This is a genomic window from Sphingobacterium sp. B16(2022), from assembly GCF_012030425.1.
Lineage (GTDB): Bacteria > Bacteroidota > Bacteroidia > Sphingobacteriales > Sphingobacteriaceae > Sphingobacterium > Sphingobacterium anhuiense.
On sequence record NZ_JAAUVN010000007.1, the window covers coordinates 1 to 57671 of the forward strand.

Below are 57671 nucleotides of genomic sequence, written 5' to 3' on the forward strand. Positions count from 1 at the left end.
ACAGAGAAGTCAAGCCCGCCAGAGCCGATGGTATTGCCGTAACAGGTGGGAGAGTAGGTCGGTGCCTTTTTTTATACAGAAGCCTTTGCTATACAGCAGAGGCTTTTTTGTGTTTATACCTTTTTATACCTGAGCTATTCTTACTTTAAGCTTCATTTAAATCCTAAATTTGTTCTATATTTGAAATGCTTTTATTTCAGCACGAATGTCACATATAACAATTATAGAATTAGCGGAACGTTTAGGTCTATCCAAGTCTACAGTATCACGGGCTTTCCGCGATGGTAATGATATCAATCCCAATACAAAAGCACGTATTTTAAAAATGGCTGATGAATTAGGATTTTCACCTAATATGTATGCGAGCAATTTAAGAGCTAATAAAAGTAGTACCATCGCTATTATAATACCTGAATTTGGAAATAAATTTTTTAGTCAGGCGATTAAAGGAATTGAATTGGTTGCCCGTTCAAAAAATTACCATACCTTAATTTATGTAACAGACCACCGCGTGGATAAAGAAGCTTCTATTATACGATCGTTGATCAACGGACGAGTAGATGGGGTTATTATGTCTGCTTCTGGTGAAGGCCATGATCATAGCCATCTTCAGGTACTAAAAGATAATAATATACCGGTTGTTTTCTTTGATAGAACTTATGATGATGTGAATACGAGCTATGTAACTGGAAACGATTTTGAGGCAAGTTTTGCTGCTACAGAGCATTTAATAGAGAATGATTGTAGACGAATTGCTTATTTGGTAATTAATCAAAACGTCTCTATTGGTAAGGTACGTATGGCGGGTTATCAGGCTGCTTTGAAAAAATATAAAATTCCTTTTGATACTAATTTGGTGCTTGATACGGTGAATGAATCAGAAGGTAATATGGAAGACATTAAGAATTTATATAAAATACAAAAACCTGATGGTTTATTTGCTTCCGTTGAACGTTTGGCTATTTCGGCAATGCGTGTTGCCAAAGATCAAGGAATTAATATTCCTTCTGAATTAAAGTTGATCTGCTTTTCATGTTTAGATATTGCAGATCTTCTAGAACCTGGATTAAGTGTTGTTAAACAACCCGCTTATGAAATGGGAAAAACTGCTACAGAATATCTGTGTCAACTGATTGCTAAACCGATTAGCTTCTCTAATCAAGAAGTAACTTATCTGGAATCTTCTCTAATTTTTCAGAAATCTAGTAAAAAAAATCATTAAAAAGTTTGGATTTAAGCCTTTAGCTTTTTATCTTAGATAAATATTGGGAACGTTCCCAGTATAGGATTACCAATTGTAAAGGGATTTTAGCTTTGAATTCATAGTATATTTTTAGCGTACAAGATGCTTTAATGCATCATTATGGGAACGTTCCCATAAATTATATTGCCAATTGTAAGGAGTTATGAGACATTATTTTATCTGTATATTTTTTAGTATATCGGTTATTTTTTTTAGTTGTAAAAAAAGTAATCCTGCCACTATAGCGATAGAAAGTGAAGTGTCTCCTAGTGATATTGGTTTAGTCACAACGAATAAGCTGTTTAATTACTGGGATGAGTCCATTACATTTATGTTTGATGTAAATAAGGGGAATCGGGCACTGGTATCGGCAGATGGACCATTGTTTTTACATATTGGGCTAATTACTGCTATAAGTAAAGATGAAAATGATTGGAAAGAGGTTGCTACGGATTGGACAAAAAATGATGATGCCTTTAAGCTAAGCCGTCAATCTGATGGACGGTATAGCATCACGTTAAAACCGAGTGAAGTTTTTAAAGGAATTGCTGGAACTGACGTGATTAAAATTGCGTTAGTAGTACGCAATGGTTCAGGAACAAAAATTCAGAGGAATAGAGATGGGTCTGATATTTATGTAGATGTTGCTACAAAAGGGGAAGTTCATCTTTCATTTTTAAAACCTAGCACACAGCCTACTTATATTTTAACATCGGAAAAAGAAGCTTATTTATTGAATGAAGAGCTCGCTATCGAAGTTTTTTCTACGGTAGCGGGCAAACTTTCACTACGTATTGATGAAGTTGAACAGGAAACTGTAAGCAATTCATCGCAGCACACATTTAAATGTAAGTTTGGAACTTTAGGTGTACATCTTATTACTGCTCGCATAGAAGTTAATGGAAATAGCTACGAGAAGAAGTTACGGATATTCGTTAATGATAAGCCTGAAATTGCAGCACTTCCTATCGGCGTCAATAAGAACGGTGTAACGATCGACAAGGAAAAGAAAACAGTGAGTTTCGCGTTAACTGCTCCTGGAAAATCAACTATTTTTCTATTAGGTAGTTTTAATAATTTTCAGGCAGAATCAGAGTATGTCTTGAAACAGACGCCTGATGGAAGTGCATGGTGGTTAACAGTAGCAGATTTGGATTTTTCAAAAAAGTATACCTATCAATTTCTAATTGATGGTCAGTTAAGAATAGGGGATCCTTACAGCAAGTTAGTATTGGACCCAATCTATGATAGCAATTTAGGAAGTTCGGTCGCTGAGTTGCCAGCATATCCGATACAGCAGACTACAGGTCAGGTGAGTGTATTGGAATTGAATGGTACGGACTATCCTTGGAAAGTTCAAAACTTTAACAAACCAAATGCTTATGATTTAGTGATTTATGAATTGCTTACACGTGATTTTTCAAAACAGCATAATTTTAATGCGATACGCGATTCCATTCCATATTTAAAGCGTCTAGGTATTAATGCCGTCGAACTGATGCCTGTTCAGGAAAGTGAAGCCAATTCTACTTGGGGTTACAATCCTTCTTATCATTTAGCCGTGGATAAATATTATGGTCGTGCAAATGATTTAAAAAGTCTCATCGATAATCTTCACCAGTCAGGAATTGCGGTGATCTTAGATGTGGTACTTAATCATGCATTCGGACAATCACCTCTCGCTCAACTGTATTTTGAAGGGCAAACGACGAGCTCTAACAATGTTTGGTTTAATATGATGCCAAGACATCCTTTTAATGTCGGATATGACTTTAATCATGAAAACCCTTATACACAAACTTTTGTGAAGGATGTTCTCAAGTATTGGATTACAGAATTTAAGATAGACGGCTTCCGTTTCGATTTATCAAAAGGATTTACACAGAAAAATACGGGTACTGCAGAAACTAACGTTGGGTCTTGGTCTGCTTATGATGCTAGCCGGGTTGCGATCTGGAAAAATTATCATGATTATCTTAAAATTCTTGATCCAAGTTGCTATGTCATTTTAGAACATTTCGGTTCTGATCAAGAGGAACAAGAATTAGCTGCTGAAGGAATGTTACTGTGGAATAATTTAAATGGGAATTTTAATGAAGCGACTATGGGCTATAATAGCGGATCTAAATCGGATTTAAGTAGATTATTTGCGGAATCACATGGTTTTAAGACAGCTAATATGGTGAGCTACATGGAGTCTCATGATGAAGAAAGAATCCAATTTAAGAATGCTCAATATGGTTATGCTGACGGTTCTTATTCTGTTAAGAATCTTGCTAATGCTTTGGATAGGATTCAAGCAGCAGCAACGTTTTTGTTAACTAGTCCTGGTCCAAAAATGATCTGGCAATTTGGTGAATTCGGTTACGATATCTCGATAGATGAAAATGGTCGAACAGGGGAAAAACCATTGAAATGGGATTATTTGTCCAACATTTCTCGTAAGCATTTATTTGAGCACTATGCAAAATTGATCAGGTTGAAAAAATTAAATTCAATTTTTAGAAAAGCAACTTTATTATCGTCCTCACTGCAGGATGGATTGAAATACTATACCATGTCTGATGGAAATCAAACTGTATTTGTTATCGGAAATTTTGACATTGTAACGAGAGCGTTTCACATTACATCAGATTTAGCGGGGAGCTGGTATGATAATATGACTCGATCGAATCTAAATTGGGATCAAAATAGTCAGATTACAATTAAGCCTGGTGGATATTACCTTTTAAGTAAAACTAAATTAATAAACTAAACATATAAAATCAATTACATTATGAGCAAATTTACATTACGTGCTGTAATGACCTTTGGTCTTTTGATGATGCTTTGGATTACTGCTTTTTCACAAAATTCTTCACTTTCTGGTAAAGTGGTGGATGATAAGGGAGAAATTGTGATCGGAGCTACTATTGTAATCAAAGGAAGTCCAATTTCAACAGCAACAAATCAAAACGGGGAGTACACAATTAATCAAGTGCCACTAGGAAAGACGACTGTTACGGTCAATATGATCGGTTACAGTTCTATGGATTTACCGATCCAAATTGTCTCCGGTGCAAATGTGTTGAATTTCAACTTGAATTCAAGTACCAATGATTTAGAAGAAGTAGTTGTGATCGGTTACGGTGTGGCCAAGAAAAAGCAAATTACAGGTTCTATATCAAGTGTCGGTCCAAAGGAATTTAATACTGGAGTAGTGAGTTCGCCTGACCAGTTATTGGCAGGTAAAGTTGCAGGTTTGACGGTGAATAGATCAGGTGGTGACCCTACTGCAGGATCCACTATCCAATTGCGCGGACCATCGTCATTGACTGCTAGTTCTTCACCATTGTATGTGATTGATGGGGTAGTCGGTGCAAACATTGAATTGGTAGCACCAGATGATATCGTATCGATGGATGTTATGAAAGATGCTTCGTCCACTGCAATTTATGGGTCACGTGCTGCAAATGGAGTTATTTTCGTGACGACAAAACGCGGTAAAGCAGGTAAGCCTGTCTTATCTTATAGTGGTTATGCTGCTATTGAAAGAGTTGCAAATCGTGTCAATGTGTTAAGTGCAGCTGAGCACAAGCAATTTGTTGCAGACAATGGTTTGACTGTAGCTGCCTCTGAGACTGGTTTTGATACTGATTGGCAAGATGAAATAACTCGGACTGGGGTTTCTCATAATCACAATCTCTCGCTAACAGGTGGTTCTGAAGGAACTCGCTATAATGCTTCTGTAAATTACTTTAATAACCAAGGTATTGTGAAAAGAAGTGATTTAGAAAGGGTCGTAGCGCGGGTTGGAATTGATCAAAATGCTTTTGATGATCGCTTGAAATTAGCGCTTAATGTTACGAATAGTATGAACAAATCCAATCATGTAGACTACGGGATTTTTAATGGGGCAGCTCGTTATCTGCCTACTTCACCGGTTCGTTCTGATGATGTTGCTTATGCACCATATAATGGTTATTTCCAAGTACCTGGAAGAACAAACTATTTCAATCCTGTAGCCATGTTAAATCAACGCGATGAAGAGCGAAATAACAATACTTTGCTAGCTAGTTTAAAAGCGGATCTGACGATCTTCAAGGGATTGACCTGGACTAACGTGATATCGTATCAGCAAAATCAATTTGATAAAAAATACTATATGCATCGTACAGACTTTGATTCGAAAGCATTGGGAAGAGGATTTGCTGAACGTTCAAACTTGAAAAATATAGATAAGATTTTTGAGTCTTATGTTAATTATAATGTCACTAAGAATCTTCATTCTTTTGATGCAATGGCTGGTTATTCGTATCAGAAAACTAAAAATAATGATGGTGTTGTTGCTTCTTCTGTCGGTTTTATGTCTGACGATCTAGGAGGCAATAACCTTAATTTAGGAACCTTGCCAGATGGTTATAATCCTTATAGTACCTATCCTTATATTTTAGAATCTTTATTGATTTCGGTTTATGGTCGTGTGGGATATAATTATGATGAAAAATATTTGTTAAGTGCATCTGTACGTCGTGACGGTTCATCAAAATTTGGAAAAAATAATAGATGGGCAACATTTCCTTCAATTTCCGGAGCTTGGAGAATAAGTAGGGAAAGTTTCATGCAAGACCAAGATTTATTTAGTGAATTAAAGTTACGTATGGGGTATGGTGTTTCAGGAAATCAAAATATAGATCCATATCGACAGATCATTATTTTCGGTCCTCAAAATGGTCAATTTCTATATAATGGTAATTGGATGAATGCCTATGGCGTTAACCAAAATGAAAACCCTGATTTAAAATGGGAAAGTACATCAATGTTTAATGCTGGATTGGATTTTGAATTATGGAGAGGGCGTTTTGGAGGTACCATTGAATATTATAATAAAGAAACTAAGGATTTATTGTATGAGTACGACGTTCCTTCGCCACCTTATCAGTTCAATCGTTTATTAGCTAATGGAGCAAGCATGAGTAATAAAGGTGTTGAGATCACTTTAAATGCCGTCGTTTATCGCAATAGTGATTTTTCATATAATACAACTGTCAACTTCGCCCGTAATATCAATAAGGTTGGTTCATTAGCTTCAAATATCGAAAATATTGGCGTATCGCAGCGTTATGAAGGAAGTATTGGTCTTGACGGCTGGACCGGTCAAACGGCAGCAATTGTTTTACCAGGTCATGCATTAGGAACATTCTATGTTGCTAATTATATGGGCTACGATGAAGTTGCGAAGAAAACGATTTATCAAAAACCAACAGGTGAACTTGTCACACAGGATCAGATTTCGGCACCAGATGATTATATGGTCATGGGGCAGGCGCTTCCTAAATTTACTTATGGATGGAATAATAGTTTTCAATATAAAAACTGGGACTTAAACTTCTTCTTACGTGGTATGTATGGCAATCAAATTTTTAATGCTACCCGTGCCGATTTAAGCCGTCTTCAACAAGCAAATGTGACGAATATTTCTAAAGATGCAGTTGAAGAAGGCATCTTTGAAACGCCACTAATTGCTTCTAGCAGATTTATTGAAGATGGTTCATTTTTAAGACTAGATAATGCAACATTGGGTTATACATTTAGTACCAAAGAATCTAAATATTTAAAAAATGCTCGGTTATATGTATCTGGACAAAATTTATTTACGATAACCAAATATTCGGGTGTAGACCCAGAGGTAAGTTTAGGTGGTTTAGCACCTGGTGTTGATAATAGAAATTATTATCCGAAAACAAGATCTTTCTTGTTAGGTGTGAAATTAACTTTTTAACCCTTATTCACAATTAGTTATGAAAAAGAGATTCAGTAAAATTCATTTATTCTTATTTGCCGGGTTACTGGTTGCAGGACAGTCTTGTACCAAATTTGACGATAAGATGTATTCAGCATATACAGAAGATACATTTCCCAAGACTCCAGAACAATTTATCGCCTTAACAGGGCCTGTATATACCAGTGCAAGAGGTTATTTTGATAATTATTTTAGTCTGCAAACAGCGGGATCTGATGAAGTTATTATCCCAACAAGAGGAGGAGATTGGTTTGATGGTGGAAAATGGCGGGACATGCATTACCATACTTGGTCAGCGTCACATGAAGTTGTTCAAAATAATTGGGATTGGGGTTTCAATGCAATAGGTACTTGTAACCGTGTGCTTAGTATTTTAGAACAAGCTCCAGAATCAACTACAAAAGCACAGACAATTTCTGAAATAAAAGCCATGCGCGCTTGGTATTATTTTATGATGATGGATGCTTACGGAAACATTCCGCTAGTTACCAGCTTTGATACAGGAACAGAGTTACCGGCAACTACAGCTCGGGCAGAAGTCTATAAATTCATTGTAAAAGATTTAGAAGATAATCTAGCAAATTTAAGTGAAGAAAAAACAGAAGCTACTTATGGTCGACCAACAAAATGGTTTGCACATACCTTATTAGCAAAACTGTACTTAAATGCACAGGTTTATAGTGGCACTGCAAATTGGAATAAGGTGGTTGAACATAGCAATGCTGTCATTAATTCGGGGAAATATGCGCTAGAAAATGATTTTTTGACGCAATTTAAACCTGATAATGGCGCTTCAAATCCTGAACCAATATTTTCAATTCCTTATGATGCTTCCCGTGCTACAGGGAATACTTTATTCAACCGTGTACTACATTATGCACATCGTCAAACCTTTGAATTGAGCATTAATCCGTGGAATGGATGGAGTGCACAACCGGCCTATTTTGACTTGTTTGAAAATGCGGATAATCGTAAAAAACAATGGTTATATGGTCAACAGTATAATTCTACGGGTCAACCTCTGAATTATAACGGACTTAATGTCATCTTAGATCCATATAATTATAAATTAATACCGGGATCTGATTTTGACATTGGAGGAGCGGATGATGGAGGACGTTTAGCAGGTGCACGTTGTATCAAATACTATCCGGATAAGAACCAGATTAGTAATAATGCCGGCAATGATGTGGTTGTATTCCGCCTAGCAGACGTGTTGCTGATGAAAGCCGAAGCTGTTTTAAGAGGAGCTACAGCAGCAAGTGTTTCCCAAGCTGTTGATGCAGCTAATCAGGTCCGTAAACGTGCATTCCCAGTTAATCCGGAGAAACATTTTACGGCTAGCACATTAACTTTGGACGCTATTTATAAAGAACGTGCCTTAGAATTTACGTTTGAATTGACCAGAAGAACAGATATGATTCGTTTTGGTAGATGGGAAGATGCTCAGTTATTTAAACCAGCAAATGCTGGAGAAACTTACAAACGTCTATTTCCTATTCCCGCAAGAGCAAGAGCTAATAATAATAAATTGGATCAAAATCCTGGTTATTAATCTTTAAATGAATAGAAATTATGAAAATGTCTAATATATTTCGATTACTATTAGTTTTATTTGTTGGTATTACTTCCCTTTTGTTCTCTTGTAAGAAAGTGGAGCACGGTACGGACGTTCCAATATTGTCGATTAACGAAAGTACAGTTTCGACCATTCAAGTCGGGAAAAAATTAAAAGTTAGTTTTATTGCTAATCAGGTTACGGATTTTACATTCTCTATTGTACCCGTAAGTGCAGGCGAAGCTTTGATCACAGAAAATATTACTGTTGATCCCAATACATTTATTTTATCAAAAGAATTTGATATTCCTAATCAAGCATCATGGATAGGAGAGGCTTTACTCAAAATCAGTTATAATTCTTCAGGACAGATTATTGAAAAAACAAGACCAATTACTTTCACAGAGAGTAATCCACAAATGTTTCTTGTTGGAGGCTCAGTTGCCGCTGGTTGGGAACCAACTTTAGCGCTTCCGATGAGTTTGTACGATAAAGAAAGTAAAACTAAGTTTGAGATTTATGAGTACGTTACCGTAGATGGTTCTGGATTTAAATTTTTACCGACTAATGTTGACTGGACAGATGCTTTTGGTAAAGGAGCAACAGACGGAACATTATTACAAAGCGGTGATGCTGGAAATATTACTGTTTCTTCGAATGATTTTTATAGAATTCGGATGGATGCTGAAGCTCAAACCTATGAAGTGTCAAAATCAACCTGGGGGGTTATCGGTAGTGCAACTCCTAAAGGTTGGGATAGTGATACAGATTTAACTTTTGTAGGTAGCAAGGGAGTATATACCTGGAAAGTAACAGTAAACCTGGTTGCGGGTGAATTAAAATTCCGAATGGACGATGATTGGGCTGTGAATATCGGGGGCGACTTATCCGCTCTACAACAAGATGGTGCCAATATAGCAATTGCTACTGCTGGTAAATACGATATTGAACTGTCACGAACAGCTTCAGGTTATTCTGCAAAAATTTCTAAAAACTAATTTAATAGGGAGCATGAGGCTCCCTATTTCTTCAAACTTTTTTTGAACGATGATACGTTTATTGTTAAGTGGTGTTTTTATGCTACTTCAGCTTTCTTATGCCTTCTCTCAAGGTAAATTTTCTATACAAAGAGTCGAACCTTTGCATTGGTGGGTTGGTATGAAATCTTCTGATTTGCAGTTGATTATTTATGGAAAAGGCATTGGGAAGAGTACGGTTAAAATCAAGAAGCAAGGCTTAACCTTAGTCAAAACTAATCCGGTTGAAAATTCCGATTATTTATTTCTAGATCTATCGGTTGACTCCGACGCAACTGCTGGCTTTTATCCAATTGAATTTTATGAAAATAATAAGCTAGTAGGAAGCTATAAATATGAATTAAAAAATAGAGAAACATCTTCTGTGAAAGCTCAGGGTGTCCATTCCGACGATTTGATCTACTTAATCATGCCAGATCGCTTTGCCAATGGAAACACAAAGAATGATCAAATAAAAGGTTTACGGGAGATTCAGGTAAACCGTGATTCCATGTATGCTCGTCATGGTGGTGATATAGATGGTGTTATTCAACATCTAGATTATCTAGCTGATCTAGGAGTTACTTCTGTGTGGTTAACACCAGTACTGACCAATGATATGCCCCAGGCTTCCTATCATGGTTATGCAAATACAGAAAACTATCATATTGATCCACGATTGGGAACCAATGAAACCTACCGTAAACTTGGGGAGGAACTACACAAACGAAATATGAAATTGGTACATGATGTCGTTCCGAATCACGTAGGACTGTATCATTGGACCGTAATTGACAAGCCTTTTAAAGACTGGTTGCATGAATGGCCAAGTTTTACACAAACTACTTATAAAGATCAGACTATTTTCGATCCTTATGCTTCCGTTGCAGATCGCGAGCGAATGGAAAAAGGATGGTTTGTAGAGACGATGCCCGACATGAATCAAGAAAATGAATATGTTCAGAAGTATATTCTACAGAGTCATATTTGGTGGATTGAGTATGCAGGTATTGATGGTTTTCGTATAGATACCTATCCATACAACGATTTGGATTTTATGGCTAAATGGACAGCGGCAATTCAAAAAGAATATCCTCAGTTTTCATTCTTTGGTGAAACATGGGTACAGTCTGTACCGAATCAAGCTTATTTCTTAGGAGGACAACGTGTTGGCCAGTCGATCGATACGAAGCTTGATGGTGTCACTGATTTTCAATTAAATTATGCTATCGCAGATGCATTGAATAATGAAAAGGATGGTGCAAATAGATTGTATGCAACTTTAGGATCGGATTATCAATATCCTAATCCATTAGCGAATGTAATATTTTTAGATAATCATGACAAGGACCGTTTTTTCTCTGTGGTTGGAGAGGACATAGAGAAGTATAAAGCGGCATTCTCTTGGTTGCTGACATCTCGTGGTATACCACAGATGTATTATGGTGCAGAGGTATTGATGAAGAATTTTAATAGACCTGATGGCTTACTACGTGAAGATTTTAAAGGTGGATTTGCGGGTGATACTGTTAATAAATTTAATGCTTCAGGCCGATCTGATGCAGAAAATGAACTGTTCGATCATATTAAAAAGTTAGCGAATTATCGTAAGAATAATACGGTGCTACAATATGGAGCAACACAGCATTATGTACCGGAACATAATGTGTATGCATATTTCAGATCTCACGAAAACCAAGTAGTATCTGTTTTTATGAACTGTAATGACAAGGAGGTTAAATTACCCTTAGCTAGATTTAGGGAGAGTATGAAAGAAGCAACGCGAATGAAAAATATTTTAACAGATATCGATCAAGAAATACCATTGGAAATTACATTAAAACCTCATCAAACAGTGGTGTTTGAATTAAAAAAATAAAAAATGAAAAGTGCATTGGACCTTTTGAAGGAAATTAAGGGAGTAATTTTTGATCTCGACGGTGTTTTGGTGGATACTGCGGTATTTCATTTTCAAGCTTGGAAAAGACTTGCTCAGGAATTGGGATTTGATTTTACAGAGATTGAAAATGAACAATTAAAAGGTGTAAGTAGAATTGCTTCACTAGAGAAAATTTTAAACTGGGCTGGAGTTGATGCTTCTGAAAGTGAAAAAATAGAAATGGCAGAACGGAAAAATCGCTGGTATTTAGATTTAGTTGAGCAAATGAAAGCAGATGAAATTCTACCTGGATCTCTTGAACTGTTGCATTGGTTAAAGAAAAATGGATATCAGGTTGCATTAGGGTCTGCGAGTAAAAATGCACCGCTTATCCTCGAGAAAACGGGTATGATTTCTTTTTTTGATGTCCTTGTTGATGGTAATAGTGTGAGTCTTTCTAAACCTAATCCAGAGGTTTTTTTAAAAGCTGCCCGTGATCTTAAGTTACTTCCAGAAGTATGTCTGGTGTTTGAAGATGCGCAGGCCGGGGTAGATGCTGCAAGGGCTGCAGGAATGAGTGTGATTGGTATCGGTTCAAACTTGAATGGAACCGATTTGTCAATCAGCAGTTTGGAAGAAGTTTTAAATTAATTAGTTGATTTTGCAATGAAAAATTACATCGTCCACGATGAGTGGAATATCATAGAAGAAGGGTTTCAGCCCGCATATAATGAAGTCTCAGAAAGTATATTTTCTATTGGAAATGGAAGAATGGGACAACGAGCAAATTTTGAAGAAGACTATAGCGGTAAATCATTGCCAGGATCATATTTGGCTGGAGTTTATTATCCTGATAAAACCCGCGTTGGTTGGTGGAAAAATGGTTATCCTGAATATTTTGCGAAGGTTATTAACGCTATCAATTGGATTGGTCTTCATATCGAAGTGAATGGTGAGGTTTTGGATCTCGCAAAATGTGATGTACATAGTTTTCAACGAAAACTGGATATGAAGCATGGATTATTAGTTCGATCTTTTGACGCAAGACTTCAAAATGGTGTGGAGATTCGTGTAAAGAGCATGCGGATATTTCATCTTTTTCAGTCTGAAACAGCATCTTTAAAATATACTATCCAAGTTCTGAATCAAAAAGCTTCTTTACAGGTGGAGTCTTATTTGGAAGGAGATGTCGTGAATAGAGACAGTAACTATGATGAACATTTTTGGAATTTTATTTCAAGTGGTACATCAGATTCACAGTTAAATGTGACGATGAAAACGAAGAAAACAGATTTCATAGTCCGGGCTGATTTGTTTAATAACTTTACTTTAAATAATAAAACTCTGGAATCCAAACTTTCAAAAGAAGGTGCATATGTTTCTGAAAGTGTAGCAATTTCTATAGAGCCAGGCGATATATTCTCTGTAGAAAAACGTGTTTCGATGGTTACTTCTCAAAATTATACTGAAACTGAATTAGTTGTGACGGGAAAAGCAAATATCGAAAAAATTTCTGCCATAACATTTGATGAATTACAACATAATCAGGCATTGGCCTGGGGAAATTTCTGGAATGAAAGTGATATTGAGATCACTGCAGATGTTGCCGCACAGCAAGCTATTCGTTTTAATATATTCCAATTATACCAAACTTATACTGGCGAAGATTCCAGACTTAATATTGGTCCAAAAGGATTTACGGGTGAAAAGTATGGTGGTGTGACCTATTGGGATACAGAGGCTTATTGTGTTCCTTTTTACCTTGCTACGCAACCCTCGGCTATTGCCCGCAATTTATTGCTGTATCGCTATCAGCATCTGGATAAGGCGATTGAGAATGCCGCAAAACTTGGTTTTTCAAATGGAGCGGCTTTATATCCTATGGTTACAATGAATGGAGAAGAGTGTCATAACGAATGGGAGATTACTTTTGAAGAGATCCACCGTAATGGCGCAATTGCTTTTGCCATCTACAATTATCAGCGCTATACCGGTGATTGGTCATATGTCGAAAATTATGGGCTTGAAGTATTGATCGCTATCAGTCGTTTCTGGGCACAACGTGTCAACTGGAGTGCGGAGAAGGATAAATATGTTATACTGGGAGTTACTGGTCCTAATGAATATGAAAACAATGTCAATAATAACTGGTATACCAATACGATTGCTAGCTGGTGTTTAAAGTATACGCTGGAATCCATACAAACGTTAAAAGATAGTGATCATATCAAACTAAAGGTCTTATTTGAAAAAGTTGCTTTTAAGCAAGAAGAAGCCGTTGCATGGCAGCATGTCATGGATCATTTATATTATCCGATCGATACTGAAAGCGGGATATTTTTACAACAGGATGGTTATTTAGATAAAGAGCAAGTCTTAGTTGCTGATTTGCCTGATACAGAGCGACCGATCAATCAAAAGTGGAGTTGGGACCGTATTTTGAGATCATGTTTTATAAAACAAGCAGATGTACTTCAAGGCTTATATTTCTTTGAAGATCAATATGATTTAGATACGATAAGAAAGAATTATGATTTTTATGAACCGCGAACTGTTCATGAAAGTTCACTGTCACCCTGTGTTCACGCTATTTTAGCTTCAAAATTGGGTAATGAGGCTAAAGCATATGAATTTTACCTTAGAACAGCCCGTTTAGATCTGGATGATTATAACAATGACACCGAAGATGGATTACACATCACATCGATGGCCGGAACCTGGATGTCTATCGTCGAAGGTTTTGCAGGGATGCGGGTGAAAAACAATACATTGATTTTTCAAACTTTCATTCCTAAAACTTGGGAAAGTTATGCTTTTCATGTTCAGTTTAGGGGAGTGAAATTATTTGTAAAAATAAAACAGCATGATTTTGAACTGATCAATAAGTCTAATCAAGAAATTAATATTATTTTTAACGGAGAGGCAATCTCTGTTAAGCCAAGTGCATAACCAGCTAAGCAATAAAATTATGATTTCAAAACTGCATAAACCAAAACTGTCAACTGTTCAGATTATCAATATGAGCATAGGCTTTTTGGGTATCCAAACAGGGTTTGCTCTTCAAAATGGTAATGCCTCGCGCATTCTCCAGACATTTGGAGCTGATGTTGAGCATTTATCACTTTTTTGGTTGGCAGCTCCGATCACCGGAATGATTGTTCAGCCCATAATAGGCTATTATAGTGATCGGACATGGAATAAAATTGGACGTCGCAAACCTTATTTTTTGATCGGTGCTATTTTAACTGCAATCGCACTGATATTAATGCCTAATGCTGCATTGTTTACGGCTATTTTACCTCCGTTATTAGTAGGGGCGGGAATGTTGACCATTATGGATGCATCAATTAATGTTACGATGGAACCATTTAGGGCATTGGTTGCAGATAATTTACCGAGTTCACAACGGAGTTTAGGATTTTCTGTTCAAACCTTTATTATCGGATTTGGGGCAGTAATAGGATCTTGGTTACCGTATGTGTTAACTCATTATTTTGGAGTGGAAGGAACAGCTGCAGAAGGGGTAATTCCTCTCAATGTAATATATTCCTTTTATTGTGGGGCAGGTATATTGCTGTTATCCATTTTATGGACAGTTTTATCGACAAAGGAGTATAATCCAGCAGAATTAGCTTCTTTTGAAGATGCATCTCAACAAGTTGAAGTTGAGCATCATTCTGGTTTATTTGCTATTGCTGCAGATTTTAGATCCATGCCAAAGACGATGAAACAATTGGGTGTCGTACAGTTTTTTTCATGGTTCGCACTTTTTATGATGTGGGTGTATACTACTCCCGCAATTGCAGAACATATCTTTTATTTAAAGGGGGGGGATAAATCGAAGCTTTATATGGATGCAGCCAATTGGGTAGGAGTGCTTTTTGGTATTTATAATGCCGTTTCGGCAATCTATGCTTTGTTTTTAGCTAAGATAGCAACTAAATTTGGGCGCAAGCAGACACATGCTTTTTCACTCACTATGGGAGGTCTAGGATTGATGTCGATTTTTATTATTAAAGATCCCAATCTCTTAATTATTCCTATGATTGGGGTAGGACTGGCTTGGGGAAGTATATTAGCAATGCCATATGCTATTTTGAGTGATAGTTTGCCTGCAAAAAAAATGGGGGTTTATATGGGAATTTTTAATTTCTTCATCACATTTCCTCAGATTGTCTGTGGTTTTTTTGGAGGTTATATGATCAAGATATTCTTTGATAGTAATTCTGTTTACGGAATATTATTAGCAGGTGTCTTTATGCTACTTGGTTCATTATCTGTATTGCGCATTAAAGATAAAATTTAAGATATAATATGGATAAAAAAAAAGCTTCTCTATTGAGAAGCTTTTTTTGCTCAAATTGAAAGATATTTTTTAATTTAGAGCTTATCTGTATAAATGCATTCATATGTTTAGCACTCGAATTACTTATATTCTTTTTCTTTTTTCTTTTATTTTTCTATCAAAATTAAAGGCCCAAACTGATGACCGGACATTAGATGATGGGGTGATTCGTATACTGGCTATTGGTAATAGTTTTTCAGAAGATGCTATTGAAAACAATTTATTTGAACTGGCAAATGCTCGGGGGAAAAAAATTGTGATCGGTAATTTATATATAGGAGGAGCACCCTTGGAGCTACATGTTAAAAATGCTTTGGGAGATAGTAGTGCCTATAGCTATCGAAAAGTAGATGAATCCGGAGCGAAGAGCGTACATGAGCATATGAAAATATCGGCTGCGCTTTTAGATGAACCATGGGATTATATCAGTTTTCAACAGGCAAGCCCTCTATCGGGAAAATATGACACTTATGCAAAGGATTTACCTTTGCTATATGCTTATGTAAAGGAGCATGTCAAGTATCCGGAAACTAAGTATATTCTACATCAAACATGGGCTTATCAACATGATAGTGATCATAGTGGATTTAGTTTATATGAACGCAATCAAGAGCAAATGTATAAAGCTATTGTATCGACATCTGAAAAGGTATATAAATGGGGGAATTTTTCAATTTTGATTCCTTGTGGAACTGCAATACAAAATGCTAGAACGACTTATGTCGGAGACCATTTTACACGGGATGGCTATCATCTTAATTTAAATTATGGTAGATTTATTGCAGCCTGTGTTTGGTATGAAGCCCTATTTAAGGAAGATGTTCGGAATAATGCGTTTGTACCGCTTTCAATAAGTTATGTTGAAAGTAAAATAGCAAAGCAAGCCGCTCATCATGCTATTATACATCCATATAATATAACGCTTCTCACGGATTATACTTTTTGGACTTATTGATATCTTATCGATGAAACAGAAAAGGCAAAGATTTTCATTTAGACACATCTATTTGGTCATATTATTCGTGATTCTTGCATCCGATGTGATTTATGCACAACGTTTTGAACATATTGTGGACTATCAGGTAAATTTTGCCAATGTTTCTTACAAAGGAAAGCAGTATGTTGGTATTCGAAGTTTTCAGGACCAAGGTCAGAACTACGTGTTGTCAGTAGATCCAATAACATTGGAGACATACGTGTTGAATCGTAATGCTTGTAAAATTGTAGCCGTTACTTCCATTGAGAAGGTACCATATTTTGATTCATCTTTGTATATGAAGAGCTTTAAACATGTTCGAAGTAATGAACAGGTGCTTCAAGATGCTGGAATTGATTTTCCCTTTCCAAAGGAGCGGGGCATTAATCTGACTATTGATTTATGCCCATCGCATAAACCATTAGATAAAATTGTTTTTGAGACTCTATTTGTTGCTTTTAAAGGTGTTGAAAATTCGCTTCCAGTTGCTATTTCTCTTTCGGGGAAATGGATTTTGAATCATGAAACGGACCTACAATGGCTCATTAATTTACAAAATAAAGGGTTATTAACGATAACATGGATCAATCATACTTATAATCATAAAGTGAATAAGGATCCTTTAAATCATAATTTTTTATTAGCCACTGGCACTGATGTAAATTATGAAGTAATAGCCAATGAGAAGTTGATGCTTTCTAAAGGAATAGTTCCGTCCGTCTTTTTTAGATTTCCAGGTCTTGTTTCGAGTAATAAAATTATTGAACAGGTATTAAGTTTTGGTTTGATACCAGTAGGATCAGATGCGTGGCTTGCGAAGGGACAGCATGCAAAAGACGGCAGTATCGTTTTAATTCATGCCAATGGAAATGAAGAGATAGGTGTACAAGATTTTATTCAATTATTGAAGAGTGAACAAAGTAATATTAAGAGTAAACACTGGATTTTACATGACTTGCATGAAGGTTTCCAGTATTAACATTTATTTTTAAAATAGATTAAGCAAATTATTTTTGTATTTAAAATAAGGTTATGAGTATTAAAAAGAGTTTTCTGATTGAATTAGAAAGAGAGACAAGTAATACAGGTCGTGTTTTGGATCGCATTACAGATGAACATCTGGATTGGCGTCCACACGAAAAATCGATGAGTTTAGGCGCATTGGCAGCACATGTTGTGGAATTGCATAATTGGGTTTCTAAAGCTATTCCGAAGGATGTCTTCGATTTTAAAACTGATTATCAACCTTTAAAAATTAATTCCATTGACGAATTAAAAGATATTCTAATCAAAGGTTTAATTGCAAATAAGGAAACTATTGAACAATTGCCTGAAGAGGACTGGTTAAAAGAATGGGTGTTAAAAGCTGGTGACTGGGAAATGGCACGATTGCCCAAGGCTGGAGCCGTGCGCTATATCATTACCAATCACCTGATCCATCACAGAGGTCAGTTGACTGTTTACTTGAGATTATTGAATATTCCAGTACCAGGACTTTATGGTCCTTCTGCTGATGAATAGACTAATTTTAAACCGAAGCTAAAAAGCTTCGGTTTTTTTATGTTCCTTCGTATAAGGAAGACAATTCCTAGAATATAACAGCACCAATTATTTTTTTTTAAAAAAGTATGTAATATTTCGATACCCTTGCATGTCTTCTATATAAAAGCGATTAAAATTTATGAACCAAGAAACCTTTAAAACGACAGTCTTCATCCATAAGGATCGGTTATTTCGTTTTGCAAATAGGTTTTTGCTAGATCAGGATGATGCGTTTGATTTGGTTCAGGAAGTATTATTGAAGTTATGGGAATCGAGGAGTGAACTTTTAAAAATTACGAATATCGAAGCTTATGCGATGCGAATGACAAAAAACTTTGCCTTGAATAGATTAAATAGAGAGGGGGTCAAAACAAAATATATGGCACAACTTGATCAAGATATTCAAAAAGAAAAGTATCCTTCCTTAACTAGAGAACTTATTTTAAAATTCATAGATCAGCTCCCTGAAAAGCAAAGACTGGTGATGTATCTCAGAGATATTGAGGAATATGAAATTGCAGACATTGTTGCCTTGGTCGGAATAGATGAAAATGCAGTGCGCGTAAATTTATCGCGAGCTCGAAATGTGGTAAAAGTCAATTTGACAAAAGTATTTGATTATGAAGAAAGAAGAATTAAAGAAATTAGAAGCTAAATATTTAGCAGGAGAAACGACTCTTGCCGAAGAAAGGTTACTAAAGGAGCAAAGCGAAGAGGGGTATTTTTCGGTCTTATCACAGCAGGATAAAGCGGAGATGCCGTTGGATTTTGAATCTTTTTTAACAACTACAGAAAAGGTACAATCTGTCCATCTGCCACAAAAGAGAAAAATATGGACATTGTTTTCGTCTATCGCAGCAGCTGTTTTGGTCATCTGTTTAGGTATATGGTATTTGCCTAATCAAAAAGCAGTGGAAGAAGAAGAGGTGGCCACTCTTAAGATTCCCTCGAAGGAGCATCATGAAAAGGATATCATTGAAACGAAACCATTGGTTGAGAATAAAGAAAGTGAAAAAAAGCTATCACGGAATTCAACGGTTGTAAGGATCGATACTTACAATAGTGACCGATCAGTTTTAAAGCCAGAATTAGATCTGGCAAGTGAGCCACTTGCGTCAGAAGAATTTTATGTAGAGGTCAATGGGGTAAAAATTACAGATGAAGCGGAAGCATTAAAGATTACTGAAAATGCACTGCTATTTGCCTCTTCGAACTTAAAAAAAGGAATGAAGGAAGTTGAAAATATAAAATGTTTAAGTATTGAATTATAAAAATTATGAAAACGATATTATTAGTATTAGCGCTATTGTGTTCAAGTTTGGCACATGCTCAACTATCGAAATTAGATGAGATCTTCGAGCAATATAAAGAAGGAAAAGGGGTGACTTCTATTAAAATTGGTAAGCCTATGTTCAGCATGCTGAATAAGATGAAATTATCCGATAATGAAGTGAATAGTATAAAACCATTGCTTTCTAAAATAAACAGTATTAAGATGCTGATCTTAGAAGAGGCAGATCTAGGAGTACAATCTGATGTGTCAAAAGCTATTGGCAAATTGAAATACGAAGAATTGATCACCATTAATTCGGAAGGTAATAAAATTAAATTTTTAGCAGAAGATACAGCAACTGATGTTATTAAAAATCTATTGCTCAGCATTCAATCTGAAGGAAGTACGATTTTTATGATCCTGGATGGTAAGGTGAGCTACGATGATGTAAATAAATTGGTCAATACTAAACAATAGGATTATGAAGCATTCAATAATTATAGGAGCCCTTTTACTCTTTTGTCTGACTTTGCAAAGTTGTTTTGTTAAAACAAGTCCAAACATGTCGTTTGTGAGTAAGAGAGACCTCTCAAGTGATACGGAAGTTGCATCAATAAGGGTACCGATGTTTTTAACAAAAGCATTTATTAAAGGTAAAATAAAAGAATTAGATGAAGAGGATGCGATTGCGGCATTGGCCTTGCGGAAAATCAAGAAGTTAAAGATCATGACAATTTCTGGAAATAAAAAAGATAATCTCATGAGTAAGTTTAATGCTTATCTAGCTAAAAATAATTTTGAAGAAATGATGAGTTTGTATAGTGAAGGATCAAAAATTACGATTAATACAGAGATGAAGAAAGATCATGTGAAGCGTGTGCTATTGGGGATCGCAGATGAGGAGGACTATGTTTTTGTTGATATTAAGGCTGATCTGGATTTAAATGAGTTATCTAAAATGATCGAGTATTACGAAAAGAAAAATAATAAAACTAAAATAATAAACTAGTTATGGAAAAGTTAATAACCGCAATTGCACTTGTTTTTAGCGTGTTTACCGCTCAGGCACAGCTTTCTAAAGTTAATGAATTTGTAAATTCATTGCCGAAAAAACAAAAAGGGATAGACATCTTTAGATTTAGTGGTGCTAATATAAAAGATGTAAACAAACTTAGCGATGGAGATTTGTTTATGGATATTAAACAATTTGTTCCCGATTCTTTATTGAAAGATATTCACGATTTGGTCATCTGCCAAATTGGGGCTGAGCAAGCTAAAGAATCTAAAGCTCTTGAAAATGCTATAAAAAAAGCAGATTTAAAAACGCTGTATGCTGTAGAAACAGATGGTGTGGCAGTGCAGATGTTGACAACAGATTTTGATCAGAATAATGCGCAGGATTTACTAATTGATGTGAAATCGGAAGATGATTCCAGAATAACTGTCATGCTAAAAGGAAAGATTCCAATGGAGTTGACTGGTAACAGTAAGTAGAAGGGGGTATATATAAAAAAGCCTTGCAATTTTTTGCAAGGCTTTTTTTATATATAAAGCTTACGCTTAGTTTTTCTTAGCTAATTCTTCAGCGATTGCTTTTCCGATTTCAGCAGGAGATTGTACTACACGGATGCCACACTCAGCCATGATTTTCATCTTAGCAGCTGCAGTATCGTCAGCACCACCAACAATAGCACCAGCGTGACCCATACGACGTCCTGGAGGCGCTGTTTGACCCGCGATGAAACCTACTACTGGTTTAGTACCATTTTCTTTAATCCAAAGAGCAGCTTCAGCTTCCATACCACCACCGATTTCACCGATCATGATGATCGCTTCAGTTTCTGGATCATTCATTAATAATTCTACTGCTTCTTTAGTTGTAGTACCAATGATTGGGTCACCACCAATACCGATAGCAGTTGTGATACCTAGACCAGCTTTTACAGTTTGATCAACAGCTTCGTAAGTTAATGTTCCTGATTTAGAAACAATACCAACATTACCTTTTTTGAAGATGAAACCTGGCATGATACCAATTTTAGCTTCATCAGCAGTGATGATACCTGGACAGTTTGGTCCGATTAAACGAGAATTTTTGTCACTCAAGTAAGATTTTACTTGAATCATATCTTTAGTAGGAATACCTTCAGTGATACATACGATTACTTCGATACCTGCTTCAGCAGCTTCCATAATCGCATCTGCTGCAAATGCAGGAGGTACGAAAATAATAGAAACGTTAGCACCAGCTTTTTCTACAGCATCTTTAACAGTATTGAATACGGGACGGTCTAAATGTGTTTGACCACCTTTTCCTGGTGTAACACCACCAACTACGTTTGTTCCGTACTCGATCATTTGACTAGCATGATAAGTACCTTCTGTTCCAGTGAAACCTTGAACAACTACTTTTGAATCTTTATTAACTAATACACTCATTTCTTCTTAAAATTTTGCATCACAAATCTACTATTTTGCATTGGAAATAGGAAGTAATATAAATACTTATATCCCCTTAATTGATAAAAAATTAAGAGAACTTACTTTTTTGAATAAAATCCCAAGTTACGATACCAATTGTGACAGATACATTGAAGGAATGTTTTGTGCCAAATTGCGGAATTTCGATACAATAATCCACTAATGTCATGACTTCTTCATCGACACCATTCACTTCATTGCCAAATATTAAAGCATACTTAGCATCTTTTGCAGGTATAAAGTTTTGTAATAGTACACTGTTTTCGGCTTGTTCGATCGCAATAATGGTATATCCCAATTCTTTTAAAGTTTTAATTGCTTCCGTAGTTTCCTCGACATGTTCCCATGGAATCGTTTGTGTCGCACCTAAAGCTGTTTTTTCAATTTCGCGATGTGGAGGTGTAGCCGTGATACCACATAAAAATATTTTTTCTATTGCAAATCCGTCAGCCGTTCTAAAAGCTGATCCGACATTATGCATACTTCTCACATTGTCTAGAACGAGTGTGATAGCTGTTTTCTCTTGGTTTTTGAATGTTTCAACATCAGCACGTTGCAGCTGATCCATGGATAATTTTTGCATGTTGCAAAGATAAGTATAGAAAACTTTAAAATAGATTTTGAATATTAGAAATAAGATGTTATTTTTGCATTCCGAATTTTAAGTAAAGAACGAATAAAAATTAGCTAAAAAATGGCAAATCATAAATCAGCGATCAAAAGAATTAGAGCAAACGCTACAAAGCGTTTAAGAAACCGTTACCAAGCAAAAACTACTCGTAACGCAATTAAAAAATTACGCACTTCTACTTCAGCAGAAGAAGCTAAAACTTTATTGCCTCGTGTAATTTCTATGCTTGATCGTTTGGCTAAGAAAAATGTAATCCACAAGAAAAAAGCTTCTAACAACAAATCTAAGTTAACTAAATTTGTTAACGGTTTAGTTTAAGCTTTCAGTATAATATATAAAGGGATACAGTTCTCTGTATCCCTTTTCTTTATGTTTTTACTTTACCCTGGATTTTCTCTTTTCCAAGCGAATGAATGTAAATAAAAGTGTCGAGATTCTCGACACTTTTTTATTTTTCTTATTTTTCCATTACCGCTGCAATTGCCTTTTTCAGAGCCGCTGGGTTTTTCATATAAGGTTCTAAATCGTAAATCTCAACCTTTTTAAAGTCTATAGGATGACTCTCGCTTTGAAGAGAGATTGTTCCTTTACTGAGTAGTTGCCCCGCTTTTGTTTTTGGAAGGTCAGAATGCGATACATTTCCACCACCATATTGCGGCTTCTGATATTCGAGAACTTTTTCTCCATTTACAAAGTGTTGGATAATTGAATCTCCTAAGACAAGAAAATCTGCTGTTACCCATTGATCTCCATGATAAGTTTTCGATGTAGAGCTTACACAATGTGGTGTAAATAATTTATTGTTCATGACAACATTTGTACCCGGTGTACATAGATTACTTGTTGTCCGTTCATTTGTTCCGTCGCCACCTAATAACTGGCCTTCAATTGAAACTGGAAAATCTTGATCTTTTGCCATTGTTTTAGGATCTTGACCATGTAACATAGCACCACTGTTGCGCCACGCCCAGCCTTCACCTCCATTAGCTTGATCGCCAACGAAACGATATTGAACACGCAGGATGTAAGCAGAAAATTCTTTGTTGTAGAATAAATGGCCATATTGTTGATCAAATTGATCATACCCATCATATCTTACTTTTAATAAACCATCTTCAACACGAAACGTATTCGCATAGTTTTCTCCAACCTCGTGCTTGCTAATTTTTGGCGTCCAATTTTTTATATCTTTGCCATTGAACAATTGTAATGGTTTTGGTTTCTTGTTCAGTGAGCTGGCGCCAACTGAAACACACAGGGCAAGTCCTGCTAAACTAAAAAATAGTTTTTTATAATTCATTATTAAGATTTTAGGTATTAGAGAACTAAAATACTTAAAAATATTAAATTAACAATTGTTTTTGCTTTACATATTCGCTTGGTCTTACACCGATCACTTTATTAAAGGTATTACTGAACGTCGGCAAACTACTATAACCTACCTTCAGAGCAACTTCATTTACACTCAGTTTTTCATCTAAAAGAAGTTTAAGAGCCGTTAACATTCTTAATATTGTATAATACTGTATAAAAGACATGTTGAGTTCTTTCTGGAAAAGACGCGCTAATGTACGTTCGCTGATGTTGAATTTTTGAGAAAGTGTTTTAAAGCTTACATTTTCCTCAATGCGGCTTTCTAAAAAGGTGACGATATCTTTTAGCTTTTGATTGTTCGGATAGGGGAGTGCCAATGGTAGCTCGTGCTGGGAGACTTCAGGTAATAATAATTTAAATGCTTTTGCAAGCGAATATTTAGGCTCTTCAACAGGGAAAATATTACCGTTCCATCTGTTTGTGAACATGATCAACTCATTAAGAAGATCGTCGACAGGGTAGATGCTTATCTTCTTGTAGAACTCCTGGTCAGTATCATACTTTGGAAAATAAAGATTACGCATAACTACATCAGGGGTGCTCGGATGAATACTGTGGCGTATGCCAGCCGGTATCCAGATGTAATGTCTTGCAGGAAGAAAATAGGACTTCTCAGCTGTTTTTAAAAAAACAACACCACCTTCTGTGTAAAGAAATTGATCTTTATTGTGCACATGCTCGGTAATAAAATTTTCGCCAATGATAGCATGGTGACAATAGATGCTATCCTCAAAAGAATCCACTTCTGTTACGTAATAACGATTAACATATTTGGGATCTTTTATATCGCTTTTTATATTCATGATTTCCTTCCGTTTCCGTTGCAAAGTTAAAGTTTTTATACAAAAGCTTTGTATTACTTTATGAATGTAAGTTAATACTCACCATTATTGATTGTTAATTTGGGTATGTAAGTAAGTGTGTACTAATTTTTTGAAATTTTTTAAATAATTAAGAGGTTGATTGATAGTGTTTTATGTGTTTTCAAATATTTAATATTAAAACGATTTCTTCTGATAAAAAATATTAAATGCTGATTTATAAATAATTACAAATATATCGTCTTTATTGGATAATTTTGTGACTAATTGCAATAAATTGACATAGAAAAAATAACTTAATATTGTTTGTTCTAATATTCAAACAATTACTAAGAATATGTTTGTAAATATTAGTAAATTGGGAAATAAGTAAAGGAATATGTCATACGATAGAATTAAACTTAAAAGTTTACTTGATAAAGTAATTACAGCAGAGCAGGCTGCACAACTATTTGAAAATGGTATGATCGTTGGCTCAAGTGGATTTACGAAAGCCGGAGACAGCAAAGTCGTATTGCCAGCTTTGGCAGACCGGGCGAAAACAGATCCTTTAAAGATAACATTGATCACAGGTGCTTCTTTAGGTCATGGCACAGATGGTAAGCTGGCTGAAGCTGGTGTTCTTGCTAAGCGTATGCCGTTCCAGGTGGACCGAACACTTAGAGGAAAGATCAATAGCGGGGAAGTCCTATTTATTGACCAGCATTTGAGTGAAACAGCAGAGTTGCTGCACAATAAGAATTTAGCCTCTGTTGATATTGCCGTACTTGAAGTAGCAGCGATTGAAGCCGATGGTAGTATTATTCCGACCACTTCAGTGGGTAACTCAGCAACTTTTGCTGCTTTAGCCAAGCATGTGATTTTAGAAATAAATACAGCTGTTCCGATGGAGATTCGTGGCATCCATGATATCTATCAAGCCGAAGATTATCCAAGAAGAAACGTTATACCTATAGTAGCTCCTGAGAATAAAATTGGGCGAAAAACAATTGCCTTAGACCCTTCAAAAGTCGTTGGAATTGTATTTACTGATATCGAAGATAGTCCGGCAGATATTGCAGAACCAGATACCAAGACAACGGCTATTGCCAGTCATATCTTAAATTTCTTTGAGAAAGAAGTAGAAATGGGACATCTGTCTTCCAGTTTATTGCCGCTTCAGGCGGGGATAGGTAAAGTTGCGAACGCTGTTTTAATGGGTTTTAAAGACAGTAATTTCCGCAATTTAACGATGTTCTCAGAAGTTTTACAAGATAGTACCTTTGATTTAATTGATGCGGGAGTAATGGATTTTGCATCGGCTTCTTCCATTACGGTTTCAAAGCCCTGCTATGATCGTGTATTTGGAAACTTGGATAAGTATCGTGATAAGATGGTCTTGAGACCGCAAAATATCTCAAATACTCCAGGATTAATTCGTCGTTTGGGTGTTATCGCTATTAATACGGCTATTGAATTTGATATTTATGGCAATGTAAATTCCACACATATTTCAGGTACCAATATTATGAATGGTATAGGTGGTTCAGGTGATTTTGCAAGAAATGCTTACTTAAGTATATTCGTTACACAGGCAGCATCAAAAGAAGATCGTATTTCGCATGTGTTACCCATGGTATCACATGTTGATCATACAGAACATGATGTTGACATATTAGTAACTGATATCGGTCTAGCTGATTTAAGAGGATTAGCTCCTCGTGAACGCGCTCAAGTTATTATTGATAACTGTGTTCATCCAGATTATAAAGAGCAGTTACAAGACTACTATGACCGCGCCTGTGAGCGCGGGGGCCATACACCACATATCTTGGAAGAAGCATTTAGCTGGCATGTGAATTTGCGCGATCAAGGAAGTATGAAGAAATAAAAAAAGAGTGATACAATAAAAAAGTAAAGCAGCTATTCTTAAGAATAGCTGCTTTACTTTTTTGTCCCCAATTCAATGATTGGTAATAGACAATGATAAAAGCTCGCTTACTCTAAAATATGCTATTTTTTAACCATGTTTTAGTTTTACTTGCTTCTTGTCTTACCATCGTTATTGAATAAATTTGGAAGTTATATTTCTCTTTTTTATGTAAAAGTCTAAAACGCGTCCCGCTTCTAGGGGTCTATCGGTGCTCAAAATATCTGCGCCATTTTCAATAAAGCGGGCATATAGTTGATCTCCTTTTTGTTTGGCCTGGCGGTCTAAATTTCCTAGTGTACCTAATATACACATGATACCATGTTCATGAAGTAGCTCTATTAAGTTTTTATCCGCTTCTCTGGTGCCGAGAAAGGCAATAATGCGATTATCTGGAATATCTCGATCATTGAGCCGCACTAAATCTGCTTCATTTTTTATAGGTGCAGATAGCATGAGGTCAGGGGCTAAATTATGCACAACAGCAGCCTGATTTGCGGAATACGTAATGATTATGGCATTACTTTCAGCTTTTTGACTGCGAATAGCACGGATCACCAAATCATAGGGAACCCCTTGTTTAATATCTAAGGTGAAGATGACTCTACCTTTGCCCCATGCTAAGGCTTCTTCCAAGCTCGGAATTCGATAAGGGGTTAGCTTTCCATTAGGATCTTTTAATCTTAAACCTTTTAATTCATTTTTAGTTTTAGAATCTACTGATCCCGAGCCATTAGTTGTTCTGTTTAAGTTGCTGTCATGCATCAATATTAAAGCAGAGTCCTTAGTCAACCTAACATCACATTCCACAATGACAGGTCTGTAGCTCGCGTTAAATGCAAAAGTTTCTACTGCATTTTCAGGATAACCGGTTGTAGGGCCTCCTCGATGTAAGCTGATGAGCGGATATCGGTTTTCATCGTATGTTAAAAATTGATAAAGCTCCTCTGCTGTTTTTAAATTGAGTGTTTTACTACCCGCCAGAACATCCGAAGATGTGCCGGTCCGAAAGCAGGATGCTAAAAGTGCGGTTGTAAAAATTAAAAAAGGGAAGAGATTTATTCTTCTAAACATACAGTGATTTGTTATTGGTTTTTCTTTAATAAAATGATGAGATCATCTATTGGTGTATTGATATGATCAATAATTAGATGAGCTTGTTGATAAAACGGTTCTCTTTCAGTTAGTTTTTCAGTAATAAAATTAAATAGTTCCTCTTCAGTTTTACCGATTAAAATAGGTCTTTTATTCGGTTTTGACTGAGACAATCTATCAAATAGCGATTTTGGTGACATCTGTAAATATACCGAAATACCATTTTCATTCATCCACTGCATGTTATCAAAAAAACATGGAGAGCCACCTCCGGTAGAAACGATTGCATTTTGTTGCGCAGTTTTTAGTAACTGCTTGCGTTCTAATTCTCTAAATTTTTCTTCCCCGTGCAACTGAAAATATTCTGTGATGGACATGCCTATCTCTTTGACGATTTCATCATCAGTATCGATAAAAGGTAACTCTAATTTACTTGCTAACTTTTTGGCTAAAGTGGTTTTTCCACTTCCCATATAACCAATTAAAAAAATAGGTTTTGGCATATTATTATTTATCTAAACTTAAGTATCGCTCTTCTATATCTTTTGCATCGGGTATAGCATTGTAATGCCATTTGTCGATTACGGTTCCTGATTTTAATAAAAGTACCCCAGGATTTGCACGGATCATGCTTTTCAACGGAATAAGATCAGCATAGAATATTTCTGAAATTAAGTGTAATTTATCACTTAGGTAGTCTGAATCTTCAGAAGAACTGGCCGTCAATAACACTATTCGTAGATTGTAATCTTCAGTTAATTTTGTCGCTATTTTATTGATTTTATCTAAAGCCTCTACATTAGCTTTGGACAGGTCTTTAGCAACAATAATTAAATTATAATAAGGATTATTGATTATTTCTTGGGTATGGTCATTTCCTTCAGCATCTGTAATCAGAAGATCTGTAATCGGAATCTGATAGCCTTTCTTCACCAATTTACTTTGCGGTTCGCCAACGATCTCCCAGTTTGTGTCTTCCCAGACTTTTTCAGACATGTAAATTTTATCGGTAATGGTTTTTGTTTCCCCCGTTTTAACATTTTTCATGCTGTAGATCTGTTCATAAACATCGCCTTCTTTTCCTTCAGGTAGAACCATTAGGGATGGGATATTATTACCGATTTTATAAGGTAAAAAATCTATAAACGGTAAATACATGAACGTATAGATTCCAATGCCAAAAGATAGGACTGCTGTAAATGTTGCTACGAGGCCACGATTGGTCGGATCTTTAATGAGTGGTGTAATTTGATTGCGGTAAACAAAAATGATTAAGATCAAAGCAAGCAATACGAGATCCTTGCCAAAGGACTGCCAGGGTGTCAACGGAATAGCGTCGCCAAAACAACCACATGAAGTAACAACTTCAAAAAAAGCAGAGTAAAAAGTAAGGAAAGTGAAGAAAATGATCAGCAGTAATAAACCCCACGCTACAAGCTTTTTGTAAAAACCTAACAAAAGCCATATACCCAATATTATTTCTAGTGCACAGACAACGATAGCAATCGCTGTAGCATAGTCATTTAAAAAGTCGGTATGAAAAACATGAAAATATTCTTCGAGTTTATAACCAAAGCCAGTAGGGTCATTTGCCTTTATAAAACCGGAGAACATAAAAAGAAGACCTGTAAAGATGCGCGCAAAGCAAAGTAGATAGTTTGTTTTTTGCGATTTATTATTGATGACTGCTGACATAATTTTAGTTTGATTGAGCTAACCCCATTTTTATAAGTGCAAAAACGGCATAATTTAACATATCTTGATAATTGGCATGAATTCCTTCGGAGGCGATGGTGGCGCCGTTATTGTCTTCAATTTGTTTCACACGGTGAATTTTCATGAGTATCAGATCTGTTAACGAAGAAATTCGCATATCGCGCCATGCTTCGCCATAATCGTGATTTTTAGCAAGCATAAGGTCACGTGTTTCATTTACTTTTTCCGTGTATTTTTCATTTACAAATTCTGGACTTAAATTTTCTTCACCATCTTCACCCAATTCGAGCTGAATCATACCCATAATACAATAGTTGATGATACCCACATATTCTTCCAAAATACCTTCCCCAACTTTAGATACTTTTTTGATCTCTAAAGTACGAATGCGTTGTGCTTTAATATAAATTTGATCGGTTATAGAAGGAAGTCGCATAATACGCCAGGCTGTTCCATAATCTTTCGTTTTCTTGATAAATAAATCTTGGCAGTGCTCGATAACTGTATTGTATTCCTGAGTCGTATTCATAACTATTATTTGCGTATTTCACGAGAAAGTGAGTGAACTATTGTTACAAATATAATTAGAATTAACCATTTTTATGCGTCACAATTATGTCCAATTTAGCTGAATATCGCTAATAAAAAATAAAAATGTTGATATTTGATTTAAGGATTTATCGCTTGAGTATCGGTAAATTATAAAAGGATGACAGATGATAATTAAAAAACCTGAAATAAGAGAAGTTAGAATTACCCGCTACATACAGCCTTTTCGTGAAGGAGGTTCTTTGCCGGCATTGGCCGATGCAGATGATGGCTTTAGTTACGTGATTAAGTTCAGAGGTGCCGGACAGGGAAAGAAAGCTTTAATTGCAGAGTTGATAGGCGGAGAGATTGCCCGTGTTCTTAATCTCAGAATGCCTGAAATGGTTTTTGCAGATTTGGATGAATCTTTTGCCAGAACCGAACCTGATGAGGAAATTCAAGATTTATTAAAATTTAGTGTTGGCAAAAATCTAGGTGTTCATTTTTTAAATGGGGCCATTACTTTTGATGCCAATGTTGATCAGATAAGTCCTGAAGAAGCATCTCGAATTGTCTGGCTCGATGCGTTGTTGATGAATGTTGATCGTACGGTCCGTAATACAAACATGCTGATCTGGCATAAAGAATTATGGTTGATTGATCATGGAGCTTCCTTATATTTCCACCATAGTTGGGACAATTGGGAAGAGCAAGCTATAAAACCCTTTGTGCAGATAAAAGATCATGTGTTATTAAAGAACGCCAACCAAGTTGAATCGGTGGACCGACAATACCGTTCTTTATTAACCGAAGAAGTGATCCGTAATATAGTGGATATCATACCAAGTGAATGGTTAGTTGATGAATCGAGAGATTTATCTGCAGCTGAGGCGGGAGAAGTTTACGTGTCCTTTTTGATGAAGCGCTTAGCACATGCTGATCATTTTTTAAATCAAATTGAAGATGCCCGAAAAAACATTATATGAGTATGCGGTGGTACGCTTAGTACCACGTGTGGAGCGTGAAGAGTTTATTAATGTTGGTGTGGCGTTATATTGCCGGAAATACCGATTTGCAAATGTTCTGTTTGATATCGATGAAGTGCGCGCCAGATCTTTATTTCCGGATATGGATATAGAAATGATAAAGGCTCATCTTGAATCTTTTGTGAAAATATGTACAGGAGCAAAAGATGGTGGCAAATTAGCTGCGTTGGATCAGACAGAACGTTTCAGATGGCTGACCGCCAATCGAAGCACAATTATCCAGTGTTCTCCGGTACACCCCGGTTTATGTGAAGATCCGGCAGAAACTTTACAACTTCTTTTTAACAAGCTGGTTTTATAAATTGTATATTTTATCTACCATATAAGTATAGTATATTTGTACTATTACATAAAGGGATTACACCCATGAATGATTTTTACGAACACATTTATCAAAAACAATTGGAGGTATTTGAAATGCCTTCCAATAAAAAAATATCAGGCTGGGCAGTAGGGATCTTAGATCTGTTATTTCCAGAGCGAAATGCAGGTGGGATAAAATCTGTCGCAGAAGTGCAACTTGCTTTTCAGCAAGCTGAGCTTGAATTAGAGCAACTGTTAAGTAAATCAAAGGCTTGTGAAGCATGTGATCACTCGCTTGTTGCACGTGATTTTTTTCAATCATTACCACAATTATATGAATTGATGTGTTCAGACGCTGATGCTTTAATAGCAGGCGATCCGGCAGCAAAGAATCAACGGGAAGTTATTCGTACATATCCCGGTTTTTTCGCAATAAGTATTTTTCGGATCGCAAATAGACTTCACCGTCTTGGTGTTCCTTTGATACCCCGTATTTTAACAGAGCACGCGCATTCGAAGACGGGCATTGATATTCATCCGGCAGCAACTATCGGCCATCATCTTTATATTGATCATGGTACAGGTTTAGTCGTAGGTGAAACCTGTGTTATCGGAAATTATGTAAAGCTTTATCAGGGGGTGACGCTAGGCGCATTGAGTGTTGAGAAAATTTTATGCAATGTGAAAAGGCATCCTACAATCGAAGATCATACCATTATTTACTCGGGAGCAACCATATTAGGTGGCGATACTGTTGTAGGCCATCACTCCGTTATCGGGGGAAATGTGTGGTTGACAAATTCTGTAGAGCCTTATACAACTGTCTATCATCAAGCAAATTCTAAATTTATAGATTCCAAACCTTTAATTTAATATGGGAAATATCATTGATACCATTGGCAATACTCCTTTAGTTGAAATCACAAAATTTCATAGTAATCGAAATGTGAAGATTTACGCTAAAATGGAAGGAAATAATCCTGCAGGTAGTGTAAAAGACCGTGCTGCATTGAATATGATTCGATCGGCTATGGAAAGAGGTGAAATTACGAAGGATACAAAGTTGATTGAAGCAACGAGTGGAAATACGGGTATTGCACTCGCTATGATTGCAGGTATTTATGGCCTAAGTTTAGAACTAGTAATGCCCGTTACTTCTACGCGCGAACGGACATTAACGATGCAGGCATTTGGTGCACAGGTCACATTATTAGAGAGCATGGAGATCTGTCGTGATTATGCGGAAGATAAAGCTGCCACAGGAGATTATTTTATTTTAAACCAGTTCGCAAATCCCGATAATTATAAAGCACATATTAAAACTACAGGTCCGGAGATCTGGCGTGATACCGCAGGAAAGATTACACATTTTGTTAGTGCAATGGGTACTACCGGTACGATAATGGGGAACTCTATATATCTGAAGGAGAAAAATCCTGAAATACAGATCGTCGGTTGTCAACCAACTGAGGAGTCATCCATTCCGGGGATTCGTCGCTGGCCTGAGGAATATCTTCCGAAGATATTTGACGCTTCTCGTGTCGACCGTATCCTAGATATCTCGCAGAAAGAATCTACTGAGATGGCTCGTGAGTTAGTGAAAAGGGAGGGTATATTTGCAGGTATGAGTTCTGGAGGAGCATTTGCGGCCGCATTGAAGGTAGCAAATGAAATTGAAGAAGGAACTATTGTATTTATTGCATGTGATCGGGGTGACCGTTATTTAAGCTCAGACTTATTTGCCTAAGTAGTATTATTATAATTTTAGAAAAAAGAGTCATCCCTTCCGGATGACTCTTTTTTTTACCTTGTTATTTCATTTTCTAGATCTTTACTTTTTAATCAGATTTGATGATTCTCTACTTGAAGTTATCCACATTGTGAATTAATATTGTTGATAACTATAAGATTGGTATTTTATATTATCCACATTTTTTAACATAAATGTGAATAAGTTATTTATGCCGGATTTATTGCTTTGTGGCTGATTAAATGGTATTTAATGCTTTATTTTTTAAATTTAAGTTTTACAAAAAAAAGTATTAAACATTTATACTTCTTTTGATAATCTTTTTAAACTCATTTATACTGTCCATAAATAACTAGAATATATGTGAATAGCCAAGTGTTAATAAGTTAAGATTACTACAATTATTAACACGTTATGTTAGTTATTAACATTAAATTGTTAATAACTTATTGCGGCCAAACATCTGTTACACGGTAAAAAAACTCTTCAACTTTTACTTTCCTGGTAATGAGAAATTTAACTATTTTTTTTATAAAAGGATATATTTTTCTTTTTAGACAACTTTAATTTGATATAACTTAGTTGGTGTACATAATACAGCCTTAGTGTTTTGTATACATTACCAATTTAAACCGATTAAATTAAATAACGGTCTTGTTTAATAGACTATTGGTATACTTCCAATAGAAACAGTCTGTTTACCTAATTTAATTAACATCAACTATTTTAAACCAAACTAAAAAATTATGAGCAATCTTAATTTAGGTCAACAGCAATGGAAGAAAGCCTTTTGGATGGGAGCTATCGTCTCTTTATCTACAATCTGCCAATCACCAGTGCTTGCAAATCCAAAGAGTTTAACTTTTATGAGTTCGACTCAAGAAAAGATTTCAGTTAGTGGCATTGTCACTAATACAGATGATGGTTCACCAATTGAGGGTGTCACTGTATCTGTTGTAGGGACAAATATCGCTACCAAGACAAATCAAAAAGGGGAGTACGTTTTGACAAATGTTCCAAGTGACGGAAAGTTGAATTTTCGAATGATCGGAATGACTTCTACAGATGAAGAAGTTAAAGGAAGAACCAGCATTATGGTGAGTCTCATTAGTTCCAGCGCCAACCTAGAAGAAGTGGTTGTGGTTGGTTATGGGGTGCAAAAGAAGGAAACTGTTACAGGATCTGTAGTCGCTGTAAAAGGTTCTGAACTATCAAAATCACCAGCTCTCAATGTTTCCAATGCCTTAGCAGGCCGGGTGCCGGGGGTAATTGCGACGAATGGATCTGCAGAACCCGGCTATGATGGGTCAACTATAAGTATCCGCGGAACCAATACCTTAGGAAATTCGAGTCCACTAATTGTTATTGATGGAATTCCGGCACGCCAAGGTGGTTTTGAAAGATTAAATCCGGCAGATATTGATAATATTTCAGTTTTAAAAGATGCCTCTGCAGCCATTTATGGTGCCAGAGCGGCAAATGGAGTTATTTTGGTAACGACAAAAAGGGGAACAAACGGAAAACCTAAATTATCGTATAATTTTAATAAGGGATTTTCACAACCGACGGTCATTCCAAAATTGACAGATGCCGTTGAATACTCCGAATTGCGAAATGAACTCGAGATTTATAAATTACCGGTAGCAGAGTGGGCTGCGGCACAAAATGCCTTCAAAACGACCGGTACTTTTATCCGTCCAAACAATACAGCTGTTTCCGCTCCTTTTACACCAGAAGATGTTCAATTATTTAAAGATGGCAGTGATCCCTGGGGACATCCTAATACAGATTGGTATGGGGAAACCTTAAAGAATTGGTCTCCTCAAGAGAAGCATAATGTACAGATTACCGGAGGAAATGATGCGGTGAAATATCTAACCTCAATTGGATATCAGAATCAAGATGCCTACTATAAAAAATCTGCAACCGGATATAAACAATATGACTTAAGAATTAACTTGGATGCCAAGATAAGTAAATACATCACAACCAAATTTGGAGTTTTAGGGCGTCAAGAAAATAGAAATTTCCCAACCAAAGGAGCGGGTACCATCTTTAGAATGTTGATGCGGGGTAATCCTACACAACCAGCTTATTGGCCAAATGGAATGCCTGGACCTGACATTGAAAATGGTGAAAATCCTGTTGTGATCACGACTAACGAAACAGGTTATGAACGCGATAAAAGATATTATTTTCAAACCAATGGACAGATTGATATCACAATTCCTTGGATAGAAGGCTTGAAGTTTTCTGGTAATGCAGCTGTCGATAAATACATTAAGAAAATTAAACGTTGGGAGACGCCGTGGTACCTGTATACTTGGCAGGGAGCTTATGAAGCTGATGGAGTAACTCCACAATTGGTAGCGGGCAAAAGAGGTCCGGCAGATCCACGGTTAAACCAATCTGATGAAGATCAGTTGAATATATTGCTGGGCGGTGTGCTGACTTATGATAAGGTCATTGGTGATCACACGTTCAATATACTAGCTGGGGTAAACAGAGAAACAATCCAAAATGATAACTTTTCAGCTTATCGACGCTATTTCTTATCGGATAAGGTCGATTATCTGTTTGCTGGTGGTGATGCCGAGAAGAATAATGACGGTAGTGCATGGGAGCGTGCAAGATTGAATTATTTTGGAAGGATCAATTACAATTATAAATCGAAGTACATTGCTGAGTTGCTATGGCGTTATGATGGTTCTTATATGTTCCCGGAGAAAACGCGTTATGGATTTTTTCCAGGGGCGATGTTAGGTTGGGTCGCTTCAGAAGAAGGATTTTGGAAGGATAATATAAAAGCCATTAATTATTTTAAGATACGAGCATCTTATGGTCAGATGGGAAATGATAATGTCTTTTATGATGATCTCCTACAAGAATATCAATTCTTCTCCACTTATAAATTTGGATCTTATATTCTTGGCGATGAAATGATTAAAACCCTATACGAAAGCCGTGTCCCAAATAATTTCATTACTTGGGAGGTTGCTAATAATTATAATTTAGGTATTGATGCGCAGCTTTTAGGGGGTAAGATTAACTTTGAGTTTGATGTTTTTAAAAATAGAAGAAACTCAATCCTATGGAGACGTAATGCATCTATTCCTCAAAGTACGGGTATGACGTTACCTGCTGAGAACATCGGCAAAGTTGATAACAAAGGATGGGAGTTTAATTTAGGTTATCGCGATCAGAAAGGCGATTGGGGATATAGTGCTTCCATCAATGGTGGGTATGCTAAAAATAAAATTGTATTCTGGGATGAAGCTGCTGGAGCACCATCTTGGCAGCAGACAACTGGTAGAGTGATCAATTCCGGGTTGTATTATCAATATGATGGTGTATTTAAAAGTCAGGAAGAGATCAACTCTAATACCTTGGATTATTCGGCAATTACGAATAATCTAAGACCTGGTGATATGAAGTATAAAGATTATGATGGAGACGGAAAGATTACGCCGGATGATCGTGTGCGGACAAATAAGAATACGAATCCAACTTTTCAAGGTGGTTTGAATCTGGGATTACGGTATAAGAATTTTGATCTATCCATCTTATTTCAAGGGGCTATGGGTGGAGAAGTTCGGATAGCGACAGATGAATCTGGTGCAATTGGTAATTACTTACATGAATTTTATGAAAATAGATGGACGATCGATAATCCTAGTTCTGAACATCCGCGTATCACCGATCGTTCGGATCAGTACTATTCCAAAGACAATACCTATTGGTTGCATTCAAACAATTACCTGCGTCTAAAAAATGTGGAAATAGGATATAATCTAAGTGCGAAACTTGTGGAACGCTTAGGTATTTCAAGTTTTAGAGTTTATGCGAGCGGTATGAACTTAGTTACTTGGTCCAAATTGAAAATGTATGATCCTGAATCGACTAATACTTTAGGGCATTACTATCCTCAAGCTCGATTAATCAACACAGGGATACTTTTATCTTTTTAATTCGCTATCATTATGAAAACAATAAAATTATTTTATATACCGATTTCTGCATTATTATTTACAGGATTATTTGCCAGCTGTAATGATGATTTTGTCAATACCAAACCATTGGCAGAGGTTCCAAAAGAGCTTGTATGGACAGATGCAGGACTCGCTCAGGCATTTGTAAATGATCTATATAATGGATTTGGACAGGGAGGTTTTAACGAACAGATGTTAGCCTCGTTGACAGACGAGTCCATGTTTACCCATCCGGGTAGAGGAATCAATACCATTACGGAGAGTAGGTCCAATCCAGCGGATCAGGGCTGGATTGTTGATTCATATGAGTATGGGAATATGTATAAGCGTATCCGCGCGACTAATATTGCGATCGAAAATCTTATTACGCCAAAATTCAATAATGAAGCGCTAGCGAAACAGATGTTGGGAGAGGCTTATTTCTTAAGAGCCTATTACTATCAGCAACTTTTGCGTTTCTATGGTGCAATTCCATTGATTACCAAGATTTATACGCTTGAAGATACGGATTATACTGCTGCTCGAAATACGTATGAAGAGTGCGTCAATTTCATTGTTAAAGATTGCGAACAGGCAGTTACTTTATTGAGTGGGGTGGCAAAAGTAGATGGTCGTACCAATGAGGCTGCAGCTTTAGCTCTAAAAGCTCGTGTGTTACTTTATGCGGCTTCCGATTTGCATGATGTACCAACGGCAAAGACCAAATCTTCAACTATATCAGCATATGCTAACCCAGAACTGCTAGGTTATGTATCTGGAAATCGTACAGAGAGATGGCAAAAAGCTAAAGCAGCAGCAAAGGCGGTGCTGGATAAATCTGAACTGGCATATAAACTAAACTTATCAGAACCGGTTTCTCCTTTAGAAGGGAGAGCAAATTATATCGCGTTAGCGATGGGAGGGAATTCAAAAATTGCCGATGCTGATGCAAAACGGGATTTAATTTTAGGAAGATTCTTTAATGACTTGAAAGATGAAGGTGGTGCTTATGTAGGGCGTAACAATGGACCTAATGGCTATCATAACTGGGCAGGGAATAGTCCTACGCAATTGCTGGTTGATGATTATGAAACTTTGTCCGGTGAAAAATTTAATTGGAATAATTCTGTTCACGCAGCAAACATATATACCAATCGTGATCCTCGCCTTGGAGCTTCTATATTATATGACGGTGCTACTTGGAAACCAAGAACAGATGATGTTAAGAAGAGAGATCCTGCGAATCAAATCCAAACAGGTCAATATGAGGTAATCAATGATAAGGGAGCGAAAGTCATCCAGTATGGGTTAGATACGCGTAATTCTCCGGTTGAAGATTGGAATGGTAGTTATACGGGATATTATATGCGTAAGTTTGTTGATGCGGATCCTGCGATTGTTGATCAAAATACCAGACAACGTGTGCCGTGGCCAGTACTTCGTTATACTGAGGCCGTACTGAATTATGCAGAAGCTTGTCTTGAATTGGGAGAGGATGCTGAAGCACGTACATGGCTCAATAAAATTCGGTTCAGATCCGGAATGCCTGCAATTGATAACGATGAATCTGGACAAAAATTAAAAGATCGGTACCGTAATGAAAGACGTGTTGAATTGGCTTATGAGGAACACCGCTTCTTTGATACACGCCGTTGGATGAATGCCAAGGAAACGATCGGGAGACAAGTTACTTTAATTAATATTTTTGGGACTTTAAAAGCGGGTAAGCTTGTGAGTCTTTACCAATATAATACAGACAATTATAGCTACTCTTATAAAGTGAATACAATTGCACCTGGGATAGAAAATAGAAATTGGTTGGATAAAATGTATTTCATATCCATTCACCGAGATGAAATGAATAGAAATACCAAGTTGATTCAAAACCCGGGTTACTAGTTTTAATTAGCTAATTAATAAAATGGGTTATCTTTAGTAAGTCATGACTTTAATTATAAAAGTTTCATCGTGCTTATTTGAGATAACCTTTTTTTTGTTAAAATAAATGAATGCGAACCAATTGTTCCCATTCGTCGTCAAGTGAGCCTATAAATTCAGATTTCTTAGCTCGGTTATACCAGTAGCGTGCATTCCAAAGATCTTTTTCTTTGCGGTGTAGGTAAGCATGCACATGTGCCGATTTTGAATCTTGTAGATGATCGATTAAATCATGGGCTTTTTGCCAATCACCTTTTTTATCCCACCAAAGTGATTCGAGCCATATAGAAAGTTCAGACGGTGGAACTGCCAATACGGTGGAAGATGAAAATTTTTCAAATGTTAACATGCTTCTAAAATAGCGAATAATGTCAACATAAAAGGGTGATTTTATTAAAATCACCCTTTTATGTTATTTAAATCTGCTTGCTAATGCGGCTAATTTTGAAGCCATATCAGTCTCAGGTTCTTTTTCTTTTCGCTCTTTGTTGTGAAAACTTTTTGGCTCACGCTTCTGTTTTGGTGATGAGGTTGCGTCATTTGTTTTCATAGAAAGGCCGATACGATTTCTTTTCTCATCAATTTCGGTTACTGTAACCTCTACATGTTGTTGTACTTTTACTACTTCGTGCGGATCAGAAATAAAACGGTTCGACAGTTGGCTCAAATGTACCAGTCCATCTTGGTGAACGCCAATATCAACGAAAGCACCAAAATTAGTAATATTCGTTATGATACCTGGTAATTTCATTCCTACCCTTAAATCCGATACTGCATTTACACCATCAGTAAAAGCGAAAGCTTCGAATTTTTCACGTGGATCCAGTCCTGGTTTTGCCAATTCGGCGATGATATCATTCAGTGTCGGTAGACCAACTTCATCAGAGATATAATTTTTCAATGGTATTGTTTTCCTTAGTTCGGCATTACTCAACAGCTCATGAACACTTGTTTTAAGATCTTTAGCCATTTGCTCGACTAATTTATAGCGTTCAGGATGTACTGCTGATGCATCTAAAGGATTTTCAGCATTGCGGATGCGTAAAAATCCGGCGGCCTGTTCAAAAGCTTTATCTCCCAACCTCGGTACTTTCTTCAATTCACGACGTGATTTGAAAGGTCCGTTTTCTTTTCTATAATTGATGATCGATTGTGCCAAAGCAGGACCTAAACCAGATACGTAAGCTAGAATTTGTTTTGATGCAGTATTTAATTCAACACCTACATTGTTCACACAGCTCATAACTGTATCGTCAAGTGAGCTCTGTAATTTGTTTTGATCAACGTCATGTTGATATTGTCCTACACCGATCGATTTTGGATCGATTTTCACCAACTCTGCTAGCGGATCCATCAACCTGCGACCAATAGAGACAGCGCCACGTACCGTGATATCCTGATCCGGAAATTCATCTCGTGCAGTTTCTGAAGCAGAGTAAATAGAAGCGCCACTTTCATTAACCATCACAATAGTAACTTGATCTAGATTCAGTTTACGGATGAAATCTTCTGTTTCCCTTCCTGCTGTTCCATTACCGATAGCAATGGCTTCGATATCATATTTTTTTACTAAATAAGGTATAGTACGTGTTGCTTCAGCTAGACCACCAGCACCACTATGTGGAAATATAGCCGTATTTTCTAATAAAGCTCCTTGCTGATCTAAAACTACAGTTTTACAACCCGTTCTAAATCCAGGATCGATTGCTAAAATTCTTTTCTGTCCCAATGGGGCCGCCAAAAGTAGTTGACGTACATTATCTGCAAATACCTTGATTGCTTCTTCATCCGCTTTCTGACGTGTTAAAACCCGAATTTCAGTTTCCATAGAAGGTTTTAATAGTCTTTTAAAGCTGTCTGTCAAAGCTAAGCGAACTTGCGCCGCCGCTTCATTATTAGTTTTGATATAAAGGTGGTCAATTGCAGGAAGAACTTCCTCTTCAGCAACTTCGATGTCCAAATAGAGAAGTTCCTCTTTCTCACCACGACGCATGGCCAAGACACGATGTGAAGGTGCATTTTTTAATGATTCTGACCATTCGTAGTAATCTTTATATTTTAAAGCGGCTTCTTCTTTTCCTGGAACTACCCGAGATACAAACTGGCCTTTGTCCACAAATATTTTACGCGCTTTATCTCTTACTTCTGCATTTTCAGCAATTGTCTCGGCAATAATATCGCGTGCACCAGAAAGTGCCTCTTCGATCGAGTTGACACCTTTTTCTTCATCGATAAGTGATGTCGCTAAATCGGTGAAATCTGTACGTTCCTGCGCTAATAGCAGGTCAGCAAGCGGTTGCAGTCCCTTTTCTCGGGCCATACTTGCACGTGTTTTACGTTTAGGCTTGTAGGGAAGGTAAATGTCTTCTAGATTTGCCATCGTCTCTACATGCTGGATTTTTAACGCTAGTTCTGGAGTTAATTTTCCTTGATCTGAGATTGATTTTAAGATGGCGTCCCTTCTTTTATCTAAGTCACGTAATTGTTGAATACGGTCACGGATGGTCGTAATTTGTACTTCATCTAGACTGCCCGTCATCTCTTTTCTATAACGTGAGATGAAAGGTACTGTAGCACCTTCATCTAATAATCCGATTGTTGTTTGTACTTGTTTTTCGCTAATCGCTAATTCCTTCGAAACTATAATTTCGTGTGTCATAAATAGGGAATGTAATATTTATTAAAATAGAAAGCTGCTGGAAATAATCCAACAGCTTTATTTGACGATATCTTATTGAAAATAATAGGCTTAAACTTATGCTTCTTTGGAAGGCTCTTCTGCTTTTTTAGCTGGATCAACTGCTGTTTTTTCAACAGATTCAGTTGTATTATCCTCAGTTGCCGCTGTTTGTCCGTTATCTGCAAAATGATCGTTGTAACCATATTGAAAATGGTTTGGTTCTTCACCATATTCAGGCTGACGACTATACTGCATAGTTCCTTCAGGTGCTGTAAACTGAGGCGTTTTCTTTTCGGACTCTTCTTTGTTCTCCGCTTCAGCCTCTTCTTTTACTTTTTGTTCTGCTGCTTGGGCTTCTGCCAAAGGATTTTCCTCTATTTTTAAATCAATGTCTTTTTCGAAATTATTAATTTGATCGGAAATTTCTCTTTTGATACCTTCTGAAGCATCTTTAAACTCTCTGATCCCACGCCCTAGACCTCTTGCCAATTCAGGAAGTTTTTTACCCCCAAATAATAAAAGAGCGATAACCAGAATCAACATCATTTCTGATGTTCCTATGTTAAGAAATGCAAATATTTGACTGTACATTTTACTATCGTTTTAATAAATTATAAATGCTAAGTTACAGCAATATTTTAAAAATGAAATAGTGTTTAAGGAAATATTAACATTTCAATTGTAAAAATTTAGTGTGCTAATTTGACATTTTCATTATGATTTATTGATAGATAAGAAATGTAGGATTGGGAAAAATCTCGTACTTTTGGAATCTTTTCAAATTAAGTAGCGGGAAAATATGTTGAAGCGATTAAAATCTTACAAGCCTTATTATTGGAGCACTTTTATACTGGCGGGACCAGTCGTGATCTCTCAACTTGGTCATACCATGGTACATATGGCAGACAGTGTCATTGTAGGGCATTTTGCAGGTACAGTTCCTTTGGCTGCGGTATCCCTGGTCAATGCGGTCTTTATGGTCGTTATGGTTATCGGTTTGGGTATTGCTTACGGAATTACCCCATTAATTGCTCAGGAAAATGGACGTGGTAATAAAGAAGAATGTGCCAAGTTGCTTTCGAATAGTATTTGGATGAATGCCATAGCAGGGATACTCTTATTTTGCCTCGTATATTTTGGTTCTATGTTGGCTATTGATCATCTAGACCAAGATCCTGCGGTGGTAAAAGAGGCGAAACCTTATTTACTTATTCTGAGTTTATCTATCTTTCCTTTGATGATTTTCAGTGCATTTAAGCAATTTGCTGAAGGTTTAGGTTTTACTAAACAAGCCATGAATATTACCATATGGGGCAATGTTCTGAACATTATCTTGGCCGTTATTTTTGTTAAAGGAATGTTTGGTATCAAACCTATGGGCGTCAGTGGGGTAGGATACAGTACGTTGATCGACCGTATTATGATGATGGTCGTCATGTTGTTCTATGTTATGAGATCTTCTTATTTTCAGCCCTACATCAGCAAATTTAAGCTATGGGCTGTTGATCTTATCCGGATTCGAAAAATTTTGAAAATAGGAGCACCTGTAGCCATGCAATATGTCTTTGAAATCGGTGCATTTGCAGGAGCCTCATTGATTGCAGGAACTATCGGTGCTGTTGAGCAAGCTTCACATCAGGTTGCTATTCAATTAGCTGCTATGACTTATATGATGGCAAGTGGCATTGCGGCGGCTGCAACTATTAAAACAGGGAATAGCTTTGGTAACAAAAACTTCTTTCGTTTACAGCGTTTTGCAGTTTCCTCTTATCAATTGGTTTTAGTATTTATGACATTGACGGCATCACTTTTTGCTATCTTTAATAACTACCTTCCTTTTATTTTCACACAGGACATGGCAGTCGTTACTATTGCAGCTCACTTGTTAATTATAGCGGGATTATTTCAGCTTTTTGATGGAACTCAGGTTGTAGGTTTGGGCATACTAAGAGGTATGGGCGATGTCAATATACCGACATTAATCACTTTTATTGCCTATTGGATCATCGGATTGCCAAGTGGATATTTTATGGGAGTTCATTTAGGCATGGGCGTCGAAGGAATCTGGTATGGTTTGACTTTGGGCTTGCTCACATCGTCTGTTTTATTGTACTGGCGTTACCGTATTGTAATTCATAAACATTTGAATGCTTAGCATAAAAAAAGGCTTCTTTTAATTTAACAGAAGCCTTTTTTTATGCTATAAAACGTTAGATTTCACGGTTAATATCCCAGTTCTCTAAATAATCGGCCACTCTCTTCAAAAATGTTCCTCCCAATGCTCCATCTATGACACGATGATCATAAGATAGCGAAAGATACATCATCTGTCTAATGCCAATTAGATCACCATGTTCTGTTTCAATAACAGCAGGTTTCTTTTTAATCGTACCTACTGCCAGAATAGCTGCTTGAGGCTGATTGATAATAGGTGTACCCATGATATTTCCAAAAGCACCAATATTAGTAAAGGTAAATGTTCCACCTTGGGTATCATCAGGTTTTAACTTGTTAGCACGTGAGCGATTAGCCAGATCATTGACAGATTTGCTAAGTCCCACTAAGCTTAATTGATCAGCATTTTTGATTACAGGAACAATTAGATTACCATTTGGAAGTGCGGCGGCCATTCCAATATTGATATTTTTCTTTTTGATAATATGATTCCCATCAACAGAAATATTAACCATAGGGAAGTCTTTTAGCGCTTTAGCGATTGCTTCAATAAAAATAGGAGTGAAGGTGATATTTTCGCCATCTCTCTTTTTATACACCTCTTTCGCCTTATTGCGCCAGTTGACCAAATTAGTAACATCTGCTTCCACAAAAGAACATACATGTGGTGAAGTCTGTACACTTTTCACCATATGATCTGCGATGATCTTGCGCATACGGTCCATCTCGATGATTTCATCCCCGCCTGAATTTATAGTATGAGCAGTTTCAACTGGAGTTGCAGCATACTGTTCTTTTTTCTCGGGAACAACAGTTGCTACTGGTTGAGTTGCACGTGTGCTAGTATAATCAGTGCCAGTCTGCTCTCTTTTGCGTGTTACATATTTTAAAATATCTTCTTTGGTTACACGTCCCTCAGAACCTGTTCCAACAACCTGATCTAACTCTTGTTGACTTAAGCCTTCATGAGAAGCTATATTTTTGACTAAAGGAGAATAGAATCTAATTCCATTATGAATGCTGGACTGATGATTTTCAATAGCAGGTTGAATCTGATTTAATCCTGGTATTTCTATTTTTTTATCTTCAATCTGAATCGTAGTCGGAGTAACTTCTATTTTGTCTTGATTTTTCTCTAATGCTGATTGTGTATCTACTGTTGGAGATTCTATTCCATCTTGGTCACCTTCGATCTCAATAATGGCAATTATATCACCTACTTGTGCAACTTGATCAATTGAAAAAAGTTGTTCTTTTAATATTCCTTTTACTGGAGAAGGTACATCCGAATCGACTTTATCAGTTGCTATTTCTAAAATTGCTTCATCTTCACTAATGGTATCACCTGGTTGTTTTAACCATTTTGTTACAGTAGCTTCAGATACACTTTCCCCCATTTTAGGAAGTAATAATTTATATAATGCCATAATAATTCAACTGCAATCCTTTTAAATACTAAGTTAGTTATTTTAAGGTTTATATTTTACAAAGTAAAATATAATTTTTGATAAATCAATTTTTGCGGAATAATATTTTACAAATCAATGCCTATCTGATGTTCTTTGACAAGTAATTGCCAAAGCATGAAAAGCGCTAATTGTCTGGTTCGTTCGATATTTATTGTTCTGTCATTTTGAAATTGGAACTTTCTGGCAATGGTTTCTTTTTCACCGGCAATTGCGATCCAAACTGTACCTACCGGCTTTTCTGGAGTACCTCCTGTTGGCCCTGCAATTCCACTGGTTGCAACCGCGTAGTTTGTATCAAATTTATGTTTAGCACCTTGAGCCATTTCAATAACAGTCTGTTCACTTACTGCTCCGTATTGACTCAGTGTTTCTTCTTTAACATCCAAAAGCTGTTGCTTTAGCTTATTCGAATAAGGAACGGTACCACCCACATACATCGTACTACAGCCAGGCACTGCCGTTATCATAGCGGCAAGACTGCCTCCCGTACAGCTTTCTGCTGTTGTTAACGTTAACTGGAGACGAATAAATTTGTGAATTAAAAACTTTTCTATTGAGGTGTCATGATTTGCAATGACATGATCAGCAAGTCTGTCGATCAGCTTACTTGCGAATTCTTTTGTTTCTTTTGTAATGTCGTCTTTATGAGATCCAGTTCCCGATAGCCGTAACCTAACAAAGGCAAGGGTGGGCAAGTATGCGAGTTTAATATGTGCAGGTAATTCAGATTCTAGATCCGCTATTTTTTCAGCGAGATAAGATTCACCAATTCCTCCAACGATAATATTTTCCTGTGCCAGATAAGTTGTGTTATCTTGTTTACAAAGTATGGGTAATACTTGTGTGTTCATGAGATGTTTCATTTCAAAAGGAACACCAGGCATAAAGATATAGGTGGTAGCACCTTTTTTTATGAGCATACCCGGAGCAGTACCGTATTGATTGAACAGGATAGTACATCCTTTTAACACATCCGCTTGCTGTCTGTTGATTTCCAGCATTTCTTTTCCACGAGCTTCAAAAAATTGCGTTACATGCTGTAAGACTTTTTCATCGCGTTGCAGGAAAGTATTAAAATACTTCGCCGCAGTTTGCTTGGTTATATCATCTTTCGTAGGACCTAATCCCCCTGTAATAAGTACAACATCCGTCTGATCCTGACTATTGGATAATGCATTGAAGATGGCTTCCTCTTTGTCCGAGATCGAAAGGATCTGTGTTACGGAGATATTATTGTTTTGAAGCTGAGTCGCTATCCAGGCTGAATTGGTATCAATAATTTGACCGATCAGGATTTCATCTCCTATGGTTATAATTTGTGCTTTCATGGATATATAATAAAAGAAACGTACTGGTGTTGCGAGCAAAAGCTACCGAATTTCAACGTTGAATCTTTTAGGTCAATTAAAAATGTTAAAAAAAAGCAGTTATTAAAAATAACTGCCACCTGAACTATTCCTTTTCGAAAGTTTTAAATCTTGCAGGATTGAAGATTTAGCTCTTATCGTAATGTTATAACTTTGGTATCTTCCAAAAGGTGTCCATCCAATTGCCATATCCCAACAGTGAAGGTCTCTATAGATATTAAACTGTGTCAACGATATCTCTTTTGCTTTTAGATCGTAGCCCGAGTTAAAGGTTACTTTCCATTTCGGCGTTAAACTAAAATCACCATGAATATTTACCGTGCTCGTGATGGTCGAAACATGACCTGGCTTAGAATATTGGAAACTAAATGATCCGGCTAAGTTCCAAGGTATATTGAAATTCACAAACGCATTCGGGTCGGCACTGATGCGGGATAGAGCCTGTGCCTGTTCCGGAGTCATATTGGCTCCCATTTGGTTACGTAAAGAATCGATGTTATTATTTCTGTTTTTTGAGGCCTTTGGATTGAAACTATAATCAAATGAAAGACCGAAATTGGTCAAACGTGCAAGTTTACCATCACTGAACATATATTTGTTATAGCGTTGTCCTGCTTGATCAATTGCATAGGGATCTAATGTTCCGTTGAAGTTAATGTTAATTTTTTCACCAAATACGGCAGTTCTTCCAGAGAAAGAGATGGGTGATAATTTCATGGAATCGGCCACAAAATTGTAGTTTCCACTAAATGATAAACCCTGTAGGATCGGAATCTTTTTAAACCCACCATCTGTGGTATCCGATTTACTCTTTACTTTTGCTTCGATATTATTATCAACAGAGAAACCGATTCCCATAGATTTACCTGCCGAAGGTGAGCCGTACACATTATCCTGAAAAATAGAGTACTGGTTTAACATACCATATTGATCAACATAATTTTTATAGAAGCCATATTTCGAATCAGAAAAATCAGGTCTGTAGTTTAAATTGACAGATGGGGTGATGACATGCCTTATAGCCTGTATTTTACCGATTTTTGGATACATACCATAGATTTTGGTAGATACTCCGGTTGATACAGAATAATCATAAGCCCTTTTAAATCCTTGTACTGTATCTTTGGCCGCAACATAACCTTCTTTGGTATTCTCCATTCGCTGACGGGTACTCTGTAAATACCATCTTTCCGTGTAATTCACACTTGTGTTGAATTGGAAATGACTAACATTTAGGGATAAACTGATCGGGATATTATGTTGAAAACCGTTTGTAAATTGTTTTAAGGTCTGTTTTGAAAATAAGGTTGAGTCGCCAGTATTTAAGGTATTAGTTCCCTGTAGACTATATCCTACGTTGATACGTTGGTACCACTTTTGTTCATTTACACGGTCTTTAGAATCAAAAGGATTGAAAGAAGAAACGTTTAAACTGAAATTAGGAAGTTGCAAATAGACATTGCCTGTACTCATGTCCTGGCGATGGCTCAGACTCGAGGTAAAGTTAACTTTTCCGTCAGCAAATACACGACCATAACTAATGGAGGAAGACATGTTATTTTTGGTGATATCGTTATACGTATTGGTTCCGTTTGCACCTGTATTTCTAAAATATGATCCCGTTCCAAAATTCACATTTGCTGAAAAAGAGGTTCCCGGATTTGCTTCCTGACGCTGTGTATGGTTCCAAGTAACATTGAAATCTTTGTTAGTCCCATAATTATCTGTTCCTTCAACTCCGGCTTTGGTTGAGGCATAACGGATATTGAATCCACCATTATATTTATAGTTGACCGTATATCTTGTATTGATCGATGCTTCCCATGATCCTTTCGAATATAAGCTTCCTCGAACTTCACTATCCCAATAATCATTGAAAGCTAGATACCAACCGATGTCACGCATGGCAAATCCACGGGTATAGTCTTCTCCAAATGACGGAAATAAAAAACCTGAAGATCTTTTGTCCGGTTTAGGGAAAAAGGCAAACGGGAAACCGATAAATTTTAAAGGGATGTTCTGTAATACGAGATAGGATGGACCTGCGATAATTTGGTTTTTAGTCACAATACCTTTGCTGAGAAAAATCCCGAAGTGTGTGTGTGGTTCTGGAAGATTACAGGTACTATACAGTCCATGATACAGCGACATTTCATCGTAAATATTCTTACGAACTACCTTTGCCTGGATATAACCTCCTTCTACATCAGTCATGATTCCGTAGGTATTACCCTCTTGTTTTTCGTAATCATATAGGAGGGAGTCGACCGTTTTAGGACTTTCAGCTCCAGTCATTACAATAGGACGCCCTACATACTTGCCATTATGGTCGATAATACCTGATGCAAATATTTGTTTTTTATTTCGGTCTAATCGAATATAATCGGCAGATAGTTCAAAATCTTGATACTTAACTTTAGCACCTCTATATAAGTGACTTATATTTTTATCGACTTCCGTACGTTGTGAATCTCTGGCGATGATACTGACCTCCGCCTGCAATCCACCCTTATTTTTGGTACTGTCTTTGCCGATAATTGTAGAATCTCGTTTAACACGAACGGAATCAGTTGTTCCTTTGACCGAAACAGAGTCTTTTAGACTCTTTGACGTTGTCTTTACGGGGGTTTTTTCTTGCGAAAATGTTGCAGAAACACTTAGCGAAAGAATAAGAAATATTGTTAAAATGTGTGTTAACGACTTCAAAATTAAAGACAAATGTTATTTTTGTAAAAATATTTAAACTAAGCTTGACAAAATTAGTCAAAAACAAATAGAAAGTGATGTTTTTTAACGAGATTAACATTTCCTATTTTTGTACCACAATATTACTCATAACATTTTGTTATTAAATTACAGAAATCAAAAAAAATATACATGAAATTAGATTTGAATATTAGAAAGCGGAAACTTATATTTTTTTTAGCTCCAGCGATTTTTCTATTTATGGTTTTGACGAGTGCTACTCCTCCAAGCAATACTATTTCTAAAGCGCATGTTACTCCACCCCAGGATTATCAAATTAAAACAATTGTAATTGATGCCGGCCACGGTGGGAGGGATTCCGGAGCCAAAGGATCACGTTCTTTGGAAAAAAATATAGCTTTAGAGGTGGCTTTGAAATTAGGTAAAGAAATCGAAAGACAGTTGCCTGGAGTACGCGTAATGTTTACCCGTAGAACAGATGAGTTTATTGATTTATATAAGCGTATCCGAATGGCTAATGCTGCGAAGGCTGATATTTTTATATCGATTCACTGTAATTCTGCACCAGGAAGATCCTCAAGAGGTACAGAAACAATTGTATCAGGTTCACATCGCTTAGGTGAGCAGACTGCTGCCATTCGTGAAAATGCGTCCCTATTATTAGAGGAGAATTATAAAGAAAATTATCAGGGATTTGACCCAAAAGATCCAGAGAGTTATATCATCTTCTCTTTGATGAAAAATCAATACCGCGAGAAAAGTGTCAAATTAGCAAATCTGATGCAACAAGAATATGTTAAATCAGGAAGAGTAAGCCGAGGGATTCTTGAACAGGGATTGGCAGTATTAGCAGAAGCAGGAATGCCAGCGGTTTTGACCGAAATTGGTTTTGTAAATAATCGTGCAGAAGAAGACTATATGCTATCGGATGAAGGACAAAGTGAGATCGTACAAAACTTAGTCTCAGCAATCAGCGCATTCAAAAAAAGCGTAGAAAGATAAACTTATTTGCCATTGTCTTGTTTAAATGATAAATTGAGTTCAATAAAAACACCTTAAGGAAATATTATTTTGAAAATATCAAACGAGACTAAAGTCGGAATTTTAGCTGTAATAGCAGTAACATTATTATTTATAGGATATAGCTTTTTAAAAGGTAATGATGTATTTAGCAGTGATAATACCTATTATACATCTTATCAGGCAGTGGATGGTCTTACAGCCTCTAAGCCTGTATTAGTGAACGGATATCAGATTGGCCGTGTTTCTAAGATGACATTGCAACCAGATGGAAGCATTCTCACAGAATTTAAAATTAAAGCCGAATACAAAGTTCCGAAAAATACCGTTGCACGTATAGCAAGTACAGATCTCCTGGGTGGAAAAGCAATTGTATTTGATATGGGCAATAGTACAGAAATGGCTAAAGATGGTGAAACATTAGCTTCAGGTATTCAGGCAAATATAATGGACAAAGTAGAGCCTATTCAGAAAAGAGTTGAAACCATCACCATAAAATTAGATTCTGTACTAACAGTTGTCAATTCTGTTTTGGACGATCAATTTCAAGAAGACTTTAAGCAAAGTGTTCATAGTATTTCAACATCTTTAAAAAATGTGGAGCTAATTACGAAAGATGTAGAAGGTCTGGTTGGTTCGGAACGTAAAAGATTAACCACGATTATCTCTAATCTTGAAGTTATTACCAATACATTTAAAAATAATAGCGGTCAGATCACAGCTATCATGTCCAATTTGAATACTGTAACAGATAAAGCAGCTAAATTAGATTTCCAACAAACTATGGATAAAGCTAATATGGCTATGACAGACTTCCAAACAATCGTAGATAAGATCAACAAAGGGCAGGGTTCAATTGGATTATTGATCAATGATAATAAGCTCTATGATAATTTGAATAATGCTTCAGAAAGCCTTGATCACCTGATGAAAGATATTAAAGAGAAGCCGGGAAAATACATTAAGCTTTCCATCTTTGGTAAAAAGGGAGAGCAGGAGAAATAAAATTAAAAAGGCTTGAAGGTAAACTTCAAGCCTTTTTAATTTATAAGGTTTCTTTCAGCCATCCGAAAAATTCTCTTTGCCATACCTGAGCATTATGCCCTGATAGCACCCAGTGATTTTCGTCGGGTAAATAAACTAATCTACTTTTGATTTTCTTCAATTGTGCAGCCTGAAAAGCACCTAGTCCCTGGCCAATCGGCACGCGGTAGTCATGACCTCCTTGAAAGATTAATATTGGTGTATTCCACTTGTCAACATATTCAGAAGGGTTGAATTCGGTATATGATTTTACATTTGCTTTATCCCAATAAGGACCGCCTAGTTCGTGGTTCGCGAAAAACAATTCTTCTGTCGTACCATACCAACTTCTCATATCGAATAAGCCGTTATGTGCAATTAATGTTTTAAATCTATTTTCATGTACTCCAGCTAGCATATATACTGAATAACCACCATAACTAGCACCGATAGCAGCACGACGTGTTGTATCTACATATTTCTCTTTAGAAATATCATCAATGGCAGATAAATAATCCCGTATAGGCTGTCCGCCCCAATCTTTGGATATTGCTTCATTCCATTTGACTCCCCAGCCAGGCATCCCGCGACGATTTGGAGCGATCACAATATAACCTTGAGAAGCGATAAGCTGTAGATTCCAACGGAATGAGTAAAACTGGGTCAGTGCAGACTGAGGGCCACCTTCGCAATATAAAATCGTTGGGTATTTTTTTGTTGGGTCAAAATCTGGCGGATAAATTACCCAAGAAAAAAGATCTTGGCCATCAGAAGCTTTTGTAATTCTGGATTCAATTTTATTATCACTGATATGAGCATACATTTTATCATTGACAGTCGTCAATGCCGTTAACGTTTTATTCGCTAAGTCATATTTGTAAATCTCTGTAGCTCTTGTGAATTTTGTTGATGTTACGATCAACTGATTGGCTACCTGTCCCACAATTCCTGTGATATCAAAATTTCCTTCAGAGATTTGTTTAATCGATGCTAAAGATTTGTTTTTTAAATTAGTAGGAACAGTCAGTTCGAAAAGTTGTACGGTACCTTTGGATGGTGCCACAAAATAAATCTTACGATTGTCCTTGCTCCATATGAAAGAGTTTACTGTGCCGTCCCAATGTGCAGTAAGATTTAAACGCTGAGATGATGCTTTATCGAAAATAATGATATCATTTTTATCGGCTTCGTAACCATCTTTTTTCATACTTAGCCAAGTTAACTTAGTTCCATCTGGACTGTAAGTCGGGTTGGTATCATAGCCATTCATACCCTCAGTCAGATTTGTTGTTTGCTTAGAAGTAAGATCATAGCGGTAGATATCCGTATTTGTACTCACGGCATACGCTGTTCCAAACCTTTTTTTACTGACATATAGTACAGCTTTACTATCTGGTGTCCATTCAAAATCTTCAGAACCGCCAAATGGCATTTGAGGGCTATAGAAAGGCTCATCCTGCAATAAATCAATTGCTTCGCCAATCTTACCGTTGTTATAGCTGGCTACAAATGGATGATTGAATTTTCCATTATTGAACGTGTCCCAATGACGGTAGTCAAGATTGTCAAAAACATAAGCGTCAGATTTTGGTAAATCAGGATATTTGTCGGTACTGTGATATTTTTTGATTAAAACTGCTTTGCTAAATAAAATATATTGACCATTTGGAGAGAGTTTTACATTTTCTAGATCAGTTTCGCTGTGTGTCAATTGTATAGCTTCACCTTTATATCTATTCTTTTTCCAAAGTTGCCCTTTGAACAAGTAAATGATATCGCCATTTTCTGTAATCTGTACAACAGACTCGCCGCCCTTTTCACTTGTTAGAGGAGCTGTGTTACCTGTTTCTAGGGATAATGTGTAAAGGTTTTTTTCCGAACTGTTTGTTTCTATAGCATAATTAGAGACACCATATATTAAAGTTTTTCCATCTGTTGAAATTCCTTCTCCAGAAACTCGGCCTAATTTCCAAAGTGTCTGCGGATCTAATGGTGCTTTTGTGGTGTTTTCCATATTAAGAACCATTTTGGTTTCTTTGTTTTCCTGAGCTATTGATGCCGAAGCGCATAATAAAATGGAAAGCGTTATTAAAGATTTTTTTTTCATAAAGAATACGAATATGAACAGGCAAGATACAAAATCTAAGATCATTTAACATATTAAATAAAGTATTGGAGAAAGAAAACAAGGTGAAGGAATTGTTCAGAATGACGCGATATCACTTTGTGTTAAACTATTGAAGGGAATTGGAGAAATTATAAAATACTATCTTAACGCATTAAAAAAAGCATACCATTGATATTAGTGACTGAAAATTATATAGAATTAGTTGGATAAAAAAAGCTTCACTCAGTGCTCAAAAAGGAAGGGCTATTTAACCTTTTTAGCGCTGAGTGAATACGCAATTTTAAAGCTGTCTTTGCTCTTATTGGAGAATCGGGATAAGCGTATTTTCCTCTAATCTTACTGCGACATACTTTACGGAAGTAAAACCATCTTCTCTAGAAATGATGTTGGAAAGATCTAGCCCTCTTTTAGAAAAAGTACTTATGAGCGCAGTGCGGAATGTAGATTTGGAAGAACCCCAACCTTTTTCCGATACCGTATCATTGTTGAGCTGTATCAGTTCGTTGATTGAATAATAACTGAATTTTTCCAGTAAATGTTGATAAAGATTTGGTGTTGACATACAATTTAAAAATTTAAAGGATTAAACCATAAACTGTATCCAGATATTTTTGGTCGAAACCCATATTAATTTACCACCGCGGTTATGTAACTCGGTTGGTATTGCAACGTGCAATTCTGAATACTCTACAAAGTTAGTAGATTTTATTTTGTTTCAAAATTTATTTTAAAATAATTAATTCATGATGAGAATTTTATGAATGATGTCGATCCGATTATTATTTCTTTATGGCAGCAATTATAATAAATATTGGCCTTCTCATCTCGTCTTTCATTTCCGGATAAATTTTTAAAACTTCCTCTGAAGGTTTGGATTCCGATATTTGTTGAATATCAAAATTAGATTTAATAACTGTGTTGATGATAGTTTCTAAATTTCGATGGTATTTAGTTACCTCGTGTCCAAGAAATCGAGTGTTTCTTTGACCTTCTTCCTGATAATTGTCCATCGGCCAATGCAGACGATTTCCATTTTCATCCTTAAACCAATCCTGTTCAGCTCTTGAAGTAAAAGCAGGGTGCTCCATTGAAAAGACAAAACTTCCTCCTTTTTTAAGAATTTGATTTATTTTCATAAAAACACTGCTTAAATCTTTTAGGTAATGGAATGCAAGTGAACTAATAACGACATCAAATTCTTCATGGTCAAAATTAATATCCTCGATGGCCATTTTTTTATATTCAATTTCAAAGTTTTTGGAATGCTCTTTTGCTTTATCAATCATTTTTTGAGATAAGTCAATTCCAATTACATTTTTAGCCCCTTTTTGCTTAGCATAAATGCAGTGCCATCCATATCCGCAACCTAGATCAAGCACTTTCTTATTTTGGAAATCGGGTAACATTTTCTGTAAAACATGCTATTCTCCAGCAGCATTTAAACCATCTATAGAACGTTGCATCTTTCCATAGCTTTCAAAGAAGCTAGGATCATCATATTTGTTTTGTTTCATTTTATTATTCGCCGTTTCAAGATAATTTCAAATTTACTGCCAATATTATTTTTATCAAAACTTAGTTGGCTGAACGAGACATAAAAGCATACTTGACGATCCACCCATCAACAAGGGTGGATAAACCTTTAGTAAGTTACACTGTTATTAACATATTATCTCTTCGTTAGGAAAATTAAATTTGATATTGAATTAATTTTTGGTTATTTTTAAATTGTAAAATATATTGTACATAAATGTTTTAATATTTTAATGAAACTAATATTGATTTAATGAAGAAATATCTGCTTTTATTGCTATTTTTTTGCACACTGCTTATTGTTAGTTGCAAGAAATCAGAAGAAATTGATCCCCTATCAAACATGAGTATCGTCTTCTCTGACAATAATCATCCTGTCAAAGGAAAAGTGAAGTACGACTATAATTTGGACAATTGTGGACAGATCAATCTTATTACGAGCGTAAAGGAATCTGATGGTACTTATTCACAATTGAAATTAACTTTACTTTCTAATGGAGCATTAGCCAAGGTTCAGTATTTCAAACAAAATTCTTCAGCTGATGGTAACTATTTTGCTCCACATCTTCAGCCAGAGAAATCTTTTCAAATCGCGGATTTTAAATATGAAAAAGCAGGTGGTCGATTATCTTTTTCTTTTAGTGGAAAAGTTTATAAAAACAATGAGCAAGAACGAGTACTGACTGGTAAAGTAGATCTGCACGCCATTGAATATGCACCGTGCGAAGCATTGATCCTTAATGTAATGACAGTGAAATCTGCTTTTAATTTTTTCTCTATGTACTCATCTTCTACTAAATCAACTGTTAATCCAGGTAGATCGGACCAGTACAACTACTATACATATGTTGCTCACTCCAATTCTGGTCAATTTATAAATTTGAAGCTGGAAAGCGATATTTCAAAATTGGTAGGCCAGGAGATTGACTTTGATGACACTAATCCATTATACAGTGTTAAGTACTGGGAATATACCGGACTGTTTATGTTGGAGGAATCTTATGGATCCCTTGATCAAAACTGGAAGCGTTTTCAAACGAGGGGTAAATTTACCAGTATCCAAAAAGTATCGGATGAAAGATACAATAAACCGTATTACAAAGGTATAATCGTTATGGATATACTTGATGAAGGCCGTTTAGTTAAAGAAAGTGTCGAATTACCTTTTTATATGTCGTCAATGGACTGAGTAGCTCAATGAAATGTAGCATAGGCCACCTGAATAAATGTGTCTTTTATAATTACAATGCGTCTGATATTAATCAAGTGCATTTGTGAGGTCCTTTGGATCAAAGTTTAAAGTGTACTAGTTTTTCATTTAATATATGGGCATGTAGTGGAAATGCTTTACCTTAATATGGAGTGAAGCTGAAGGTAAAATATACCGTAGTAAAACTTCTGTAGGTTAATAACTTATATTAATGTATAAATGATATTTAAGAAATGTATAAATGATATTTAAGAGTTTATAGAGGTATTTTAGAGTTTAAGCCGCGGTAATACAATCTCTCTTTTACCAAGTTATAATTGCGAGATAGTTACTTATATAAACGCATATTTTGTTGTAGCCAATTTTCAAATAAATAAACCATTATGGCAATTTTAAAAGGTGGGATAAATGGACCTTTTTCGGGTAAAGTCGGAAGCATTGTAGGTTATGAATTAAACGGTCAGGCTATTATTCGGTCTCTTCCGCAAGTTGTGAAAAGAGCTCCTAGCGAATTGACGCTTATTAATCGGATGCGTATGAAGGTAGTATCCCAGTTTCTGAGACACCTTAAAGCTCCGATCGCATTTGGCTATAAAAACGTTGCCCCCAAAGGCAGTCGTATCGGAACTTTTCAATCGGCCCAATCTTATTTATTCCACAATGCAATTGATTATGACACCGAAAATGTGCCCTATGTTAATCCGGAGAAAGTGTTGGTATTTCGAGGTGATATGGTCCCGCCACAGCTTATTAATGTGGAACGTAGGGACAATAAGCTGTATGTCGAATGGAATACAGATGCCTGTAAGGGTTATCCTACTGCAGTCGTTGTACTCGCTTATGTAATTGAAAAGTCCTGCGTTTGGAATGAAGGAGCAGCAATCTCTACGGATGGAAAAATGTTGTGGGAACACACACAATTTTCTATTAAAGAAGATCAGGTCCACATCTATGTCGGTTTCTACGATATGCTACATGATAAATTCTCAGATTCTGTATATGGAGGATGCGTATAAGAAGTTTTTTTATGCTGCCTGATCAAAGTATAACTAACATTTTCTGTCCAATACTTTTTAGCTACAATAGCATATCATGGACAGAAAGTGTTAATAAAGTTATTACTACATGCTTCTGTCGTATTGCCTCATCTGGCCCAATAGTTTTCTTTGAATGTGATGGTGGTTTT

At 36.4% G+C, this 57671-nt stretch carries 47 protein-coding genes and 1 riboswitch; of the genes, 30 read left to right on the forward strand and 17 right to left on the reverse strand.

The genetic code is table 11. The annotated features are described in order from the left end of the window. The first annotated feature begins 205 nt into the window (after positions 1-205). The 17 genes from HCX49_RS23740 to HCX49_RS23820 all read left to right on the forward strand — a co-directional run bounded on the left by HCX49_RS23740 (position 206) and on the right by HCX49_RS23820 (position 21108). Positions 206-1222, forward strand: a complete 1017-nt coding sequence (locus HCX49_RS23740) for a LacI family DNA-binding transcriptional regulator (RefSeq protein ID WP_168128328.1) — start codon at positions 206-208, stop codon at positions 1220-1222. Positions 1223-1406: 184 nt separating this feature from the next. Next, positions 1407-3998, forward strand: a complete 2592-nt coding sequence (locus HCX49_RS23745) for an alpha-amylase family glycosyl hydrolase (protein ID WP_168128329.1) — start codon at positions 1407-1409, stop codon at positions 3996-3998. A 21-nt stretch (positions 3999-4019) separates the two neighbouring features. Next, positions 4020-7004, forward strand: a complete 2985-nt coding sequence (locus tag HCX49_RS23750; protein WP_168128330.1) for a SusC/RagA family TonB-linked outer membrane protein — start codon at positions 4020-4022, stop codon at positions 7002-7004. Between the two features lie 19 nt (positions 7005-7023). Further along, complete coding sequence (locus HCX49_RS23755; protein ID WP_132772093.1) at positions 7024-8580, forward strand: RagB/SusD family nutrient uptake outer membrane protein; 1557 nt, start codon at positions 7024-7026, stop codon at positions 8578-8580. Between the two features lie 26 nt (positions 8581-8606). Beyond that, the gene (locus tag HCX49_RS23760) at positions 8607-9581 is read left to right on the forward strand and encodes a SusF/SusE family outer membrane protein (protein ID WP_165905965.1); all 975 of its coding nucleotides are present in this window, start codon (positions 8607-8609) and stop codon (positions 9579-9581) included. Between the two features lie 49 nt (positions 9582-9630). After that, on the forward strand, positions 9631-11478 hold the full coding sequence (locus HCX49_RS23765) for a glycoside hydrolase family 13 protein (RefSeq protein ID WP_168128331.1): 1848 nt from the start codon (positions 9631-9633) through the stop codon (positions 11476-11478). 3 nt (positions 11479-11481) lie between these two features. After that, positions 11482-12129 carry a beta-phosphoglucomutase gene (gene pgmB, locus HCX49_RS23770; RefSeq protein WP_021187800.1) on the forward strand — a complete coding sequence of 216 codons (648 nt, stop codon included), beginning with the start codon at positions 11482-11484 and terminating at the stop codon, positions 12127-12129. A gap of 15 nt (positions 12130-12144) precedes the next feature. Next, on the forward strand, positions 12145-14427 hold the full coding sequence (locus tag HCX49_RS23775; RefSeq protein ID WP_132772096.1) for a family 65 glycosyl hydrolase domain-containing protein: 2283 nt from the start codon (positions 12145-12147) through the stop codon (positions 14425-14427). A gap of 19 nt (positions 14428-14446) precedes the next feature. Then, positions 14447-15784: an MFS transporter gene (locus HCX49_RS23780; RefSeq protein ID WP_168128332.1), complete on the forward strand. Its 1338-nt coding sequence runs from the start codon at positions 14447-14449 to the stop codon at positions 15782-15784. Positions 15785-15887: 103 nt separating this feature from the next. Beyond that, positions 15888-16778: a DUF4886 domain-containing protein gene (locus HCX49_RS23785; protein WP_168128333.1), complete on the forward strand. Its 891-nt coding sequence runs from the start codon at positions 15888-15890 to the stop codon at positions 16776-16778. A gap of 10 nt (positions 16779-16788) precedes the next feature. Then, positions 16789-17778, forward strand: a complete 990-nt coding sequence (locus tag HCX49_RS23790; RefSeq protein WP_168128334.1) for a polysaccharide deacetylase family protein — start codon at positions 16789-16791, stop codon at positions 17776-17778. Positions 17779-17831: 53 nt separating this feature from the next. Next, positions 17832-18320 carry a DinB family protein gene (locus HCX49_RS23795; RefSeq protein WP_132844667.1) on the forward strand — a complete coding sequence of 163 codons (489 nt, stop codon included), beginning with the start codon at positions 17832-17834 and terminating at the stop codon, positions 18318-18320. A gap of 160 nt (positions 18321-18480) precedes the next feature. Continuing rightward, a complete protein-coding gene (locus HCX49_RS23800) occupies positions 18481-18996 on the forward strand; it encodes an RNA polymerase sigma factor (RefSeq protein WP_132772101.1) in 516 nt (171 codons plus the stop codon). Continuing rightward, positions 18962-19612 (forward strand): hypothetical protein, encoded by a 651-nt coding sequence (locus HCX49_RS23805; protein WP_168128335.1) that lies wholly within the window; start codon positions 18962-18964, stop codon positions 19610-19612. The genes HCX49_RS23800 and HCX49_RS23805 overlap by 35 nt, the downstream gene beginning before the upstream one ends. 5 nt (positions 19613-19617) lie before the next feature. Next, positions 19618-20091, forward strand: coding sequence for a DUF4252 domain-containing protein (locus HCX49_RS23810; RefSeq protein WP_021187807.1), 474 nt, complete (start codon positions 19618-19620; stop codon positions 20089-20091). An 85-nt stretch (positions 20092-20176) separates the two neighbouring features. Further along, the gene (locus HCX49_RS23815; protein ID WP_021187808.1) at positions 20177-20623 is read left to right on the forward strand and encodes a DUF4252 domain-containing protein; all 447 of its coding nucleotides are present in this window, start codon (positions 20177-20179) and stop codon (positions 20621-20623) included. A gap of 2 nt (positions 20624-20625) precedes the next feature. Beyond that, the gene (locus HCX49_RS23820) at positions 20626-21108 is read left to right on the forward strand and encodes a DUF4252 domain-containing protein (protein WP_168128336.1); all 483 of its coding nucleotides are present in this window, start codon (positions 20626-20628) and stop codon (positions 21106-21108) included. 66 nt (positions 21109-21174) lie between these two features. Here the strand turns inward: HCX49_RS23820 and sucD are convergent, their stop codons facing one another. Continuing rightward, a complete protein-coding gene (gene sucD / locus HCX49_RS23825) occupies positions 21175-22053 on the reverse strand; it encodes a succinate--CoA ligase subunit alpha (protein WP_132772105.1) in 879 nt (292 codons plus the stop codon). Positions 22054-22144: 91 nt separating this feature from the next. Next, a complete protein-coding gene (locus HCX49_RS23830) occupies positions 22145-22678 on the reverse strand; it encodes an RNA methyltransferase (protein ID WP_021187810.1) in 534 nt (177 codons plus the stop codon). A 111-nt stretch (positions 22679-22789) separates the two neighbouring features. Here HCX49_RS23830 and rpsT point away from each other — a divergent pair, with 111 nt between their 5' ends. Next, entirely contained in the window at positions 22790-23044 is a 255-nt protein-coding gene (rpsT, locus tag HCX49_RS23835; protein ID WP_132844653.1) for a 30S ribosomal protein S20, read from the forward strand. Positions 23045-23183: 139 nt separating this feature from the next. Here the strand turns inward: rpsT and HCX49_RS23840 are convergent, their stop codons facing one another. Continuing rightward, a complete protein-coding gene (locus tag HCX49_RS23840; RefSeq protein ID WP_132772107.1) occupies positions 23184-24026 on the reverse strand; it encodes a DUF1080 domain-containing protein in 843 nt (280 codons plus the stop codon). Positions 24027-24069: 43 nt separating this feature from the next. Then, positions 24070-24903, reverse strand: coding sequence for a helix-turn-helix transcriptional regulator (locus HCX49_RS23845; protein ID WP_021187813.1), 834 nt, complete (start codon positions 24901-24903; stop codon positions 24070-24072). A 397-nt stretch (positions 24904-25300) separates the two neighbouring features. Here HCX49_RS23845 and HCX49_RS23850 point away from each other — a divergent pair, with 397 nt between their 5' ends. Continuing rightward, positions 25301-26791, forward strand: coding sequence for a succinate CoA transferase (locus HCX49_RS23850; protein WP_021187814.1), 1491 nt, complete (start codon positions 25301-25303; stop codon positions 26789-26791). A gap of 171 nt (positions 26792-26962) precedes the next feature. On the opposite strand, the gene HCX49_RS23855 is transcribed toward HCX49_RS23850, so the two are convergent. The 4 genes from HCX49_RS23855 to HCX49_RS23870 are packed head-to-tail and all read right to left on the reverse strand — an operon-like array spanning position 26963 to position 30170. Next, positions 26963-27904, reverse strand: a complete 942-nt coding sequence (locus HCX49_RS23855) for a glycerophosphodiester phosphodiesterase family protein (RefSeq protein WP_132772108.1) — start codon at positions 27902-27904, stop codon at positions 26963-26965. Positions 27905-27915: 11 nt separating this feature from the next. Next, complete coding sequence (locus HCX49_RS23860; RefSeq protein ID WP_132772109.1) at positions 27916-28428, reverse strand: shikimate kinase; 513 nt, start codon at positions 28426-28428, stop codon at positions 27916-27918. A gap of 4 nt (positions 28429-28432) precedes the next feature. Beyond that, complete coding sequence (locus tag HCX49_RS23865; RefSeq protein ID WP_410528508.1) at positions 28433-29623, reverse strand: BT_3928 family protein; 1191 nt, start codon at positions 29621-29623, stop codon at positions 28433-28435. Between the two features lies 1 nt (position 29624). Further along, positions 29625-30170, reverse strand: coding sequence for a DUF1599 domain-containing protein (locus tag HCX49_RS23870; protein WP_132844649.1), 546 nt, complete (start codon positions 30168-30170; stop codon positions 29625-29627). A 187-nt stretch (positions 30171-30357) separates the two neighbouring features. On the opposite strand from HCX49_RS23870, the gene HCX49_RS23875 reads away from it, so the two are divergent. From HCX49_RS23875 to HCX49_RS23900, 6 genes are all read left to right on the forward strand, one after another. Continuing rightward, on the forward strand, positions 30358-31155 hold the full coding sequence (locus HCX49_RS23875) for a HipA family kinase (protein ID WP_021189641.1): 798 nt from the start codon (positions 30358-30360) through the stop codon (positions 31153-31155). Next, the gene (locus tag HCX49_RS23880) at positions 31133-31516 is read left to right on the forward strand and encodes a DUF3037 domain-containing protein (RefSeq protein WP_021189640.1); all 384 of its coding nucleotides are present in this window, start codon (positions 31133-31135) and stop codon (positions 31514-31516) included. Before HCX49_RS23875 ends, HCX49_RS23880 begins: the two co-directional genes overlap by 23 nt. 65 nt (positions 31517-31581) lie before the next feature. Beyond that, the gene (locus tag HCX49_RS23885) at positions 31582-32391 is read left to right on the forward strand and encodes a serine O-acetyltransferase (protein ID WP_021189639.1); all 810 of its coding nucleotides are present in this window, start codon (positions 31582-31584) and stop codon (positions 32389-32391) included. Between the two features lies 1 nt (position 32392). Next, entirely contained in the window at positions 32393-33265 is an 873-nt protein-coding gene (cysM, locus tag HCX49_RS23890; RefSeq protein ID WP_132772112.1) for a cysteine synthase CysM, read from the forward strand. A 749-nt stretch (positions 33266-34014) separates the two neighbouring features. Further along, positions 34015-37236 (forward strand): SusC/RagA family TonB-linked outer membrane protein, encoded by a 3222-nt coding sequence (locus HCX49_RS23895; protein WP_206368692.1) that lies wholly within the window; start codon positions 34015-34017, stop codon positions 37234-37236. 12 nt (positions 37237-37248) lie between these two features. Beyond that, entirely contained in the window at positions 37249-39135 is a 1887-nt protein-coding gene (locus tag HCX49_RS23900; protein WP_168128338.1) for a RagB/SusD family nutrient uptake outer membrane protein, read from the forward strand. 97 nt (positions 39136-39232) lie between these two features. Here the strand turns inward: HCX49_RS23900 and HCX49_RS23905 are convergent, their stop codons facing one another. From HCX49_RS23905 to HCX49_RS23915, 3 genes are all read right to left on the reverse strand, one after another. Further along, positions 39233-39523 carry a hypothetical protein gene (locus HCX49_RS23905; RefSeq protein ID WP_021189637.1) on the reverse strand — a complete coding sequence of 97 codons (291 nt, stop codon included), beginning with the start codon at positions 39521-39523 and terminating at the stop codon, positions 39233-39235. Between the two features lie 63 nt (positions 39524-39586). After that, on the reverse strand, positions 39587-41833 hold the full coding sequence (locus HCX49_RS23910) for a Tex family protein (RefSeq protein ID WP_168128339.1): 2247 nt from the start codon (positions 41831-41833) through the stop codon (positions 39587-39589). A 96-nt stretch (positions 41834-41929) separates the two neighbouring features. Further along, positions 41930-42445, reverse strand: coding sequence for a twin-arginine translocase TatA/TatE family subunit (locus HCX49_RS23915; protein ID WP_168128340.1), 516 nt, complete (start codon positions 42443-42445; stop codon positions 41930-41932). 208 nt (positions 42446-42653) lie between these two features. Between HCX49_RS23915 and HCX49_RS23920 the strand changes: the two genes are divergently transcribed. Then, positions 42654-44009 (forward strand): MATE family efflux transporter, encoded by a 1356-nt coding sequence (locus tag HCX49_RS23920; protein ID WP_168128341.1) that lies wholly within the window; start codon positions 42654-42656, stop codon positions 44007-44009. 55 nt (positions 44010-44064) lie between these two features. Here the strand turns inward: HCX49_RS23920 and HCX49_RS23925 are convergent, their stop codons facing one another. From HCX49_RS23925 to HCX49_RS23935, 3 genes are all read right to left on the reverse strand, one after another. Beyond that, positions 44065-45456 carry a dihydrolipoamide acetyltransferase family protein gene (locus HCX49_RS23925; protein ID WP_168128342.1) on the reverse strand — a complete coding sequence of 464 codons (1392 nt, stop codon included), beginning with the start codon at positions 45454-45456 and terminating at the stop codon, positions 44065-44067. A 107-nt stretch (positions 45457-45563) separates the two neighbouring features. Beyond that, entirely contained in the window at positions 45564-46826 is a 1263-nt protein-coding gene (locus HCX49_RS23930; RefSeq protein WP_168128343.1) for a competence/damage-inducible protein A, read from the reverse strand. Between the two features lie 102 nt (positions 46827-46928). Then, the gene (locus HCX49_RS23935) at positions 46929-49571 is read right to left on the reverse strand and encodes a putative LPS assembly protein LptD (protein WP_206368694.1); all 2643 of its coding nucleotides are present in this window, start codon (positions 49569-49571) and stop codon (positions 46929-46931) included. 171 nt (positions 49572-49742) lie between these two features. On the opposite strand from HCX49_RS23935, the gene HCX49_RS23940 reads away from it, so the two are divergent. Then, positions 49743-50573: an N-acetylmuramoyl-L-alanine amidase gene (locus tag HCX49_RS23940; RefSeq protein ID WP_232789198.1), complete on the forward strand. Its 831-nt coding sequence runs from the start codon at positions 49743-49745 to the stop codon at positions 50571-50573. Between the two features lie 69 nt (positions 50574-50642). Continuing rightward, positions 50643-51596, forward strand: a complete 954-nt coding sequence (locus HCX49_RS23945) for an MlaD family protein (protein ID WP_021189627.1) — start codon at positions 50643-50645, stop codon at positions 51594-51596. Between the two features lie 40 nt (positions 51597-51636). Here the strand turns inward: HCX49_RS23945 and HCX49_RS23950 are convergent, their stop codons facing one another. The 3 genes from HCX49_RS23950 to HCX49_RS23960 form a co-directional block, all read right to left on the reverse strand. Next, the gene (locus HCX49_RS23950) at positions 51637-53721 is read right to left on the reverse strand and encodes an alpha/beta hydrolase family protein (protein ID WP_168128344.1); all 2085 of its coding nucleotides are present in this window, start codon (positions 53719-53721) and stop codon (positions 51637-51639) included. Positions 53722-54040: 319 nt separating this feature from the next. Further along, positions 54041-54304, reverse strand: coding sequence for a hypothetical protein (locus tag HCX49_RS23955; RefSeq protein WP_021189623.1), 264 nt, complete (start codon positions 54302-54304; stop codon positions 54041-54043). 35 nt (positions 54305-54339) lie between these two features. After that, a riboswitch (SAM-I-IV-variant riboswitch) is annotated at positions 54340-54433 on the reverse strand. Between the two features lie 88 nt (positions 54434-54521). Then, positions 54522-55148: a class I SAM-dependent methyltransferase gene (locus HCX49_RS23960; RefSeq protein ID WP_237682884.1), complete on the reverse strand. Its 627-nt coding sequence runs from the start codon at positions 55146-55148 to the stop codon at positions 54522-54524. A 470-nt stretch (positions 55149-55618) separates the two neighbouring features. Between HCX49_RS23960 and HCX49_RS23965 the strand changes: the two genes are divergently transcribed. Together HCX49_RS23965 and HCX49_RS23970 are read left to right on the forward strand one after the other, a co-directional pair. Continuing rightward, on the forward strand, positions 55619-56464 hold the full coding sequence (locus HCX49_RS23965) for a hypothetical protein (protein ID WP_168128345.1): 846 nt from the start codon (positions 55619-55621) through the stop codon (positions 56462-56464). 404 nt (positions 56465-56868) lie between these two features. Further along, entirely contained in the window at positions 56869-57501 is a 633-nt protein-coding gene (locus HCX49_RS23970; protein ID WP_168128346.1) for a DUF6266 family protein, read from the forward strand. Positions 57502-57671 lie beyond the last annotated feature (170 nt).

Bases quoted from the DNA above. Each gene is read 5' to 3' on its own strand.
- HCX49_RS23845 (WP_021187813.1), bottom strand. From the start codon at position 24,903: ATGAATATAAAAAGCGATATAAAAGATCCCAAATATGTTAATCGTTAT.
- rpsT (WP_132844653.1), top strand. From the start codon at position 22,790: ATGGCAAATCATAAATCAGCGATCAAAAGAATTAGAGCAAACGCTACA.
- cysM (WP_132772112.1), top strand. From the start codon at position 32,393: ATGGGAAATATCATTGATACCATTGGCAATACTCCTTTAGTTGAAATC.
- HCX49_RS23855 (WP_132772108.1), bottom strand. From the start codon at position 27,904: ATGTTTAGAAGAATAAATCTCTTCCCTTTTTTAATTTTTACAACCGCA.
- HCX49_RS23795 (WP_132844667.1), top strand. From the start codon at position 17,832: ATGAGTATTAAAAAGAGTTTTCTGATTGAATTAGAAAGAGAGACAAGT.
- HCX49_RS23880 (WP_021189640.1), top strand. From the start codon at position 31,133: ATGCCCGAAAAAACATTATATGAGTATGCGGTGGTACGCTTAGTACCA.
- HCX49_RS23895 (WP_206368692.1), top strand. From the start codon at position 34,015: ATGAGCAATCTTAATTTAGGTCAACAGCAATGGAAGAAAGCCTTTTGG.
- HCX49_RS23745 (WP_168128329.1), top strand. From the start codon at position 1,407: ATGAGACATTATTTTATCTGTATATTTTTTAGTATATCGGTTATTTTT.
- HCX49_RS23885 (WP_021189639.1), top strand. From the start codon at position 31,582: ATGAATGATTTTTACGAACACATTTATCAAAAACAATTGGAGGTATTT.
- HCX49_RS23755 (WP_132772093.1), top strand. From the start codon at position 7,024: ATGAAAAAGAGATTCAGTAAAATTCATTTATTCTTATTTGCCGGGTTA.
- pgmB (WP_021187800.1), top strand. From the start codon at position 11,482: ATGAAAAGTGCATTGGACCTTTTGAAGGAAATTAAGGGAGTAATTTTT.
- HCX49_RS23955 (WP_021189623.1), bottom strand. From the start codon at position 54,304: ATGTCAACACCAAATCTTTATCAACATTTACTGGAAAAATTCAGTTAT.
- HCX49_RS23920 (WP_168128341.1), top strand. From the start codon at position 42,654: ATGTTGAAGCGATTAAAATCTTACAAGCCTTATTATTGGAGCACTTTT.
- HCX49_RS23840 (WP_132772107.1), bottom strand. From the start codon at position 24,026: ATGAATTATAAAAAACTATTTTTTAGTTTAGCAGGACTTGCCCTGTGT.
- HCX49_RS23930 (WP_168128343.1), bottom strand. From the start codon at position 46,826: ATGAAAGCACAAATTATAACCATAGGAGATGAAATCCTGATCGGTCAA.
- HCX49_RS23870 (WP_132844649.1), bottom strand. From the start codon at position 30,170: ATGAATACGACTCAGGAATACAATACAGTTATCGAGCACTGCCAAGAT.
- HCX49_RS23810 (WP_021187807.1), top strand. From the start codon at position 19,618: ATGAAAACGATATTATTAGTATTAGCGCTATTGTGTTCAAGTTTGGCA.
- HCX49_RS23740 (WP_168128328.1), top strand. From the start codon at position 206: ATGTCACATATAACAATTATAGAATTAGCGGAACGTTTAGGTCTATCC.
- HCX49_RS23910 (WP_168128339.1), bottom strand. From the start codon at position 41,833: ATGACACACGAAATTATAGTTTCGAAGGAATTAGCGATTAGCGAAAAA.
- sucD (WP_132772105.1), bottom strand. From the start codon at position 22,053: ATGAGTGTATTAGTTAATAAAGATTCAAAAGTAGTTGTTCAAGGTTTC.
- HCX49_RS23830 (WP_021187810.1), bottom strand. From the start codon at position 22,678: ATGCAAAAATTATCCATGGATCAGCTGCAACGTGCTGATGTTGAAACA.
- HCX49_RS23960 (WP_237682884.1), bottom strand. From the start codon at position 55,148: ATGTTACCCGATTTCCAAAATAAGAAAGTGCTTGATCTAGGTTGCGGA.
- HCX49_RS23760 (WP_165905965.1), top strand. From the start codon at position 8,607: ATGTCTAATATATTTCGATTACTATTAGTTTTATTTGTTGGTATTACT.
- HCX49_RS23820 (WP_168128336.1), top strand. From the start codon at position 20,626: ATGGAAAAGTTAATAACCGCAATTGCACTTGTTTTTAGCGTGTTTACC.
- HCX49_RS23950 (WP_168128344.1), bottom strand. From the start codon at position 53,721: ATGAAAAAAAAATCTTTAATAACGCTTTCCATTTTATTATGCGCTTCG.
- HCX49_RS23780 (WP_168128332.1), top strand. From the start codon at position 14,447: ATGATTTCAAAACTGCATAAACCAAAACTGTCAACTGTTCAGATTATC.
- HCX49_RS23905 (WP_021189637.1), bottom strand. From the start codon at position 39,523: ATGTTAACATTTGAAAAATTTTCATCTTCCACCGTATTGGCAGTTCCA.
- HCX49_RS23875 (WP_021189641.1), top strand. From the start codon at position 30,358: ATGATAATTAAAAAACCTGAAATAAGAGAAGTTAGAATTACCCGCTAC.
- HCX49_RS23765 (WP_168128331.1), top strand. From the start codon at position 9,631: ATGATACGTTTATTGTTAAGTGGTGTTTTTATGCTACTTCAGCTTTCT.
- HCX49_RS23915 (WP_168128340.1), bottom strand. From the start codon at position 42,445: ATGTACAGTCAAATATTTGCATTTCTTAACATAGGAACATCAGAAATG.
- HCX49_RS23785 (WP_168128333.1), top strand. From the start codon at position 15,888: ATGTTTAGCACTCGAATTACTTATATTCTTTTTCTTTTTTCTTTTATT.
- HCX49_RS23815 (WP_021187808.1), top strand. From the start codon at position 20,177: ATGTCGTTTGTGAGTAAGAGAGACCTCTCAAGTGATACGGAAGTTGCA.
- HCX49_RS23900 (WP_168128338.1), top strand. From the start codon at position 37,249: ATGAAAACAATAAAATTATTTTATATACCGATTTCTGCATTATTATTT.
- HCX49_RS23790 (WP_168128334.1), top strand. From the start codon at position 16,789: ATGAAACAGAAAAGGCAAAGATTTTCATTTAGACACATCTATTTGGTC.
- HCX49_RS23850 (WP_021187814.1), top strand. From the start codon at position 25,301: ATGTCATACGATAGAATTAAACTTAAAAGTTTACTTGATAAAGTAATT.
- HCX49_RS23800 (WP_132772101.1), top strand. From the start codon at position 18,481: ATGAACCAAGAAACCTTTAAAACGACAGTCTTCATCCATAAGGATCGG.
- HCX49_RS23805 (WP_168128335.1), top strand. From the start codon at position 18,962: ATGAAGAAAGAAGAATTAAAGAAATTAGAAGCTAAATATTTAGCAGGA.
- HCX49_RS23860 (WP_132772109.1), bottom strand. From the start codon at position 28,428: ATGCCAAAACCTATTTTTTTAATTGGTTATATGGGAAGTGGAAAAACC.
- HCX49_RS23965 (WP_168128345.1), top strand. From the start codon at position 55,619: ATGAGTATCGTCTTCTCTGACAATAATCATCCTGTCAAAGGAAAAGTG.
- HCX49_RS23775 (WP_132772096.1), top strand. From the start codon at position 12,145: ATGAAAAATTACATCGTCCACGATGAGTGGAATATCATAGAAGAAGGG.
- HCX49_RS23940 (WP_232789198.1), top strand. From the start codon at position 49,743: ATGAAATTAGATTTGAATATTAGAAAGCGGAAACTTATATTTTTTTTA.
- HCX49_RS23925 (WP_168128342.1), bottom strand. From the start codon at position 45,456: ATGGCATTATATAAATTATTACTTCCTAAAATGGGGGAAAGTGTATCT.
- HCX49_RS23750 (WP_168128330.1), top strand. From the start codon at position 4,020: ATGAGCAAATTTACATTACGTGCTGTAATGACCTTTGGTCTTTTGATG.
- HCX49_RS23970 (WP_168128346.1), top strand. From the start codon at position 56,869: ATGGCAATTTTAAAAGGTGGGATAAATGGACCTTTTTCGGGTAAAGTC.